Source organism: Parashewanella sp. 2304DJ23-3 (genome assembly GCF_056591695.1).
This window is the reverse complement of sequence record NZ_JBWQOH010000012.1, coordinates 1-57,671: the sequence shown is the minus strand read 5'-3', so window position 1 is coordinate 57,671 and position 57,671 is coordinate 1. Positions and strand designations below refer to the sequence as shown.

Annotated in this window: 48 protein-coding genes (1 of these 48 running past the window's edge); 34 read left to right on the top strand and 14 right to left on the bottom strand. The window is 40.5% G+C overall.

What is annotated here, in order from left to right:
• Both AC1EU2_RS16980 and AC1EU2_RS16975 read left to right on the top strand, forming a co-directional pair.
• A protein-coding gene (locus tag AC1EU2_RS16980; protein WP_480299454.1) for an amidohydrolase family protein crosses the window boundary here: on the top strand, positions 1–802 show its 3' portion. The gene continues 2,369 nt to the left of window position 1, outside the view; the window shows 802 of its 3,171 coding nt (coding positions 2,370–3,171); the start codon falls outside the window, past its left edge; the stop codon is at positions 800–802.
• Positions 803–888: 86 nt separating this feature from the next.
• Positions 889–1,533: a hypothetical protein gene (locus AC1EU2_RS16975; protein ID WP_480299452.1), complete on the top strand. Its 645-nt coding sequence runs from the start codon at positions 889–891 to the stop codon at positions 1,531–1,533.
• A gap of 262 nt (positions 1,534–1,795) precedes the next feature.
• Here AC1EU2_RS16975 and AC1EU2_RS16970 read toward each other — a convergent pair whose 3' ends face one another.
• Positions 1,796–2,365, bottom strand: a complete 570-nt coding sequence (locus AC1EU2_RS16970; RefSeq protein WP_480299451.1) for a DNA-3-methyladenine glycosylase I — start codon at positions 2,363–2,365, stop codon at positions 1,796–1,798.
• A 282-nt stretch (positions 2,366–2,647) separates the two neighbouring features.
• Here AC1EU2_RS16970 and glyQ point away from each other — a divergent pair, with 282 nt between their 5' ends.
• The 3 genes from glyQ (at position 2,648) to AC1EU2_RS16955 (ending at position 7,133) form a co-directional block, all read left to right on the top strand.
• Positions 2,648–3,589 carry a glycine--tRNA ligase subunit alpha gene (glyQ, locus tag AC1EU2_RS16965; RefSeq protein WP_480299450.1) on the top strand — a complete coding sequence of 314 codons (942 nt, stop codon included), beginning with the start codon at positions 2,648–2,650 and terminating at the stop codon, positions 3,587–3,589.
• A 12-nt stretch (positions 3,590–3,601) separates the two neighbouring features.
• On the top strand, positions 3,602–5,671 hold the full coding sequence (glyS, locus tag AC1EU2_RS16960; RefSeq protein WP_480299449.1) for a glycine--tRNA ligase subunit beta: 2,070 nt from the start codon (positions 3,602–3,604) through the stop codon (positions 5,669–5,671).
• A gap of 265 nt (positions 5,672–5,936) precedes the next feature.
• Entirely contained in the window at positions 5,937–7,133 is a 1,197-nt protein-coding gene (locus AC1EU2_RS16955) for an opioid growth factor receptor-related protein (protein WP_480299448.1), read from the top strand.
• Positions 7,134–7,219: 86 nt separating this feature from the next.
• Here the strand turns inward: AC1EU2_RS16955 and gyrB are convergent, their stop codons facing one another.
• From gyrB to dnaA, 4 genes are all read right to left on the bottom strand, one after another.
• Entirely contained in the window at positions 7,220–9,637 is a 2,418-nt protein-coding gene (gene gyrB, locus AC1EU2_RS16950) for a DNA topoisomerase (ATP-hydrolyzing) subunit B (RefSeq protein ID WP_480299447.1), read from the bottom strand.
• 13 nt (positions 9,638–9,650) lie between these two features.
• On the bottom strand, positions 9,651–10,733 hold the full coding sequence (gene recF / locus AC1EU2_RS16945) for a DNA replication/repair protein RecF (protein WP_480299445.1): 1,083 nt from the start codon (positions 10,731–10,733) through the stop codon (positions 9,651–9,653).
• 119 nt (positions 10,734–10,852) lie between these two features.
• Positions 10,853–11,953, bottom strand: coding sequence for a DNA polymerase III subunit beta (gene dnaN / locus AC1EU2_RS16940; RefSeq protein WP_205001080.1), 1,101 nt, complete (start codon positions 11,951–11,953; stop codon positions 10,853–10,855).
• Positions 11,954–12,121: 168 nt separating this feature from the next.
• The gene (dnaA, locus tag AC1EU2_RS16935) at positions 12,122–13,504 is read right to left on the bottom strand and encodes a chromosomal replication initiator protein DnaA (protein WP_480299444.1); all 1,383 of its coding nucleotides are present in this window, start codon (positions 13,502–13,504) and stop codon (positions 12,122–12,124) included.
• A gap of 472 nt (positions 13,505–13,976) precedes the next feature.
• On the opposite strand from dnaA, the gene rpmH reads away from it, so the two are divergent.
• The 5 genes from rpmH to mnmE all read left to right on the top strand — a co-directional run bounded on the left by rpmH (position 13,977) and on the right by mnmE (position 17,832).
• On the top strand, positions 13,977–14,114 hold the full coding sequence (gene rpmH, locus AC1EU2_RS16930; RefSeq protein WP_006083827.1) for a 50S ribosomal protein L34: 138 nt from the start codon (positions 13,977–13,979) through the stop codon (positions 14,112–14,114).
• 16 nt (positions 14,115–14,130) lie between these two features.
• The gene (gene rnpA, locus AC1EU2_RS16925) at positions 14,131–14,487 is read left to right on the top strand and encodes a ribonuclease P protein component (protein ID WP_205001082.1); all 357 of its coding nucleotides are present in this window, start codon (positions 14,131–14,133) and stop codon (positions 14,485–14,487) included.
• Complete coding sequence (yidD, locus tag AC1EU2_RS16920; protein WP_129945270.1) at positions 14,454–14,708, top strand: membrane protein insertion efficiency factor YidD; 255 nt, start codon at positions 14,454–14,456, stop codon at positions 14,706–14,708. The genes rnpA and yidD overlap by 34 nt, the downstream gene beginning before the upstream one ends.
• Before the next feature lie 3 nt (positions 14,709–14,711).
• Positions 14,712–16,346 (top strand): membrane protein insertase YidC, encoded by a 1,635-nt coding sequence (gene yidC / locus AC1EU2_RS16915; protein WP_480299443.1) that lies wholly within the window; start codon positions 14,712–14,714, stop codon positions 16,344–16,346.
• 85 nt (positions 16,347–16,431) lie between these two features.
• Positions 16,432–17,832 carry a tRNA uridine-5-carboxymethylaminomethyl(34) synthesis GTPase MnmE gene (gene mnmE, locus AC1EU2_RS16910; RefSeq protein WP_480299442.1) on the top strand — a complete coding sequence of 467 codons (1,401 nt, stop codon included), beginning with the start codon at positions 16,432–16,434 and terminating at the stop codon, positions 17,830–17,832.
• A gap of 48 nt (positions 17,833–17,880) precedes the next feature.
• Here mnmE and AC1EU2_RS16905 read toward each other — a convergent pair whose 3' ends face one another.
• The 3 genes from AC1EU2_RS16905 to AC1EU2_RS16895 all read right to left on the bottom strand — a co-directional run bounded on the left by AC1EU2_RS16905 (position 17,881) and on the right by AC1EU2_RS16895 (position 19,297).
• On the bottom strand, positions 17,881–18,360 hold the full coding sequence (locus AC1EU2_RS16905) for a hypothetical protein (RefSeq protein ID WP_480299441.1): 480 nt from the start codon (positions 18,358–18,360) through the stop codon (positions 17,881–17,883).
• Positions 18,293–18,766 carry a TSUP family transporter gene (locus AC1EU2_RS16900; RefSeq protein ID WP_480299439.1) on the bottom strand — a complete coding sequence of 158 codons (474 nt, stop codon included), beginning with the start codon at positions 18,764–18,766 and terminating at the stop codon, positions 18,293–18,295. Before AC1EU2_RS16900 ends, AC1EU2_RS16905 begins: the two co-directional genes overlap by 68 nt.
• Before the next feature lie 135 nt (positions 18,767–18,901).
• Positions 18,902–19,297: a PliI family lysozyme inhibitor of I-type lysozyme gene (locus tag AC1EU2_RS16895; RefSeq protein WP_480299438.1), complete on the bottom strand. Its 396-nt coding sequence runs from the start codon at positions 19,295–19,297 to the stop codon at positions 18,902–18,904.
• 81 nt (positions 19,298–19,378) lie between these two features.
• On the opposite strand from AC1EU2_RS16895, the gene mioC reads away from it, so the two are divergent.
• The 14 genes from mioC (at position 19,379) to AC1EU2_RS16825 (ending at position 31,864) form a co-directional block, all read left to right on the top strand.
• Positions 19,379–19,822, top strand: a complete 444-nt coding sequence (gene mioC, locus AC1EU2_RS16890; RefSeq protein WP_480299436.1) for an FMN-binding protein MioC — start codon at positions 19,379–19,381, stop codon at positions 19,820–19,822.
• A gap of 494 nt (positions 19,823–20,316) precedes the next feature.
• Positions 20,317–22,206: a tRNA uridine-5-carboxymethylaminomethyl(34) synthesis enzyme MnmG gene (gene mnmG / locus AC1EU2_RS16885; protein WP_480299435.1), complete on the top strand. Its 1,890-nt coding sequence runs from the start codon at positions 20,317–20,319 to the stop codon at positions 22,204–22,206.
• A 108-nt stretch (positions 22,207–22,314) separates the two neighbouring features.
• Complete coding sequence (rsmG, locus tag AC1EU2_RS16880; RefSeq protein WP_480299434.1) at positions 22,315–22,944, top strand: 16S rRNA (guanine(527)-N(7))-methyltransferase RsmG; 630 nt, start codon at positions 22,315–22,317, stop codon at positions 22,942–22,944.
• Between the two features lie 32 nt (positions 22,945–22,976).
• Positions 22,977–23,762 carry a ParA family protein gene (locus AC1EU2_RS16875; protein ID WP_480299433.1) on the top strand — a complete coding sequence of 262 codons (786 nt, stop codon included), beginning with the start codon at positions 22,977–22,979 and terminating at the stop codon, positions 23,760–23,762.
• Positions 23,763–23,771: 9 nt separating this feature from the next.
• Positions 23,772–24,686 carry a ParB/RepB/Spo0J family partition protein gene (locus AC1EU2_RS16870; RefSeq protein WP_480299432.1) on the top strand — a complete coding sequence of 305 codons (915 nt, stop codon included), beginning with the start codon at positions 23,772–23,774 and terminating at the stop codon, positions 24,684–24,686.
• A gap of 237 nt (positions 24,687–24,923) precedes the next feature.
• Positions 24,924–25,307 carry an ATP synthase subunit I gene (locus AC1EU2_RS16865; RefSeq protein WP_480299530.1) on the top strand — a complete coding sequence of 128 codons (384 nt, stop codon included), beginning with the start codon at positions 24,924–24,926 and terminating at the stop codon, positions 25,305–25,307.
• A 12-nt stretch (positions 25,308–25,319) separates the two neighbouring features.
• Positions 25,320–26,114: a F0F1 ATP synthase subunit A gene (atpB, locus tag AC1EU2_RS16860; RefSeq protein ID WP_480299431.1), complete on the top strand. Its 795-nt coding sequence runs from the start codon at positions 25,320–25,322 to the stop codon at positions 26,112–26,114.
• A 67-nt stretch (positions 26,115–26,181) separates the two neighbouring features.
• Entirely contained in the window at positions 26,182–26,433 is a 252-nt protein-coding gene (atpE, locus tag AC1EU2_RS16855) for a F0F1 ATP synthase subunit C (RefSeq protein ID WP_121837924.1), read from the top strand.
• Between the two features lie 37 nt (positions 26,434–26,470).
• Positions 26,471–26,941, top strand: a complete 471-nt coding sequence (atpF, locus tag AC1EU2_RS16850) for a F0F1 ATP synthase subunit B (protein ID WP_129945259.1) — start codon at positions 26,471–26,473, stop codon at positions 26,939–26,941.
• A gap of 15 nt (positions 26,942–26,956) precedes the next feature.
• The gene (atpH, locus tag AC1EU2_RS16845; RefSeq protein WP_480299430.1) at positions 26,957–27,490 is read left to right on the top strand and encodes a F0F1 ATP synthase subunit delta; all 534 of its coding nucleotides are present in this window, start codon (positions 26,957–26,959) and stop codon (positions 27,488–27,490) included.
• Positions 27,491–27,504: 14 nt separating this feature from the next.
• A complete protein-coding gene (gene atpA, locus AC1EU2_RS16840; protein ID WP_480299429.1) occupies positions 27,505–29,046 on the top strand; it encodes a F0F1 ATP synthase subunit alpha in 1,542 nt (513 codons plus the stop codon).
• A 50-nt stretch (positions 29,047–29,096) separates the two neighbouring features.
• Positions 29,097–29,963: a F0F1 ATP synthase subunit gamma gene (gene atpG, locus AC1EU2_RS16835; RefSeq protein WP_480299428.1), complete on the top strand. Its 867-nt coding sequence runs from the start codon at positions 29,097–29,099 to the stop codon at positions 29,961–29,963.
• 32 nt (positions 29,964–29,995) lie between these two features.
• Positions 29,996–31,381 (top strand): F0F1 ATP synthase subunit beta, encoded by a 1,386-nt coding sequence (gene atpD / locus AC1EU2_RS16830; protein ID WP_480299427.1) that lies wholly within the window; start codon positions 29,996–29,998, stop codon positions 31,379–31,381.
• A 54-nt stretch (positions 31,382–31,435) separates the two neighbouring features.
• Complete coding sequence (locus AC1EU2_RS16825; protein WP_129945254.1) at positions 31,436–31,864, top strand: F0F1 ATP synthase subunit epsilon; 429 nt, start codon at positions 31,436–31,438, stop codon at positions 31,862–31,864.
• Positions 31,865–31,924: 60 nt separating this feature from the next.
• Here the strand turns inward: AC1EU2_RS16825 and AC1EU2_RS16820 are convergent, their stop codons facing one another.
• Positions 31,925–32,992, bottom strand: a complete 1,068-nt coding sequence (locus tag AC1EU2_RS16820) for an ankyrin repeat domain-containing protein (protein WP_480299426.1) — start codon at positions 32,990–32,992, stop codon at positions 31,925–31,927.
• A 341-nt stretch (positions 32,993–33,333) separates the two neighbouring features.
• Here AC1EU2_RS16820 and AC1EU2_RS16815 point away from each other — a divergent pair, with 341 nt between their 5' ends.
• From AC1EU2_RS16815 to glmU, 4 genes are all read left to right on the top strand, one after another.
• Complete coding sequence (locus AC1EU2_RS16815; RefSeq protein WP_480299425.1) at positions 33,334–34,212, top strand: hypothetical protein; 879 nt, start codon at positions 33,334–33,336, stop codon at positions 34,210–34,212.
• A gap of 187 nt (positions 34,213–34,399) precedes the next feature.
• Positions 34,400–36,424 carry a HAMP domain-containing methyl-accepting chemotaxis protein gene (locus tag AC1EU2_RS16810; RefSeq protein ID WP_480299424.1) on the top strand — a complete coding sequence of 675 codons (2,025 nt, stop codon included), beginning with the start codon at positions 34,400–34,402 and terminating at the stop codon, positions 36,422–36,424.
• Positions 36,425–36,579: 155 nt separating this feature from the next.
• Positions 36,580–38,184 (top strand): hypothetical protein, encoded by a 1,605-nt coding sequence (locus tag AC1EU2_RS16805; protein ID WP_480299423.1) that lies wholly within the window; start codon positions 36,580–36,582, stop codon positions 38,182–38,184.
• Between the two features lie 21 nt (positions 38,185–38,205).
• Positions 38,206–39,564 carry a bifunctional UDP-N-acetylglucosamine diphosphorylase/glucosamine-1-phosphate N-acetyltransferase GlmU gene (gene glmU / locus AC1EU2_RS16800; protein WP_480299422.1) on the top strand — a complete coding sequence of 453 codons (1,359 nt, stop codon included), beginning with the start codon at positions 38,206–38,208 and terminating at the stop codon, positions 39,562–39,564.
• Between the two features lie 34 nt (positions 39,565–39,598).
• Here glmU and AC1EU2_RS16795 read toward each other — a convergent pair whose 3' ends face one another.
• Positions 39,599–45,046, bottom strand: a complete 5,448-nt coding sequence (locus AC1EU2_RS16795) for an ankyrin repeat domain-containing protein (RefSeq protein WP_480299421.1) — start codon at positions 45,044–45,046, stop codon at positions 39,599–39,601.
• Between the two features lie 180 nt (positions 45,047–45,226).
• Between AC1EU2_RS16795 and AC1EU2_RS16790 the strand changes: the two genes are divergently transcribed.
• From AC1EU2_RS16790 to AC1EU2_RS16775, 4 genes are all read left to right on the top strand, one after another.
• Positions 45,227–45,988 (top strand): DeoR/GlpR family DNA-binding transcription regulator, encoded by a 762-nt coding sequence (locus tag AC1EU2_RS16790; protein WP_480299420.1) that lies wholly within the window; start codon positions 45,227–45,229, stop codon positions 45,986–45,988.
• Between the two features lie 24 nt (positions 45,989–46,012).
• Entirely contained in the window at positions 46,013–47,842 is a 1,830-nt protein-coding gene (gene glmS / locus AC1EU2_RS16785) for a glutamine--fructose-6-phosphate transaminase (isomerizing) (protein WP_480299419.1), read from the top strand.
• A 376-nt stretch (positions 47,843–48,218) separates the two neighbouring features.
• A complete protein-coding gene (cspE, locus tag AC1EU2_RS16780) occupies positions 48,219–48,431 on the top strand; it encodes a transcription antiterminator/RNA stability regulator CspE (RefSeq protein WP_129945244.1) in 213 nt (70 codons plus the stop codon).
• Between the two features lie 227 nt (positions 48,432–48,658).
• The gene (locus AC1EU2_RS16775) at positions 48,659–49,462 is read left to right on the top strand and encodes a hypothetical protein (RefSeq protein ID WP_480299418.1); all 804 of its coding nucleotides are present in this window, start codon (positions 48,659–48,661) and stop codon (positions 49,460–49,462) included.
• 30 nt (positions 49,463–49,492) lie between these two features.
• Here the strand turns inward: AC1EU2_RS16775 and fghA are convergent, their stop codons facing one another.
• Together fghA and AC1EU2_RS16765 are read right to left on the bottom strand one after the other, a co-directional pair.
• Positions 49,493–50,332, bottom strand: a complete 840-nt coding sequence (gene fghA / locus AC1EU2_RS16770) for an S-formylglutathione hydrolase (RefSeq protein ID WP_480299417.1) — start codon at positions 50,330–50,332, stop codon at positions 49,493–49,495.
• A gap of 2 nt (positions 50,333–50,334) precedes the next feature.
• Positions 50,335–51,486: an S-(hydroxymethyl)glutathione dehydrogenase/class III alcohol dehydrogenase gene (locus AC1EU2_RS16765; protein ID WP_480299416.1), complete on the bottom strand. Its 1,152-nt coding sequence runs from the start codon at positions 51,484–51,486 to the stop codon at positions 50,335–50,337.
• A 149-nt stretch (positions 51,487–51,635) separates the two neighbouring features.
• On the opposite strand from AC1EU2_RS16765, the gene AC1EU2_RS16760 reads away from it, so the two are divergent.
• Positions 51,636–52,511 (top strand): LysR substrate-binding domain-containing protein, encoded by an 876-nt coding sequence (locus tag AC1EU2_RS16760; protein ID WP_480299415.1) that lies wholly within the window; start codon positions 51,636–51,638, stop codon positions 52,509–52,511.
• A gap of 32 nt (positions 52,512–52,543) precedes the next feature.
• Here AC1EU2_RS16760 and AC1EU2_RS16755 read toward each other — a convergent pair whose 3' ends face one another.
• Positions 52,544–53,056 (bottom strand): hypothetical protein, encoded by a 513-nt coding sequence (locus AC1EU2_RS16755; RefSeq protein ID WP_480299414.1) that lies wholly within the window; start codon positions 53,054–53,056, stop codon positions 52,544–52,546.
• 247 nt (positions 53,057–53,303) lie between these two features.
• Positions 53,304–55,742: a TonB-dependent receptor gene (locus tag AC1EU2_RS16750; RefSeq protein WP_480299413.1), complete on the bottom strand. Its 2,439-nt coding sequence runs from the start codon at positions 55,740–55,742 to the stop codon at positions 53,304–53,306.
• 434 nt (positions 55,743–56,176) lie between these two features.
• On the opposite strand from AC1EU2_RS16750, the gene ccoG reads away from it, so the two are divergent.
• Positions 56,177–57,604 (top strand): cytochrome c oxidase accessory protein CcoG, encoded by a 1,428-nt coding sequence (gene ccoG / locus AC1EU2_RS16745; protein WP_480299412.1) that lies wholly within the window; start codon positions 56,177–56,179, stop codon positions 57,602–57,604.
• The last annotated feature ends 67 nt before the right edge of the window (positions 57,605–57,671 follow it).

Here is a 57,671-nt window from a genome sequence, read left to right as displayed (position 1 = left end):
GAAGTTTCACTTAGAGCGTCTAAAGAAAGTCGGTGCATTTTCTGTTAAGAGTTATAACCAACCTCGTCGTAACCAACGTCAACAAGTGATTGCAGCCGCACGTGAACTTGAAATGATGGTTGTACCTGAAGGTGGTTCATTATTACAACATAACCTATCTATGGTGGTTGATGGCCATACGACTCTTGAACATTCATTGCCAGTAGCATCTATTTATAATGACGTAAAACAATTCTGGAAAGCATCCAAAACGGCTTACACACCGACGTTAGTAGTTGCTTACGGTGGTATTTCAGGTGAGCATTATTGGTACGATAAAACCAATGTTTGGGAACACCCTCGCCTGTCTCAATACGTGCCAAGTGAAATTTTGAACCCTCGCTCAATGCGTCGTACTAAAGCGCCTGATGCACACTATAACCACTTCAATGTGGCTAAAGTAGCAAAAGAGCTGAATGACGAAGGCATCGTTGCCAACATTGGCGCTCATGGTCAGCGTGAAGGTTTAGGCGCACATTGGGAAATGTGGATGTTTGCTCAAGGTGGCATGACTAACCTTGAAGCTCTTAAAACCGCTACCATTAACCCAGCGAAAACCTTTGCGATGGATCATCAAATCGGTAGCATCAAGGCCGGTAAACTGGCGGACTTAATCGTGATTGATGGCAACCCGCTAGAAGACATTCGTGTCACTGACAAAATCTCACACACTATGGTTAATGGCAAACTGTTCGACGCTGAAACCATGAACCAGTTAAATGGTGATAAAACCAAACGTAAACCTTTCTACTTTGAGAAATAAGTTTTAGGTTTTTATGGTGTTTAAAATTGAAAGGATGTTTCACGTGAAACATCCTTTTTTGTATAATAAAGGCAAACAAAAACAATGTGATCAGTATATTGAAGAAGATATTTATAAAGCCTTTACTACCAATTTTACTCATAACTATTTCTTTTTGGATTGGTGTTAAAACTAATGACCCTAACATCTTAAGATGGGAATTATTTAAAGATTCTATACAACTTCTGTTTGGAGTTATTACGCTTTATATTGGCTATAAAGCACTAACTATATGGAAGGTGCAGCATATCTCAATTGAGAGGTATAAATCTATTGTTGCAATGGAGCACTCTTTATTTGACTGTAAAGAACAATTTGAACGACTCAAATTATCAGTTAAAGGAAAATGGCTGATTGAATCCTATAACAGTGAAGATCCAGGCTGGCATGAATTTGCTGAGAAATATTATGAATCACTGGAAATATTTAATAAAACAATTTATAAACTGCAGTCGCAAACCCAGAGAAATAGTGCCTTTCTTGAGGTTAATGAAAATAAGCATTTAACTGACTTAAACTCTCATAATGTTTATGTCTCGACAAGGTATATTGAGCTCGTAAACTATTTTATAGAAAACCAATGTAGGATAGATATGAACCCACATACAGAGTGCGAAACAGAGATAAATAAATCATTTAACAATATGTCTGAATATCTTAATAGTTTACGAGTGAAAGAAATTAATATCTAAGCATGGCGGCTTAAATAATTACATTACGATATTTATGTTTTATTGAAGTGTGACTAAATCAAGTGAACGATATCTATATCATTATAAAAGCACTATTCTCTTAAGTAATACTCATAAGAAAAATACCCTTTTGCTTTATAAGCTTATAGGATGCAAGAGAGTTCCAAGAGAGGAGTTGCTGTAGACTCCTTTCTTGGTCGGGTGTGGGCAGAAAGCCCACGACGTTATAAACTTCGAAGAAGTATTGCTTTTAAAACCAACGTTAGTTGCTAACACCAGTCCGACAATGACAACTCATCAAATGGTCATCCACCATCCCTACCGCTTGCATAAACGCATAACAAATCGTTGGCCCAACAAAGTTAAAGCCTAACTTCTTAAGCGCTTTAGACATGGCCTCAGACTCTGTGGTTTGCGCAGGTAAATCCGCTGGTGACTCAACATTATTGATGATCGGTTTGCCACTAACAAAGCCCCATAAGAACTCGCTAAAATCATTCCCCTGGTCTACAAAACGATTATAAGCTTTAGCATTACGAATGATGGAGTTCACTTTTAAACGATTACGCACAATGCCCGTGTTTTGCAGCAGCAATTCCACTTTGGCGTCATCAAATTTTGCAATTTCAGTTGGGATAAAATCAGCAAAAGCAGCATAGTAATTCTGTTGTTTTTTTAAAATCGTTATCCAAGAAAGTCCCGCTTGTTGTCCATCCAAACACAGCTTGGCAAATAACTCGAGGGGATCATGCACGGGTCGACCCCACACGTTGTCGTGATATTCCTGATATAAAGGGTCATCACTCACCCAGCCACATCGTTTTAGTTCCATATCAAATTTCCGTATAAGCGCCTACAAAAGCTAGAAAATAACCTACATAAGCCTGTAATGACAAGGTATAATCATTTTCAATTATCTGTAAAAATCATTGTTCTGAGTAATATCATCGAGATAAAACCAGCACGATTAAGCTTTACCGTCACACCTACAAAGGTAGGTGTCCAGTGTCTTTTCACTTTATACAAAAAGTCGCGAGATTTCTGCCTACGTAGAAATGACAAACAAGGTTTACAGATTCCCTATTAACGTTCAACACCTGAAGTAGCAGACGGTATGACCAGCAAACACGACATAAAGACTTTCCAGGGTTTTATTTTAACTCTACAGGAATATTGGGCGCAGCAAGGTTGCGCTGTTATCCAACCTCTCGATATGGAAGTGGGCGCCGGCACCTTCCATCCGATGACCTTTTTACGTTCCATTGGTCCAGAACCAATGAGCAGCGCTTATGTGCAACCATCGCGCCGTCCAACTGATGGTCGTTATGGTGAAAACCCAAACCGCCTGCAACATTATTATCAATTCCAAGTGGTACTAAAGCCATCACCAGATAATATCCAAGAGCTGTATTTAGGTTCATTAAAAGCCTTAGGTGTTGACCCAGAAGTTCATGATATTCGCTTTGTTGAAGACAACTGGGAATCACCAACATTAGGTGCTTGGGGTCTAGGTTGGGAAATCTGGATGAACGGTATGGAAGTCAGCCAGTTTACTTATTTCCAACAAGTGGGTGGCCTAGAATGCAAGCCAGTCACAGGTGAAATCACTTACGGACTAGAACGTCTAGCCATGTATATACAAGGTGTAGATAGCGTCTATGATCTTGTTTGGACCGACGGTCCTATGGGCAAAATCACTTACGGCGATGTGTTCCACCAGAACGAGGTTGAGCAATCTGAATACAACTTTGATCACGCTGATGTGGACTTCTTATTTGAAACGTTCGATAAATGTGAAGCCATGTGCCAAAAGTTATTGGGCTTAGAAAAACCATTACCATTGCCAGCTTATGAGCAAGTGATGAAAGCCTCTCATGCATTTAACTTATTGGATGCTCGCCACGCCATTTCGGTAACCGAAAGACAACGCTACATTCTGCGTGTTCGTACTATGTCTAAAGGTGTAGCCGAAGCGTATTATGCTGCACGTGAAGCATTGGGATTCCCAATGTGTGACACGGTAAATGCTGCATCGAATGACAAAACAGATAAGTAAGGAGAATTACACATGACAACTGAAAACTTACTTATTGAAATTGGTACTGAAGAATTACCGCCAAAAGCATTACGTACGTTAGCGGAATCGTTTTTAGCCAATGTAACGGATGCATTGACTAAAGCTGAATTGTCTTTTGCGCAGGCCAAGTGGTACGCCGCACCTCGCCGTTTAGCATTAAGTATTCAACATGTCGCAACAGCACAACAAGACAAAATTGTTGAGAAACGTGGCCCTGCCATTGCTGGTGCATTTGACGCAGACGGTAACCCAACAAAAGCTGCACTAGGTTGGGCTCGTGGTAACGGTATTGATGTTAATGATGCCGAGCGTTTAAAAACCGATAAAGGCGAATGGCTATTACACAAAGCGAAAGTTGAAGGTAAAGCCACCAGCACTTTAATTGCAGACATAACCCAAAAGGCGCTCGATAAATTACCAATCCCAAAACCTATGCGTTGGGGCAGCAACACCACTCAGTTTATTCGCCCTGTGCATACCGTCACCATGTTATTAGGCAGTGAGCTGATTGAAGGTACGGTATTAGGCATTCAATCTGCACGCATTATTCGTGGTCACCGTTTTATGGGGCAAAGCGAGTTTGAATTACAACATGCGGATGATTACCTGACTCAGCTTGAAAGCGTTGGTAAAGTCATGGCCGACTTCGAACGTCGTAAAGCCATCATTAAAACCGATGCAGAAAAAGCGGCTGCAGAACTGAATGGTATTGCTGATTTAAAAGACGAACTGCTTGAAGAAGTCGCTTCATTAGTTGAATGGCCAGTGGTATTGACGGCTAAGTTTGAAAATGATTTTTTAAACGTGCCATCAGAAGCCTTGGTTTACACCATGAAAGGCGATCAAAAATACTTTCCAGTATTTGATCAACAAGGTGAGTTATTACCTAACTTTATCTTTGTGACAAACATTGAGTCTAAAGATCCACAGCAAATCATTTCTGGTAATGAAAAAGTGATTCGCCCTCGCCTTGCAGATGCGGAGTTCTTCTTTAATACCGATAAGAAGAAAACCTTAGAAGCACGTTTAGAAAGTTTAGAAAGCGTGGTTTTCCAAAAGCAACTGGGTACATTGAAAGACCGAGTGAATCGCATTAGCGACATGGCCGCTTACATTGCTGAAAGCTTAAACGCTGACGCTAAAGATGCAGCGCGTGCAGGTTTACTTTCAAAAGCTGATTTGATGACCGAAATGGTGATGGAATTTACCGATACTCAAGGCACCATGGGTATGCACTATGCCCGTCTTGATGGTGAAACAGAAAGTGTTGCCGTTGCGATTTCTGAACAATATTTACCTAAGTTCTCGGGCGATAGAGTGCCGGAGTCTCACGTATCGTGCGCTGTAGCATTAGCGGAGAAGTTCGATACTTTAGTAGGTATTTTTGGTATTGGTCAAGCACCAAAAGGTGCTGCGGATCCATTTGCACTTCGTCGTGCTGCCATTGGTATTTTACGTATTATCGTTGAAAACAAACTGCCGTTAGATTTGGTTGATTTAATTGCGAAAGCACAACAATTGCATGGTGAGAGTGTCAGTAATGACAACACCGCTGACGATGTGTTGCAGTTCTTAATGGGTCGATTCCGCAGCTGGTATCAAGATAAAGGCGTAGCTGTTGATACCATTTTGGCGGTACTTGCACGCACACCAACTCGTCCGGCTGATTTTGATGACCGTATTACAGCGGTTACAGCATTTAGAAACCGTGAAGAAGCAGCAACTTTAGCTGCTGCCAACAAACGCGTTTCTAATATCCTGGCTAAAGTTGAAGGAGCAGTGAATGCAGACATTAACAGTACACTGCTTCAAGAATCAGCAGAAAAAGCTTTAGCTGAGCAATTAGCAGCACTTGAACCACAACTGGCGCCACTGTTTGCTGCAGGTGATTATGCACAAGCGTTGAACTTATTGGCAGGTTTACGTAATACCGTTGATCAGTTCTTTGAAGATGTAATGGTGATGGCGGATGATGAAGCGCTGAAAGCCAATCGTCTTGCACTATTAAATCGTCTTCGTCAGCAGTTCTTACACGTAGCTGATATCTCGTTGTTGCAGTAAATTAATATTGCGTAATGTGGCTTATTAATGAGCCACATTACTTCAGTAATTAATAAAATCTATACCTTCATTACCAACCAGAAATATCTACCCTTCTATTTTTACTCATAACTCAAACATCTTCTGACTATTAATCCCTACAAAATAGGTTTAAATAGCAAAACAGTAGGTATTGATTTCAGCATATAGCTTATTAACAAAGTTTAACGCAATAGTTTTTTATTTAGATTTACAATCAAATTATAATTATTTTTAAGAATATATTATGGATGCTGAACGCCCTACAATATCCCTTCCTTTAGCTTATGGTACGGGAAGAACTTTATCTGATTATTATTGTACAGAAAATAATCACGGGTTTTTTCTCGATGAAATTAACGAACTAATAAGTAAAGATGATACCGTTTCATCTAGAGCTTTAAAAAATCAAACATCAAAAACTTCAAGATTTTTGAATTGGTGCAGAAGTGTTGATAAAGCTGCAGCTTCTAGGGCAATGTATAACCTGTCACATTCTAAAACAGCTCAAGAAGCCCATTATCACTACGAACGATTAAAATCCACCATAGGCGCTAGCTTCAAAGATAATCTAAAATTAAAATGGGATAAAAATCAAGATACATTTACTTATTCGCTTACTATTAATGGCCCAGGTAGTGATATAGAGCTTGTAAAATTTAATGGATGGAGCTCACAACAAACACCAACAACGAATAGAGAAGGCCAGAATGAACACACGCCATTAGTAGTAAAAACTAAATTTTCACATCCAATAAAAAGACCATCGGTATATTATATTAAACCACCGGAGTCACGCTCATTTTCCAAAGAACTAAACTTGACCCGCAGATGGGCTGAGTTTATGGTTGATGATACTTCACATATGCCAGGTTGCTCGAAAAAACTTAGAAAAATAAGAAACTTTAGCGTGCAGAAGTTAGAGCATCAACATGACTTCATTCAATACTTATTCCCTGCAAATAAAACGAGTGCATTTACAACTAAAAACCCTAAAGTTACTGAAACAATGGCCATGGAAGTTCAGTTTTCTCCTGATATACAACAAAGCATTCAAAAAAATATAGATGAATTATTGTTATTTTTAGGGTTAGAAAGAGTAGAAAATGATGTGCAAGATCTTCCAGATAGCATAGTTAACTTTTCAGCCAGTGAACAAAGACAAAAATGGAAAAATAACCCTGTTAATCATAACCGTAAGCGCCTAACTAGATTAATTGAGTTTTTATCGTTAGTTGGTTACATAGATCTTGCTAGAAATTTAAATCAATTTCTACAAGCTCAAACTATTGCAGAAAAAACAGGAACGGCTGTAGAAAAAAAAGCTAAAACACATTGGCAAAATAAATTGGAAGATACAAAGCTGCTTGGAGTTAAAAATGATCTTAAGCTTTCTGGAAGTTCTAGAGATCTTCTTAAAACAAAGACAGAATGGAAATATTAATACCAATTAATTCATTAGTTTTAGCTCAATAAAAAAGCTAGCACGTCAGGCTAGCTTTTTTATTGGTATGGAATATTTACAATGAATTAAACGTCTAAGTTAGCCACATTTAATGCATTTGACTCAATAAACTCACGACGTGGTTCAACATGATCGCCCATTAAGGTCGAGAATAATTGATCGGCTGCAACCGCATCTTCAATCGTGACTTGCAACATACGACGGCTTTCAGGATCCATTGTTGTTTCCCAAAGCTGCTCAGGGTTCATCTCACCCAATCCTTTGTATCGTTGGATATAAAGACCACGTTTAGCTTCAGTCACTAACCAATCTAATGCTTCAACGAAAGTATCAACTTGTTTAACTTTCTCACCACGTTTAACAAAACCGCCCTCTTCAATCAAACCTTCAAGATCTGACGCCAGCGTTGCAATCGTGTTGTAGTCTGCAGACATTAAGAATTCGAAGCCAAATAAATAACTGGTATCGATGCCATGTTTACGAACCGTAATATTCGGTAAGTAAACCTGACGCTCTGCATCTAACACTGTTGAACCAGTATAAATTTTGCCACCGTCACCTTGCTCAGATAAATCAGCAACAAAAGCATTAATCCAAGACGTCATTTGAGCTTCATCAGCCAACATTTCATTCGTTACTTTAGATTGATAAAGTAAACGGCCTGATAATGTGATTGGGAAACGTTGCTCTAGACGTTTTAAAATTGCTTCAAAGCTACGGTACGAAGTCACTAAGCGCTCAAGTGGCTCTCCACCCATGCCTGGCGCACCCTGAGTAGGATGAATACTGGTACCGTCTAATGCTAACGTTGTTAGGTACTGAGTTAATCCGTCTTCGTCTTTAATGTATTGCTCTTGTTTGCCTTTTTTCACTTTATACAGTGGCGGCTGTGCAATATAGATAAAGCCACGTTCGATCAATTCAGGCATTTGACGGAAGAAGAAAGTCAACAACAAAGTACGAATGTGCGAGCCATCGACGTCGGCATCGGTCATGATAACGATGTTGTGATAGCGTGTTTTGTCTGGGTCGTATTCATCACGGCCAATACCACAACCTAATGCAGTAATAAGCGTCGCAACTTCTTGTGACGACAGCATTTTATCAAAACGCGCTTTTTCTACGTTAAGGATTTTACCTTTAAGCGGCAGAATGGCTTGATTCTTACGGTTACGGCCTTGCTTAGCACTACCGCCCGCAGAGTCACCCTCCACTATGTATATTTCAGAAAGACCAGGATCTTTCTCTTGGCAATCTGCAAGCTTACCCGGCAGGCCGCCTAAATCTAATGCCCCTTTACGACGCGTCATTTCACGCGCTTTTCGTGCGGCTTCACGAGCACGAGCGGCGTCGATGATTTTACCAACAATCAGCTTAGCTTCGTTCGGATTTTCTAATAAGAAATCATTGAGCTGTTCGCCCATGGTTTGTTCAACCGCACTTTTAACTTCACTCGACACCAATTTGTCTTTGGTTTGTGAGCTGAACTTTGGATCCGGCACTTTAACGGATATAACAGCTGTTAAGCCTTCACGAGCATCATCACCACTCGCACTGGTTTTGTTTTTCTTATTGTAACCTTCACGATCCATGTAACTGTTTAAGTTACGAGTTAGTGCACTACGGAAACCTGCAAGGTGAGTACCACCATCGCGTTGTGGAATGTTATTGGTAAAACAGAAAATGTTTTCTTGGTAAGCGTCATTCCATTGCATCGCTACTTCAACGGTAATACCGTCTTCACGTTCTTGAATAAAATGGAAAATATCTTTGTTTACCGGTGTTTTATTGGTATTTAAATACTCAACAAATGCACCAATACCACCTTCATAACGGAAGAATTCATCTTTACCATCACGTTCATCCACTAAACGAATGCCAACACCTGAATTCAAAAATGAAAGTTCACGTACACGTTTTGCAAGAATGTCAAAGTGAAATAATGTGTTTGTAAAAGTTTCACTGCTCGGCCAAAAACGAATTTCTGTACCCGTCTTATCAGTATCACCAACAATTTTAATCGGCTCTACTGGCTCACCCATATTATAAAACTGCTCGTGAACTTTGCCGTCACGGCGAATCGTCAACTGAAGTTTTTCAGACAGTGCGTTAACTACCGAAACGCCCACACCGTGCAAACCACCTGATACTTTATAAGAGTTATCATCAAATTTACCACCAGCGTGCAATACGGTCATAATAACCTGTGCGGCTGAAACACCCTCTTCTGGATGAATCGCAACAGGAATACCACGGCCGTCATCTTTTACCCCTACACTGCCATCAGCATGAATGGTAATAGTAATGTCGTTACAGTGACCGGCTAACGCTTCATCGATAGAGTTATCGACTACTTCGAACACCATGTGGTGCAAGCCTGTGCCGTCATCAGTATCACCAATGTACATCCCAGGTCTTTTACGTACTGCATCAAGGCCTTTTAATACCTTAATACTCGAAGAATCGTAACTATTCTCTGACATATTATTCTCTCAATTATTCGGTTACCGCAACATGTCCCTGTTCCACATGAAACATCCTGTCTGGCGGGCAATGTAACGAATCAACGATTGCAGCAGGCTCAATGGCAGTCACAAATATTTGTGAGCCAGTGTCTGCTAACTGTGTTAACAACAATTGTCTGTGCCGAGCATCTAACTCTGATGGCAAATCATCCACCAGATAAATGCTGTTCTTATTAATTTGCTCTTTGAGTAAACGACCCTGAGCAATACGTAAGGCACAAACCAATAACTTTAATTGACCACGGGATAATGCATCCTGTGCAGGCATATTGCCTACCCGTAATCGTAAATCGGCTTTATGGGCACCACTTCCCGTATTTCCGCTGTTTAAGTCTCTTGAATATTGACTTTTTAATGCACCAGCATACGAAGTTTTGCTGTCCCATCCTCGAGTAAAACTGACTTTGACATCAACCTGAGGTAAAAACGTTTCAATTATACCTGTTAAAAGCGAATTTAACGAGTGAACATACTGATTTCGAATTTCAGTAACTTGCTCAGTATAACGCACTAAATCCCGATCCCAATACTCAATTGTTTTATAATCGGCTTGATTTTTAAGTAATTGATTTCTTTGCTTTAAAATTCGTCTTACATTCGACCAAGCTGAATGAAACTGAGGATCAGAATGAAACGCTCCCCAATCGATAAATTGACGCCTGGATTTTGGGCCTTCGAACAGTAATGAAAAACTTTCAGGGGTGATAACTTGTATTGGTAAGGTTTCTGCTAACTCTGATAAACGCTTGAGCTTTTCTCCATTCAAACGTACTTCAATTTCGCCATTGCGTAAACGACGTAACCCTAGCTTTGCATTACCTTGAGCTTGCTCGATTTCTGCAAATAAAATCAGCTGTTCAGATTCATTATTGATCACCCGCTGTACTAAATGACTGCGGAATGAACGTCCCATTCCTAAAAAATATATGGCTTCTAATATGCTGGTTTTGCCACTCCCATTAAAGCCAGAAATCAAATTCAGCCCACGACTCAGTTGCAATCGGGCAGATTTAATATTGCGAAAATCAGTGATCTGAAGTTGAACGAGGCTCATTGAATATTCATTACCTATTTTGTCTTACCAAGAAAACTGGTAACCAGTGACTTTTACTTATTAATATCTACAACAAAAAAGACACTGGACTCCCGCTTTCGCAGGAGCGACGGCAGAACCTACAAGCGCATTGGCATGACCACGTACATAGAATCTTCTTCTTTGTGGTTTTCAATTAACGCACTAGAGTTGTTATCGATCAAGGTAATACGCACGTCATCAGCACGGATATGGTTAAGTACATCTAATAGATAACTGACGTTAAAACCAATTTCTAATGGGGTATTTTCGTATTCGATATCGACGATCTCTTCCGCTTCTTCCTGTTCAGGGTTATTCGCTGTGATCTTCATAGTGTTCGTTTCAATCTGAACGCGAACGCCACGGAATTTTTCATTCGATAAAATAGATGCTCTAAGTAATGCTTGCTTTAAATGATTACGGCTCGCCAATACAATTTTATCGCCGCCTTTTGGCAATACTCTGTCGTATTCAGGGAAACGACCATCAACCAATTTACTGGTAAATACTGAGCTGCCAGTGGTAATTCGAATCGCATTTTCACCAATAACAACACTGACGTCTTGATCTTCAGCGTCCATCAGACGCATCATTTCCATGACACCTTTGCGTGGCACAATGACTTGCTTTTGTGGCAACTGAGCTTCGATATTTTGATGACTTAATGCTAAACGGTGACCATCTGTCGCTACAGCACGTAATACGCTGCCATCCGTTTCTAATAATAAACCGTTCAAATAATAGCGCACATCTTGATTGGCCATTGAGAACTGTGTTGCATCAATGATTGAACGTAATGTTCCCTGCTTACAACTGAATTCAATACTACCTTCAAATGCTTCAACATTTGGGTATTCATCTGCGGGTAATGTCGCTAGAGAGAAGCGACTACGACCAGAGCGTAACAACAATTTATTTTCTTGTTGTTCAATAAATAGTTCTGTTTGATCGGGCAGTGATTTTACAATATCAAGAAATTTCTTAGATGGGACAGTAGTGCGACCTTCAATCACATCACCTTGAACCGGCGTCTGATCAACCAATTCAACTTCTAAATCTGTACCTGTCATTTTAAGTGAGTTATTGCTCACTTCCATCAGGACGTTAGCCAAAATAGGCATATTGGCTTTCTTTTCTACTGCACCACAGACTAATTGAAGTGGTTTTAATAGGGCATCCCTATCAATAGAAAATTTCATTCTTTCTAGCTCCCTGATGTTTTTATTTAAAAAGTAAACGGCTGAATCACACCTTGCGATATTCAGTTTGATTCTATTTAAAAAAGCCACTTGATGCCAGTGTTAGCAGATACGATGACACTGAGATGATTTGTAGAAGCTTTTATTATTATTTGTTTTCTTTTTAAATTAAGAAGATAACGTTCTAATTAAGTTAGCATAATCTTCTTTAATGTCATGACTTTCTTCACGCAACTGCGCAATTTTTCTACAAGCATGCAATACCGTAGTATGATCACGACCACCAAAAGCATCACCAATTTCAGGTAAACTTTGGTTAGTGAGTTCTTTAGCTAACGCCATTGCGACTTGTCTTGGACGGGCAACACTGCGAGAACGGCGTTTTGATAACATATCAGCCATCTTGATTTTATAGTATTCAGCTACCGTCTTTTGAATGTTATCTACGGTCACCAATTTTTCTTGCAGCGCCAATAAATCACGCAAAGCTTCACGAACAAAATCAATCGTTATTGGACGGCCTGTGAAGTTTGCGTTGGCAATCACACGATTCAACGCCCCTTCAAGTTCACGAACATTAGAACGCAAACGCTTAGCAATAAAGAAAGCCACTTCATCAGGAAGATTAATACCACTCTCTTCTGCTTTTCTCATCAAAATCGCTACGCGAGTTTCTAATTCAGGTGGTTCAATAGCAACAGTAAGCCCCCACCCAAAACGAGATTTCAAGCGGTCTTCTACGCCGTCGATTTCTTTTGGATAACGATCCGACGTCAAGATGACTTGATGATTTCCCTCTAATAACGCATTAAAAGTATGGAAAAACTCTTCTTGGCTTCGATCTTTATTCGCAAAAAACTGAATATCATCGATGAATAACGCATCAACACTGCGGTAATAGCGCTTAAAATCTTCAATAGCGTTATTTTGCAGCGCTTTGACCATATCTTGAACAAAACGCTCTGAATGCATGTATACGACTTTAGCATCAGGTTTGTTTTTGATGATGCCGTTACCTACTGCATGCAATAAATGGGTTTTACCTAAACCTGTGCCACCGTATAAAAAGAGTGGGTTATAGGCACCACCAGGGTTTTCTGATACTTGCAAAGCGGCAGCTTTGCCCAGCTGATTCGACTTACCTTCAACAAAGTTATCAAATTGATAAGTCGGATTGATATTGCTTCGATAATTAGAATTTGGTGCTTTATCATGGCTAGGAGCAAAAGACGGCATTGGTTTAGCTACCGTTGGACTTGCAACTACTGGTGCTGGGGATACTGGATTAGCTGGCGCTTTAATGACGGGCTTACTGCCAATATCAAAACGCAAAGTCGGCGCATCATTCCCCATTTGCTCAATAAAAAACTGATTAATCTGGTTTATGTATTTGTCTCTCACCCAGTCCAAAACAAAGCGGTTAGGTGCATACAGTACTAATGTTTCCCCATCCATTTCGGCTTGTAACGGTCTAATCCACATACTGAACTGCTGAGCTGATAGCTCATCTTGCAGTCGTCCGATACATTGTTGCCAAAGCGAAACTGCCACTGATGTCTTCCCCAAATTGATCACCAAAAAAGATCCGTATTTTATAGTGTGTCGATTCAGATCGCTATCTTTAAAATCAATTTATCCCCAGATAGATCAATATAATTTTTATGAACCAGATCACTCATGATCAACTTTGATCGTAAAAACCTTGAATTAGCGCTATCTGGCGCTTGGTTTACCGATCTAAGTTGATCTATAATAGCAAAACTTGATTGTGAATAAGATCATGAAAAACTACTACATCTTGTGGTATTACACAAAGTTATCCACATTCCTTGGTAGTTTGTTTGATAAATAATTTACACAAGTTCGCCATTTATTGTGCACTTATCATTAATGGTTATTGACGCCATTGTCGAAAGTGATTACAATTCGGCCTCTTTTTTGTCCTTACCTCTTTCTACTTAAATTATTAAGAAGAAAATTTAGAGATAAGGTTTATTAACGATAACAAAGACGGATTGCCATAATGAGTAAACGTACTTTTCAACCTAGCAACCTGAAGCGCAAGCGTTCTCACGGCTTCCGTGCTCGCATGGCTACTGTAGGCGGTCGTAAGGTTCTTGCACGTCGTCGTGCAAAGGGTCGTGCGCGTCTATCTGCATAATAGGTAGTAAGCACAGGTGACTAGTTACACCTTTATGCGGGAGTTGCGTCTGTTAACTCCCGCACAATTCAATCACGTATTTTCCAATCCTATAAAAGCTTCTTCGGCTGAAATCACTTTATTGGCAGTACCAAATCAATTAGACCATCCTCGGGTCGGCTTAACTGTACCTAAAAAACAAGTTAAACTTGCAGTAGGTCGCAATAGAGTCAAACGAATAGTGCGTGACAGCTTTCGTTTAACTCAACATGATTTACCGAATGTAGATATTGTTGTACTGGTCAGACGAGGGGTGATGGACTTGGATAATGCTCAATTACATAAATTGGTGAATAAGCTATGGCGCAAACTCAGTCGCCGCTACAATGGCTAATTACCAAGCTCATTAGAGGCTACCAGCTTTTTATCAGTCCCTTATTGGGACCGAGGTGTCGCTTCACACCAACTTGCTCTCACTATGCTATTGAAGCTATAAAGGTTCATGGCAGCGCAAAAGGGAGTTGGCTTGCAATCAAACGCATATTAAAATGTCACCCTTTACATCCCGGCGGAATAGATCCCGTCCCACAAAAACATGATAGGTGTAATAAATAGGCTATGGAATCACAACGCAATCTATTGCTTGTAGGACTACTGTTTGTCAGCTTTTTGCTGTGGCAACAGTGGCAGACGGATAACAATCCTCAACCTGCCGCAACTACTTCTTCTGTATCGAGCCCAGCAAGCTCACACACTCAGTCAGCTGATGTTCCAGAGGCCGATGGCACTCTTCCATCTTCAGCAGTGACGACAACAACAGATTTGATCACGGTTAAAACTGACCAACTTGATATCAAAATCAACCCTGTTGGTGGCGATATTGTTTATGCTGCATTAATCGCTCATAAACTTGAAGAAGGCAGCGATAAGCCATTCGTTATCATGTCGCAAGATAACCAATTTACCTACATTGCACAAAGTGGCTTGATTGGTAAAGGCGGTATTGATAGTGCTAAATCGGGTCGTGCTAAATTCAGTGTTGAAAAGACAAATTACACTTTAACAGACGGTCAAAATACATTAACTGTACCGTTAACTTATGTAGCTAACAATGGCGTAAAATACGTAAAAACGTTCACTTTCACACGTGGTAAATTTAACGTAGGCGTTGATTACAACATCAACAATACATCATCAGAAAATCTGCAAGTGCAAATGTACGGTCAAATTAAAGAGACCATCAAGCCGCACGAAGGCAGCATGATGATGCCAACTTACCGTGGTGCAGCATACTCAACACAAGATACTCGCTACGAAAAGTATAAATTTGATGAAATTGCGAAGAACGATCTAAAAGAATCAACGCTTGGTGGTTGGGTAGCAATGCTGCAACACTACTTTGTGTCAGCTTGGATCCCACCATCAAACGATAAAAACTCAATTTACTCTAGCGTAAGTGCGGGCGGCAAAGCCAACATTGGCTTTAAAGGTGCAAGTTACGATGTAGCTCCTGGTGCCTCACAAAACATCAAAGCTGAATTCTATGTTGGTCCTAAGGATCAAAAAGCCCTTTCAGCGCTTTCTCCGACGCTTAATCTCGTTGTAGATTATGGCTTCCTATGGTGGTTGGCGATTCCAATTCACTGGTTGCTGCTTAAGTTCCATATGCTTGTCGCTAACTGGGGTATCGCAATTATCCTAATTACCTTAGTTGTACGTGGTGCGCTGTATCCATTGACTAAGAAGCAGTACACGTCGATGGCAAAAATGCGTGACTTGCAACCGAAACTGGCACAACTGAAAGAACGTCATGGCGACGACCGTCAGAAGATGGGTCAGGCCATGATGGAGCTGTACAAGAAAGAAAAAGTAAATCCGATGGGCGGTTGTTTACCTATCCTGCTACAGATGCCAATTTTCATTGCCTTGTATTGGGTATTGCTGGAAAGTTACGAACTACGTCATGCCCCATTTATGCTGTGGATCACTGACTTATCAGTACAAGACCCATACTACATCTTGCCATTATTAATGGGTGGTTCTATGTGGTTAATGCAAAGAATGCAGCCAATGTCGCCTACGATGGATCCAATGCAAATGAAAATGATGCAGTGGATGCCAGTAGTATTTACCGTATTCTTCTTATGGTTCCCAGCAGGTCTGGTTCTATACTGGTTAGTCGGTAACTTGGTGGCTATCACCCAGCAGAAAATTATTTATGCAGGCTTAGAAAAGAAAAAAGCAGAGAAGTAGAGGCTTTTTAAGCTCAGCATTTTAAAGGATAATAATAGCGGCTTAACTCACTCAGTTAAGCCGCTTTTTTATTCGTTATTGTTGTATGAAATCAGAAAAGGTAAATGTTGTGACCAAAGAAACGATTGTCGCTCAAGCAACTGCCCCCGGTCGTGGCGGTGTCGGTATTATTCGAGTATCTGGGCCACAAGCAGAACAAGTCGCAGAGTCGGTCTTAGGTCACGTCCCTAAAGTACGATATGCTGATTATTGTGACTTTAAAGCACAAGATGACAGCGTGATTGATCAAGGCATTGCTCTGTTTTTTAAAGCACCCAATTCTTTTACTGGTGAAGATGTCTTGGAACTCCAAGGCCACGGTGGCCAAGTAGTACTCGATATGCTGATCAAACGAGTACTGGACACTCGTGGTTTACGTACAGCAAAGCCTGGCGAATTCAGCGAACAGGCTTTTATGAATGATAAATTGGATCTGACCCAAGCCGAAGCGATTGCCGACTTGATCGACGCATCCAGTGAACAAGCGGCAAAAAGTGCATTACAGTCTTTACAAGGCGAGTTTTCGACTCAAGTACATCAGCTGGTAGAGCAAGTCACTAATTTGCGTTTATACGTTGAAGCTGCGATTGATTTTCCCGATGAAGAGGTCGACTTTCTGAGTGACGGTAAAATTGCTAATGCCTTGTATAACGTCATCAACCGATTAGACGAAGTACAAGCCAGTGCTCAACAAGGTTCTATCATCCGTGAAGGGATGAAGGTCGTCATTGCAGGCCGCCCTAATGCAGGGAAATCCAGCCTATTGAATGCACTCGCTGGTAAAGAATCAGCCATTGTTACTGATATTGCAGGTACGACTCGTGATGTTTTACGTGAGCATGTACATTTAGACGGTATGCCATTGCACATTATTGATACTGCTGGCCTACGTGACACTCAAGATACCGTCGAAAAAATTGGTATTGAACGCGCTTGGGAGGAAATTGAACAAGCTGATAGAGTGCTATTTATGGTGGATGGTACGACAACAGAAGCTGTAGATCCCCATGATATTTGGCCTGATTTCATTGATCGTCTACCAACCAACCTAGGCGTAACTGTGGTGCGCAATAAAGCCGATATCACCGGTGAAGCAGTCACAACCACTTCACATGATACCAAAGACGGTCATCATTATGAGGTATATCGCATCTCAGCTAAAAACGGTCAAGGCGTTGATGAACTCAAACAGCACTTAAAAGATCTCATGGGCTTTGAAAGTAACCTTGAAGGTGGTTTTATGGCACGCCGACGTCACCTTGAAGCCCTTGCATTAGCAAGTGAACATCTGCAAATGGGCAAACAACAATTGGAAGTATTTCAAGCTGGTGAGTTGTTGGCAGAAGATCTGCGTATGACTCAACAAGCCCTTTCTGAAATCACTGGTGAATTTACTTCTGACGATCTACTCGGCAAGATCTTCTCGTCATTCTGTATCGGTAAATAGTCAATTAGTATTGGGGTAGATATTAACTCTACCCCAACCTCAAACCATTTAGATTGCAACTCTCTTCGAAAACAATTTAAACAATTCAGGTTTTATCCAATTAGTGCAAAATACTTCATATTCAGGTTTATCGAAGGTATAAATTTTGTTGACTGAAACGGATTCTGAACGCCGACACATTCGTGAAATCTTATACCTTGTGTAATGTGTAAGTTCACTTAATGCGATAGGTTTACTGAATTCTAACCCTTTCGATACTTTCATATTCAGATGATACAGCTGGCCATCCCACAATAGTTTTAACTTTCCACCATCAGCCAAGAACTCTCCTTTTAAGTCTGGCGAATGAGCCATATTAATGTCACCAGTGGCGTCACTGAACATGAATAAACCAGAAATAACCATCACCGTATAACCAAGCTTGATGAAAATCTTTTTGGGAATATTATCGATAAACAGTTTAACCAGTAAGGTCGAAGATACTGCCGCTAAAGCTACCAGCCCCAACCAATGATGAAATAAGGCCAACAGACAGACCAACAATGGCTAAAACCCAATTAGGTAATGCATCAGCTAATTCATCGTTTGCAGACTTTTTGAAGATCATAAATAAATTACTGATCAAAAATAGGCTTAGCGCTAGCTTTAATAAAGCGGGATCTAAATAGGATAATAAAAAAGCCCCCAGAGCAATCCCAGGAATAGAAGCCAAAACAATCCATTTCACCATGAACCATTTTATATTTTTGTAGAAAATAATGATCCGCGATAATGAGCTGGTGGCTGTACCGATGGTAATAGCAACAGGGATATGTGTAGAATTAAGTACTTGACCTAATATAGGGATCAGTACTAGTCCAGCACCACCACCAGAAACAGCACTGATACTGAACGCAATAAATGACACTACAAAAACGAGAAATAAACTCACCATATCTCTACCCACCTGCACGTTATTTTAGAGTCTTTATTCAAGACTTATAACTAATTCAACAGGTTAACTCTATGACAAGTAAACTTAATAAAAACTGTCTGCTTAATATGTAAATGTAATATGCCGCATAAGAGATTATTTTATTTTAGAATAAATAAGTTTATTTTCTTTTATTAGAAAACGATCAATAGATTCATACCCACCTGAACCTGCTGATTTGATAGTAATTATGATTTGGTTATTATCCGCCTCCACCTTCTCTAGCTGGCCGTCACGAACTCGTATAACACCATCAAGAAAATCATCGTAAGGAAAATCCGGATTGGCACCATAGAGACGAACACTATAACTACCAATACTTCGAGGTTCACTTTCACCTTCTGCAACAACTACATGACGTTTATCTTTCAATACTAATTCAAAGTGCTGACTTTGAGTCGCCGTTTCACAATGATTTATAAGAGATAAATTGTCGTCACTCTGGCATGCCGTCAGCAAAAACACACACAAAAGACCAAGATAAATTCGCATCAATAAAACCCTATTTTTACCACTTTGTATTGGGTGTTAATATACGCTCAACGAATGAAATCAACTAGGTAAAAGCAATTTATGGCTAAAATTGAAGTTATTGTCGGTACTACATTAGGTGGTGCGGAATATGTTTCTGACGAATTGATCAGTATTTTAACTGAACAAGGACATGAAACAGAGCAACATTTAACGCCAGATCTTGGTGCGATAAATACCAATAATTTGTGGTTATTGGTGAGTTCAACTCATGGAGCAGGAGAGCTTCCAGATAATATTCAACCTTTCCACCAACAACTTTTAGAACAAAAACCGGATCTGACTGCTGTAAAATTCGCCACTTGTGCGATTGGAGATTCCAGTTATGACACTTTTTGTGAAGGGCCAGAACTTTTGATCAAAAGTTTTCAACAGCTCGGTGCCACAGAATTTGTGAATAAGATCCAAATTGATGTTCAAAAAGAAGAGTTACCAGAAGATACTGCAATCAACTGGTTAGAAGGCTGGAAAGATCAGATCCTCTAATAACCTCTCCTCAATTTCGTATTTCACACACACCTTAGATCAGATCTATTCACAGAGTTATTCGCATTGGGATAACTCTGTGGGTAACGTTTGATCTAACTCTGATCAAGCTGGGGTGAAAAAAAGGGGTTTGAAAAAGAAGATCCTCACTGTGGATAACTAACCGATCTATCCCCAACTTATAACTGAGTAGATCGCGGCTTGATCACACGATCCGAATCTTGTTAACTGTTGGTTTTATAAGGTTATATTCGGTTATCAACAGAAAAGAGCTCCCTTAATAATAAACAATAATAAGAAGATCTATATATAAATAAAAAGATCTATTAAAGAGATCATGTTGAAGATCGACACTTTTAAATATTCAAAGATGATCATTCACCTAGTTGTGAGTAAGTGTTAAAATACCCAGCTCGCTAAAAGCAGCGATCTCTAATTTTGATCTCAATAATGATCAATCTAAATTGGTTTGATTTTTGACGTAAAGGTGTGAAATGCATTTTCATGAACGGTTTGATGTAATAGTGGTTGGCGGTGGTCATGCCGGAACTGAAGCAGCACTTGCAGCTGCAAGAATGGGTGTAAACACGTTATTGCTTACGCATAACATTGATACCTTAGGTCAAATGTCATGTAATCCAGCCATTGGTGGTATTGGTAAAGGCCATTTAGTCAAAGAAATTGACGCTTTGGGCGGCGCAATGGCCATTGCTACTGATCATGCAGGTATTCAGTTTAGAACCTTAAATTCGAGTAAAGGTCCAGCTGTACGTGCAACTCGTGCTCAAGCCGATCGCAGTTTGTATCGTCAAAAAATTCAAACGATTTTACAAAGCCAACCCAATTTGCGTTTATTCCAGCAATCCGTTGATGATCTCATTATTGAAAATGATCGAGTTGTTGGAGTGGTGACTCAGATGGGGCTTGCTTTTTCTGCCGAGACTGTAGTTCTAACTGCAGGCACGTTCTTAAGTGGTAAAATTCATATTGGCCTTGAAAATTACAGCGGTGGCCGAGCCGGCGATCCACCGTCTATCAGTTTAGCGCAACGCTTAAAAGAATTGCCGATGCGTATTGGTCGTTTAAAGACGGGGACACCACCGCGTATCGACGCCAACAGTATCGATTTTTCAAAGATGCAAGAGCAGAAAGGTGATGATCCACTACCAATTATGTCATTTATTGGTGATGTCAGTCAGCATCCTGAACAGGTCAGTTGTCATATTACTCATACCAATGAGCAAACCCATGACATTATTCGTGGTGGATTAGATCGAAGCCCAATGTACAGCGGTGAAATTGAAGGTGTTGGCCCGAGATATTGTCCGTCAATTGAAGATAAGATCATGCGTTTTGCAGATAAAAATTCGCATCAGATCTTTATTGAACCTGAAGGCTTAAATACCAATGAAATCTATCCAAATGGTATTTCCACCAGCTTACCGTTTGATGTGCAATTGAATTTAGTACGTTCGATTCAAGGAATGGAAAATGCCCAGATCATTCGCCCAGGTTATGCGATTGAATATGATTATTTTGATCCACGTGATTTAAAGAATTCATTAGAAACTAAATACATTTCAGGTTTGTTCTTTGCAGGACAAATCAACGGCACTACTGGTTATGAAGAAGCGGGCGCTCAAGGTTTGTTAGCTGGTATGAATGCGGCCTTGCAAGTACAAGGTAAAGATTCATGGTGCCCTCGTCGTGATCAAGCTTATCTTGGCGTTTTGGTTGACGATCTTTCGACGCTTGGTACCAAAGAACCATACCGTATGTTCACTAGCCGCGCCGAATATCGTTTATTACTGCGTGAAGATAATGCCGATATGCGCCTAACGGAAAAAGGTCGTGAACTTGGTTTAGTGGATGATGAGCGCTGGCAGGTATTCAATGATAAGCGTGAAGCGATTGAGACTGAATTACAGCGTTTACGCAGTCAATGGGTGCACCCAAAATCGGATCTAGTGGATATTCTTAACCCACACCTGAATACGCCAATTTCTCGTGAAGCGACGTTTGAAGAATTGTTGCGTAGACCTGAAATGGATTATGAAAAACTAACATCCATTGAAGGTTTTGGACCTGCAATTGAAGATCCTCTTGCCGCAGAGCAAGTACAGATTCAAGTAAAGTATTCAGGATATATCCAACGACAGTTGCAAGAAATTGAAAAGCAGCAACGAAATGAAAATACAGGGTTACCTGTAGAGCTGGATTATCAAGAAGTGCCAGGGCTGTCTAATGAAGTGATTGCTAAGCTTAATGATTCAAAACCAGAAACCATTGGTCAGGCCTCACGTATTTCAGGGATCACCCCTGCAGCGATTTCGATTTTATTGGTGCATCTTAAGAAGCGTGGTCTTTTAAGAAAAAGCGCTTAATCACTCAGTCTGTTATGCTTTATTGAACAAGGGAAGCTTTTTGCTTCCCTTGTTGTTTTCTGGGCGTCATAATATGGGGTTGAATTTTATTATGAGATCTTGAAATACATGACATCTGAACTGAAGCAGCAACTTGTTCATTATCTTTCTCAGGCAAATATTACAATTACCGAGCAGCAACAGCAGCAATTGGTCGGTTTAATTGCTATGCTCAATAAATGGAACAAAGCCTATAACTTGACTTCAGTTCGAGATCCTATGCAAATGCTGGTTCGCCATATCATGGACAGCGTTGTGGTATCAAAACATCTTAACGGACAACGTTTTATTGATGTGGGTACCGGCCCAGGATTACCAGGTTTGCCGTTGGCCATCATCAATCCAGATAAAGAATTTGTATTATTGGACAGTTTAGGTAAACGTATTCGTTTTCAAAAACAGGTGCAGTTTGAGCTGGGTATTCATAATGTCACCTCGGTGGAAAGCCGAGTCGAAGCCTATCAAGATGAACAAGGATTTGATGGTGTGTTAAGTCGAGCCTTTGCATCTGTGCAAGATATGTTAAATTGGTGCCATCACTTACCAAAATCCGACGGCGTGTTTTATGCCCTGAAGGGACAACTCGCCGATGATGAGTTGGCACAATTACCAGCAGGTTTTGAAATTATCGAGACCGTCGACTTACAAGTGCCAGCGTTGGATGAACAACGTCATTTGTTGAAGATTATTAAGAGCTAACGCAGTTACAGGCTGAACAATAGGATATTAGCGTGGGAAAAATCATTGCCGTAGCGAACCAAAAAGGTGGCGTAGGAAAAACAACAACCTGTGTGAACTTAGCTGCATCACTGGCTGCAACCAAACGCCGAGTATTGTTAATTGATCTCGACCCCCAAGGTAATGCCACCATGGGCAGCGGTGTTGATAAATATGACGTCAATCGCACTGCTTATGATTTACTCGTGGATGAAACCCCATTCAGTGAGGTTGTCATTAAAGATACCGCAGGTAAATATGATTTAATCGCGGCAAACGCCGATGTGACAGCCGCTGAAATCAAGCTGATGGAATTTTTTGCTCGTGAAGTACGCTTAAAAAATGCGTTAGCGCCTATCAAAGATGATTATGATTTTATTTTTATTGATTGCCCACCGTCACTGAATATGTTGACCGTTAATGCTATGTCGGCCGCTGACAGCGCTTTAGTACCAATGCAATGTGAATATTATGCATTGGAAGGCCTTACGGCTCTTCTTGACACCATCAGTAAGCTTGCGGCGATGGTTAACCCTGGGTTAGCGATTGAGGGCATTCTTCGCACCATGTATGACCCGAGAAATCGCTTAGCCAATGATGTGTCCGATCAGCTTAAAAATCATTTTGGTGATAAAGTGTACCGCACTGTGATTCCTCGTAACGTGCGTTTAGCTGAAGCTCCGAGTTTTGGGGCTCCTGCAATGTATTATGATAAATCGAGTGCAGGCGCTAAAGCCTATTTAGCACTTGCTGGAGAAATCATTCGTCGTTCAGAACAAGTCAGTGCGCAGCCAGCTTAAGGAAGTATTATGAATTTAAAAAAACGTGGCCTAGGGAAAGGCTTAGATGCATTGCTAAGCACCAGCATGGCTTCAAACCAAAAAATTCAGCAACAAGCGGCGACCAAAGACGTTACTGATGTCGTTGAAACCCAGGGAATTCCAGGTCATAACGAGTTGATTCGTTTGGATGTCGATCTGCTGGAACCGGGCAAGTATCAGCCGCGCAAAGATATGTCTCCTGATGCGTTAGATGAGCTTGCTGAGTCGATTCGAGTTCAAGGCATTATTCAACCTATTGTTGTGCGTAAGCTTGATCATGGCACTCATTACGAAATTATTGCTGGTGAACGTCGTTGGCGTGCGTCTATGCAAGCTGGACTTGAACGTGTTCCGTGTATTGTAAAACAAGTGCCGGATGAAGCTGCCGTTGCAATTGCGTTGATTGAAAATATTCAGCGTGAAGACCTTAATGCTATGGAAGAAGCCATTGCACTTAATCGTCTGATTGAGGAATTTGAATTAACGCATCAACAAACGGCCGATGCAGTAGGAAAATCTCGAACTACTGTAACGAATTTGTTACGTTTGAATTCTCTTAATGAACCCGTCAAGCGTTTGCTGGAACATGGTGATCTCGATATGGGGCACGCTCGTGCACTACTCGCTGTGGAAGGTGATGAACAAACAAACCTTGCAAAACAAGTGGTTGCTAAAGAATTAACCGTGCGTGACACAGAGCGTTTAGTCAATAAAACACTCAATCCTGTCAAAGAGACAAAACAGGTACAAAAAGATAACGATGTTGTACGTTTAGAATCTGAGCTGGTTGAGCGTTTAGGAGCGAAAGTTTCTATCAGTCACAACAGCAAAGGAAAAGGCAAAATCGTCATTAACTACCAAGATCTGTCTGAATTAGACGGAATTCTTAGCAAAATCCGCTAAAAACAAGCGGATTTGGCATTAAAAATCGCGACCTACCTAACATTAAGACGGACTGTTTATGTGACATGACAGTCTGTAACCCTTAAATCTGATTACAAAGTCTCGTTTTTCAACATCTCAAAGTTGCATTGCAAGCCTAAGCGGGTATACTTTCGCAAGCTTTTTTGTCCTTCAAAATTTGATCCGCTTCAAAAAGTGGGTTGAAAGGTGAGAAAGTCCGTATGTGGAGAAGACAGTTTGACGAATATTTTAGCTCGCCGAGGTCGCACGGCCGCCTATAAATTAGTGTTGGTTCAAGTGACAGTGGCAGTGTTAACGGCAATTGTCTTTTCTACCGTGTGGGAATTGTATACTGGGCTAGCAGCTTTGGCTGGTGGCATGGTCGCTGCAATTCCTAATTTTGTATTCGCAACCCTTGCTTTCTCCAAGAGTGGAGCAAGTCAAGCCGATAAAGTCTTAAAAAGCTTTTATTGGGGGGAAGCGGTAAAGCTGCTGCTAACCATTGTGTTTTTCAGTTTGATATTTAGTCAACTTAAATTGGCATTCATGCCAGTGTTTGTTGGGTATCTAGTCACTCTGATGGTGCATTGGACAGCGCCTTTGTACTTCAAGCAAAGTTAAGTAGGATGAATCATGGCTGCAACTGGTGAAGCGCTAACACCGCAGGGCTATATCCAACATCACCTTACCAACTTAAGTGTTGGTGAAGGATTTTGGGCATGGCACATTGATTCATTGTTCTTTTCGGTTGGTTTGGGTGTTTTATTCTTGTGGTTGTTCCGCTCTGTTGCCAAAAAGGCTACAACAGGTGTCCCAGGGAAGATGCAATGCTTCGTTGAGATGATTGTTGAGTTTGTCGACAACAGTGTTAAAGAGACCTTCCACGGCAAAAATGCTCTGATTGCACCTCTTGCGTTAACCATTTTCGTATGGATATTCCTGATGAACTTCATGGATATGGTTCCAGTTGATTGGCTGCCTCACGCAGCTGCATTGATGGGGATCCCATACATGAAAGTGGTTCCAACGACTGACGTAAACATTACCTTCAGCTTAGCTATTGGTGTGTTTTTGCTGATTATTTATTACAGCATTAAAGTCAAAGGTGTTTCAGGCTTTGTGAAAGAACTGACACTACAGCCTTTTAACCATAAGGCAATGATACCAGTCAACCTCCTGTTAGAATCCGTAACGTTAATTGCGAAGCCGATTTCTTTGGCACTTCGTTTGTTCGGTAACTTGTATGCAGGTGAGTTGATCTTCATCCTTATTGCGCTTATGTACGGTACTAACTTGGCGTTATCAGCTCTAGGTGTATCACTACAACTAGGCTGGTTAATCTTCCATATTTTGGTTATTACCCTACAGGCATTTATCTTCATGATGTTGACCATTGTTTATTTAAGCATGGCACATGAAGATCATTAAGGATTGCTGAAGAAAATTTTTTAAACTAAATCAAACAACTAAATTAGATTTAGAATCGGAGATAAAGATGGAAACGATTTTAGGTATGACAGCAATCGCTGTTGCTCTACTGATTGGTATGGGTGCACTTGGTACTGCAATCGGTTTCGGCCTATTGGGTGGCAAGTTCTTGGAAGGCGCAGCTCGCCAACCAGAAATGGCTCCTATGCTTCAAGTTAAGATGTTCATCGTAGCGGGTCTTCTTGACGCCGTAACTATGATCGGTGTTGGTATCGCATTATTTATGCTATTCACTAACCCACTAGGTGGCATGCTTTAACACACGCTTCTGTCTTAACTCTAACTAGGAGGCTGTTGTGAATTTCAACATCACCCTACTCGGTCAGACGGTAGCTTTCATTATCTTCGTGTGGTTCTGCATGAAGTTTATTTGGCCACCTCTTATGAGTGCAATTGAAGAGCGCCAAAAGAAGATTGCTGACGGTCTTGCTGATGCGGATCGCGCCGCGAAAGACTTAGAGTTGGCTCAAGCGAAAGCTACTGACCAACTTAAAGAAGCTAAGGTAACTGCTAACGAAATTATTGAGTCCGCTAACAAGCGCAAAGCTCAAATCGTTGATGAAGCAAAAACCGAAGCAGACGCTGAACGTGCGAAAATTATCGCTCAGGGTCACGCAGAAATTGAAGCTGAACGTAACCGTGCAAAAGAAGATTTGCGTAAGCAAGTAGCTTCTTTAGCTATTCAAGGTGCTGAAAAAATCCTTGAACGTTCTATTGATCAAAGTGCTCACAGTGACATCGTTGAAAAACTTGTTGCTGAAATTTGATAAGGGAGTTGAGTTATGGCTGAGTTAACCACCATTGCTCGCCCTTACGCAAAGGCAGCGTTTGATCATGCGGTTGAAAGCAACACGGTAGATTCTTGGGCAGCAATGCTTGAGTTTGCTGGTGCTGTTGCTGATCACAACGACGTAAACCCAATGTTAAAAGGTGCGATGGCACCACAGCAACTTGCTGAATTTTTCATTGGTATTTGTGGTGAGCAAGTCAATGCGCACGGTCAAAACCTGATCAAAGTAATGGCTGAAAACGGACGTTTGGAAGTATTGCCTGCGGTAGCAGAATTATACGCTGAGTTTCGTAATGAATGGGCGAAAGAAGTGGAAGCTGATGTGATTTCAGCGACCGATCTGAGCGCAGAGAAACAAGCGGAAATAGCCGCAAGCCTTGAAAAACGTTTAGCACGCAAAGTAAAGCTGAATTGCAGCATAGATACTAGCCTTGTTGCTGGTGTCATTATCAAAGCAGGCGACTTAGTCATTGATGGTTCTGTACGTGGTAAATTATCACGTCTAAACGATGACTTATTGTCGTAATTGGGAGTTTGAGCATGCAACTGAATTCCACTGAAATCAGCGATCTGATTAAACAGCGGATCGAGCAGTTCGAAGTTGTCAGTGAAGCTCGCAACGAAGGTACTATCGTTGCAGTAAGTGACGGCATCATCCGTATTCACGGCCTAGCGGACGTGATGCAAGGTGAGATGATCGAATTGCCAGGTAACCGTTATGCAATCGCGTTGAACTTAGAACGTGATTCTGTAGGTGCCGTAGTAATGGGCTCATATGCCGGATTGGCAGAGGGCGTAAAAGTTAAAACGACTGGCCGTATTCTAGAAGTACCGGTGGGTCGTGGTCTACTTGGTCGTGTTGTGAATACACTGGGTGAGCCAATCGACGGTAAAGGACCAATCGATAATGATGGTTTCTCTCCTGTTGAAGTAATTGCTCCTGGTGTTATTGAACGTAAGTCAGTATCACAACCGATTCAAACCGGTTATAAAGCCGTTGACTCTATGATCCCTATCGGTCGTGGTCAGCGTGAGCTTATTATTGGTGACCGTCAGACTGGTAAAACAGCGATGGCAATTGATGCCATCATCAATCAGAAAGATTCTGGCGTTTCTTGTGTATACGTAGCCGTTGGTCAAAAAGCATCAACAATTGCTAACGTAGTACGTAAGCTAGAAGAACATGGTGCACTACAAAATACTATCGTAGTGGTTGCAACGGCTTCTGAAGCGGCTGCACTTCAATACCTAGCACCTTATTCTGGTTGTTCAATGGGTGAATACTTCCGTGACCGCGGTGAAGATGCGCTGATCGTATATGATGATTTGTCTAAGCAAGCAGTTGCTTACCGTCAAATTTCATTGCTACTTAAGCGTCCACCAGGCCGTGAAGCATACCCAGGTGACGTATTCTATCTACATTCTCGTTTACTTGAACGTGCATCACGTGTAAACGAAGAGTACGTAGAGAAGTTTACTAACGGTGAAGTAAAAGGTAAGACTGGTTCTTTAACCGCTCTGCCTCTTATTGAAACCCAAGCTGGTGATGTATCAGCGTTCGTACCGACTAACGTAATTTCGATTACTGATGGTCAGATCTTCCTAGAAACTGATTTATTTAACTCTGGCCTACGTCCAGCGGTTAACCCAGGTATCTCAGTATCTCGTGTAGGTGGTGCAGCGCAGACTAAGATCATCAAGAAACTGTCAGGCGGTATCCGTACTGCACTTGCACAGTATCGTGAGCTTGCAGCGTTCTCTCAGTTTGCATCTGACTTAGATGATGCAACACGTGCTCAACTTGAGCATGGTGAGCGTGTTACTGAACTTATGAAGCAAAAGCAATACGCTCCTATGAGTGTAGCGGATCAAGCAGTGTCAATTTTCTCTGCTGAAAAAGGCTACCTTAAAGCGGTTGCGCTAAATAAAGTCGGTAATTTCGAAGCCGCTTTGCTCTCTTACATGAACAGCGAGCATGCTGATCTTCTTAAAACCATCAACGAGACTGGCGACTATAACGCTGACATCGAAGCTGGTTTGAAGGCTGGCCTCGACAAGTTCGTAGAAACCCAAACCTGGTAATAATACAAGAGGTGTCTTAAGGCACCTCAGGTCCAGATTGGAGAGTAAAGATGGCCGGCGCTAAAGAGATTAAAACTAAGATCGCGAGTGTTCAAAACACTCAGAAGATCACCTCCGCAATGGAAATGGTAGCTGCGAGTAAAATGCGCCGAGCGCAAGATCGTATGTCTGCCAGTCGTCCATATGCGGATAGCATGCGTAAGGTGATCGGTCACGTCGCACAAGGTTCTCTCGAATATAAGCATCCTTATTTGGAAGTGAGAGAAGCTAAGCGGGTTGGTTACATTGTTGTGGCAACCGACCGTGGTCTTTGTGGTGGTCTGAACGTCAACTTATTTAAAAAAGTGGCGGCAGACGTGAAAAGCTATATGGATAAAGGTGTTGAAGTGGACTTTTGTCCAATCGGCGCTCGAAGCGTACAGTTTTTCAATAGCTTTGGTGGCAACATTGTATCGCACGCATCAGGTCTAGGTGACGCTCCGTCGTTAGCTGATTTGATTGGTACGGTACGTGTCATGCTCGAAGCTTACAACGAAGGCAAATTGGATCGTTTGTATGTGGTATTCAACAAGTTTGAAAATACCATGGTACAAACTCCAGTGATCGAACAGCTGCTACCTTTGCCGAAGTCCGAAAACGAAGATGAGTTTATTGGTCACAGCTGGGACTACATCTATGAGCCAGATCCAAAAGCACTTTTGGATAAATTATTGGTTCGTTATGTTGAGTCTCAAGTGTACCAAGGTGTTGTTGAAAACATTGCGTCTGAGCAGGCTGCCCGTATGGTAGCGATGAAGGCCGCAACCGACAATGCTGGTGAGCTTATCAACGATCTGCAACTGGTATACAACAAAGCCCGTCAGGCTGCGATTACGCAAGAACTGTCGGAAATTGTATCCGGTGCAGCTGCGGTTTAAGCAAGGTTAAATAGATATTTAGAGGATTAATCATGAGCACAGGTACTGTTGTCCAAGTTATTGGCGCGGTTGTGGACGTTGAGTTTCCACATGATGCTGTACCTCAGGTATATGACGCTCTAAAAATCACTGGTGAAGGAACTTGTAACGGGTTGGTGCTTGAAGTTCAGCAGCAACTTGGTGGTGGCGTAGTACGTGCCATTGCAATGGGTTCATCAGATGGTTTGCGTCGTGGTATCGAGGTTGAAAACTCAGGATCACCAATTCAAGTTCCAGTTGGTTCGGCTACACTAGGCCGTATCATGAACGTATTGGGTGAGCCAATTGATGAAGCAGGCGAAATCGGCGAAGACGATCGTTATGTTATCCACCGTGATGCACCTTCATACGAAGACCAGTCAAATACGACTGAACTTCTAGAAACGGGTATCAAAGTAATCGACCTTGTTTGTCCATTCGCTAAGGGTGGTAAAGTTGGTTTATTCGGTGGTGCTGGTGTTGGTAAGACCGTTAACATGATGGAACTTATTAACAACATCGCTAAAGCCCACTCAGGTCTTTCTGTTTTCGCTGGTGTTGGTGAGCGTACTCGTGAGGGTAACGACTTCTACTACGAGATGGAAGAATCAGGCGTACTTGATAAAGTAGCCATGGTTTACGGCCAGATGAATGAGCCTCCAGGAAACCGTCTGCGTGTTGCACTGACTGGTTTGACAATGGCAGAGAAGTTCCGTGACGAAGGTAAAGACGTACTATTGTTCGTCGATAACATCTATCGTTACACGCTTGCAGGTACGGAAGTATCAGCACTGCTAGGTCGTATGCCATCAGCAGTAGGTTATCAGCCAACTCTTGCAGAAGAGATGGGTGTACTTCAGGAACGTATTACTTCGACTAAGACAGGATCGATTACTTCTGTTCAAGCCGTTTACGTACCTGCGGATGACTTAACGGATCCATCTCCAGCAACAACGTTTGCTCACTTGGATGCGACTGTTGTATTGTCTCGTCAAATTGCATCGCTAGGTATTTACCCTGCGGTTGACCCATTGGATTCGACGTCTCGTCAATTAGATCCACAAGTAGTTGGTCAAGAGCATTATGATACGGCAAACGGTGTACAAACTGTATTGCAACGTTATAAAGAGCTGAAAGACATCATTGCTATTCTGGGTATGGATGAATTATCTGATGAAGATAAAACAACTGTATTCCGTGCACGTAAGATCGAGCGTTTCTTATCGCAACCGTTCTTCGTAGCAGAAGTCTTCACGGGTTCTCCTGGTAAGTACGTTTCTCTGAAAGACACTATTGCTGGCTTTAAAGGTCTGCTAAATGGTGACTACGATGATATCCCAGAGCAAGCATTCTACATGGTTGGTTCTATCGAAGAAGCGGTAGAAAAAGCCAACAAGTAATAATGAGTGGTTGGGTCTGAACCACGTTTGGACCTAATTTCTTAAGGAGACCGGATGGCAGCCATGACAGTACATCTTGATATCGTAAGTGCAGAAAGCAGCATCTTTAACGGCCGAGTGTCACACTTGCAAGTTACAGGTGAAGAAGGTGATTTAGGTATTATGCCGGGTCATACGCCTCTGCTTACGACCATCAAACCTGGCATGGCGCGCATCGTCAAACAAGACGGCTCTGAAGAAGTGTTTTACTTATCTGGCGGAATGCTAGAAGTACAACCTTCATCAGTAGCGGTATTGGCTGATGTGGTTATGCGTGCCGATGACATTGATGAGCAAGCGGCGCTTGAAGCCAAAAAGCGTGCAGAAGCGTTGATCGCTGAAGCAGGCCAAGACTTCAATTATGAAGCAGCGATGGTGGAGTTATCCAAAGCCATGGCACAGCTTCGCGTTGTTGAAACCATCAAGAAGAACATTGCCAGATAATCAGCTGATTATGACGTTAAAAGGCGGCCTTTAGGCCGCCTTTTTTGTGTATAAATTATCTTAAATTATTTCGCTATTCGGTTGGCTAAGAATCATCAATTTGGCTTTTACTTGTGCTAGCTCAGCTTTTAATGCTGTTAGCTCTTCAGTTTGTTGAATATTATAAGCGCCCCTTTGACTGGCTGGTGGTGTTAATTGCTGTCTAAGCCGTCTTGAACCTTCCCAAGCATCACGGAGGTTGGCTACTAATTCCTGTTTTGTTTTTACCGCTTCGTTTTCAAATTTTGTTGTGAGTTCTAATTCCTGTTTTCTTAATTGTTTCTGAGTCTCAATATGTTGAGTTTCTCGTTGCTGAGATAGTTTTGTATTAAATTGAGACTGTAAACTCCTATATTTTCCTTGTTCCGCAAATATTGTTTTTGTTTGAGTCGCTAATATTTCATTAGCTAATTGTTGTTTTCCAGCATTGATTAATGCCACAAAAGGGCTTACCCCATCCCTGTCGCACATTTGGGTCATTGTCATTGGTGATGAAATGAATAGGTCATGGATAAGTTTATCGCTCCCAGATTCGATGACTGAATGCAAAGGAGTGGAGTGTGTTTCAGAATTTATGGTCGTTAAGTCTGCTCCATACTCGATAAGCACTGCAATTGCGTCCGAATTTCCAGTTTTACAGGCTTGATGAAGCAAACTGTTTCCATTCTTAATTGGGGCATTGATATCTAGGTTGCCGTCATTTTTCAACTTTTCTAATCGAAACCGAAGTTCAGCTTTATTTGTGGTCGCTATATTGTCAAATAACATTGATACAGCAGAGTTCTCAGCTTGTTGAGGTTCACTTTCTGCGATTGATGGCGTATCTGAAACATTTTCTGGTGCATGCGTTTCAGAAAGGCCATTATTAATTAAAAGGGTGTTTTTTATACTTTCGAGGAGTTCACTCCTGTCGGTTGTGTTATCGTCTTTAAAATAGGTTTCCCAATTAAACTCTTGTGAAGGGCTAAGAGCCACAATTTTCCAGTTATTTGATGCATGTGATATTGAATTCGAACTTGAGTCTTGTATTTCTGTATCTTCTATTCTAATCGTGGGGAGTTGAGTTGATGATATCTGTAGCTCAGCCATCATAGTTCCTTTAAAGGTATACTTTCAGAACTAAGTTAATAGATATCAATCTAACTAAAAAGTATTGAAAATGAACAAAGGTTTAGTTTTTCATTGCGTTTTTGAGGAAGAATTTAAGTAACCTTATGAAGTAAAAAAGATACATGTAAATGAATGGAAGATTAAATTCTATTTATTTTGTGTTTTGAATCAGAAATAAGCCTCAAAACATAATTATTTATTGATTTGTTATGGCTCAATGAACATAAATTAACTTGTTCTTATTCCCTTAATTGCTAGCATCGGCAATAAAAATAACATTGTCTATACTTTGAACAATATTCAATATGTTGGGGAAAATTATGAAAAATAAAATACGTTTATTTCTTGGCGTCGGGTTTACATTATTATCATTGCAGGCATTTGCTGATGCACAGGAACATATTAATAATTGTTCTTCAGCAGACGACTTCAAAGACGCAGTTACTCTCAATGTTGATAAAGCAAATTCACCGATTAAATTAGGGCTTTTAAAACCAACATGTTTAATCGTCAATTTACCTAAAGGTAAAAATAAGCTCAGCTTTAGCTCTAATGTAAATGGTCCTAGTGTGGCTTTTAATTTTAATAAATATCCAAATCTTAATGACTTAAAAAGCAATAACTGTTCGTTTGAAGCCTTTTCAAGTACCAATTGCTTGATTAATTCCCCTAAAGCAGGAACTTATTACGGAGCCATTGAAGGGGCGGGACAAACGGTAAGTCTTGCCGTTTCGACAAAAGATGATTCTATAGATAGCCAATTAATGAGTTTGGCGGCAGTAAATAGCGCTAAGTGTGATGGTTGGGCTGAAGATGTTGATTCTTACAAAAATGCTAAAGAATTAAATGTGTCAGGTGCTCCACAGAAACTTGTTGGTCCGGCTGGTAATGGTGATTTTTATTGTTATAAGCTTTCTGTATCTAATCTAAAGCATGATTTAAACATTCAATTAGACCCAGGTTTAGGTAATAGCACATTATATATCGGTAAGATTGACCAAGCTCCGAAAGTTGTAAGTAATTCGCCATCAAATATCTGTACGATTAACGCATTTGATAAAGCATTAAACTGTACCGTTCCTGTAAAAGATAAAAGTGGTGTTTTGTATATGGCATTTCAAAAGTCTGGAACACCGCAAAAAAACGACAGCACTTCAGTAACTATCAGACCTGCTGGCGAAAATAATTATTTTCAGTAATTCGCTTAGTATTAAGGGCTCTATTTTATCTGGGGCCCTTAATTTTTTGACCTAAGGTTAGGATAAGCAAACCTTAATAGAACCTCTACAATATCATCCCCTATTCAGGTTATTTAGCCTTTATTTTTATCTCGACTATACTCAATAGCTGATACCGCTTTAGCTGTTTGTATAAAAGGATTTAACAATGAAGCTTACCATCGGAAAAAAACTCGGATTGGGTTTTTCTGCAGTCGTTCTATTTCTTATCATTAATGCTTTTGTCAGTCACATTCAAATCAAACGTATGCAAGATTTAGAGCATCAATTGGTTGATATGCGTTTTCCTACTAAGATCAGTGGTTGGAAGTTATTAAATGGAATTAATGACTCATTGGCATCATTGCGTGGTTACATGATTTTAGGTAGTGACCCTGAAGTTGGTGACAAAATGAAGTTGAGCCGTCAGCAATCATGGAGCGAAATTGAACGTGCATTAAAAGATATTCAGCGGTTTTCTGTAAATTGGGAAAATACGGTAGATAAAAATAAACTCCAACAAGTTAAGTTGCTGGTTAACGAGTTCAAAGACTCTCAAGCTCAAATAGAGATGGTTGCTCACGATAAAAGTAATATCCCTTCATACTCGTTATTGACGGAAGAAGCGATGCCTCTAGCTGAGCGAAAACTGGCATCGTTGACATCTTTGCTCGATTTAGAAGCGCAAATGCCAGCGACTCCTACGCGTAAAATGTTAATGAAAGATATTGCTGATTTACGTGACTCATTGGAATTATCGCTGGCTCATGTTCGTTCATATTTACTGTCAGGCACGGATAAATATAAAAATAGCTTTAATAAAGAATGGAAACACCATAACGAATTATTTCAAAATGTTGTTGCACAACAAACTTTATTTTCACCAGAGCAAAACCAAAATTGGTCAATTTTCAAAAAGCATCGCAACAGCTTTTCTCCGTTACCAAATAAAATTTTAGATTTGCGTAGTACAGATGATTGGAATAGAGCGAATTATTTACTGGCTTCTGAAGCTCAACCAAGGGCGAGTAAGATAAAGTCATTATTAGCTGACATTAAAACCTCTCAAGAAAAACTTGTTAAAGAAGATCTTGAGCGCGTTAAAGAGGTAGAAGTAACGACTTTTTGGGCACAATTTATTTCAACTTTGATTGCTATTGGTGTGTCTGCGATTATTGCTACCGTGATATCAAAGAAAATATCTACTGGGCTCAATCAAATTCTTGAACGTACTCAAGCGGTAGCAAATGGTGATTTAAGTGGTAAGCCACTGCGGGTTGAAAGCCAAGATGAGCTGGGGGAATTAACATTAGTTGTGAATAAAATGTCTGGTTCGCTCAATGAGTTGATCAGTGAAGTCAATAATGCCATGTATCAAGTTGCAGAGGGCAGTGAACAGCTTACTGAAGCCAATAATCGCATTGCGAAGAATATGGAAGAGCAAAGTCAACAAGCGGATATGGTTTCTGCTGCCATTGAAGAAATGTCGGCATCGATTCGTGATGTCGCACAAAGCAGTATGGGGGCAGCTGATGGCGCAGTACAAACTGAAGAGGTCGCCACTCGAGGTCAATCTGTTGTTGATAAGACCATTACTAGCATGCAGAAGATAGATGGCGTTGTTGTTGATGTCACTTCTTCAGTGAAAGAGCTGGGTAGCCGTGGTGAAGAAATTGGCTCTATCGTAACGGTGATTAGCAGTATTGCAGATCAGACTAACTTACTTGCGCTTAATGCCGCTATTGAGGCAGCTCGTGCCGGTGAGTATGGTCGAGGATTTTCGGTCGTGGCCGATGAAGTAAGGCAGCTGGCTCAACGCACTGTTGTTGCAACAGAAGAGATTAAATCGACCATTAGTGCAATGCAGAAACAAACAGAACAGGTTATTCATCAAATGGATTCCAGCATTGAGCAAGTACAGCAAGGGGTTGAGCTAGCCGAAGAAGCAGGCGGTGCGCTCAATGAAATTGTGGCAAATGCACAAAATGTTGCCGAGAATATTCAATCTATCGCTACAGTAGGTGAAGAGCAGTCTGCTGTTTCTGGCGAGGTCGCTGAAAATATGGATGCCATTGCTCGAGTTACAGGTCAATCATTGGCTACCACGACTGAAGCGGCACAAGAGACAAGGCAACTTTCAAATAAAGTGGACTCGTTAAGTCAATTGGTCGCGAAATTTAAACTCTCTGCCTGAATACAAACTGACGGTAAAAGAGTTAATGCAAGGTAGTGTTTTCTGTATACAAAATAGTTAGTTAAAATAATAGGAAAGTCAGGAACGGCTTTCCTTTTTTATATCTGTATTGAATGCGGGACTTCATTCAAACGATGTTTGTTTGGAGTTCATGTATGTGTTTACCTGCATGCTATCAGCCTTATGATGGTTCATATCTTTACCCCTATTCAACAGGCGCTGAAACACACGTTTCTGAAACCTGTAAAACTGAAGTCAACAGGGTTGATGTAGATAGCCATAAACGTAATTTTCAAGCTTCAGTGCCTCTAGCACCAGCAGTGAACCCTCATCCTTCTATTGAAAAAACTAAAGAAGTTACCACTGAGTCGGCTCAGACCAATTTTGAAGAAGCTAAAAAAAATAGAGTTGATATTGCTCGAAAAAGCTTTTTGTTCAGAATGGTTGCTATCCCATTTGTTATGTTAGGCGTTGGCTTATCTATCGGCTCAATTGTTGCGAGCGGCGGTGCAGCGTTACCTATTGCTATTGGGGTTATTGTTGGAGCTGTTGCATTATTATTTGCAGCTGATTCAATAACCGCTTTAATTGATTGGCGTTTAAAAAATAAAAGCGAAACCAGTGAAGGCTTAGTTTTAGGTGCTGACTCTATCGGTAATATTGCTTTTTATTTAATGAAATCTTGTGGTATTGAAGATGAAACCGCATTTACTTGGGCTAGGAGAATATCTATTCCCAAACGAGTTATTTTAACCGTTGCCAATTTAACTTTTGGTGCACCAGGGGCAGGTTTAGATTTTGCGATTAACAATCCGAAAAAGTCGACCGAATTGATCGAAGAAGTAAATAGATTTAAAGATGAATGTTTAAAGCTTGAAAACAGTATTATCCAGCTAGAAAACGAGATTGAATCAAAACTAGAAGCTACGACCAAAGCCTTTGAAAAAAAAGTTGAAGCATGTAATTTTGATTTGAATGATGTACCGCTAGAGCCTGCAATCGAAGAGCTCGAAGAATGCAAACAGATACTTGAGAGTACAAAAGAATACTTATTGAAAGCACAAAGGCAATTAAAAAAAGCTGAAATCAATGTTGCTAAGAAGCGCTTCTGGGAAAAGCTTGCAACGAGTGCTTTACTCTTAGTTGGTGCATCAATGGCAGTGTTTGGTACCATTAGTTCTGGAGGTATCATTGGACCTTTAGCATTTTTAACAATAGGAATGTTGAGTATTTCTATCGCAGATACAGGCTGTGCTTTATTTCATTGGCAATCGATTAAATATGGTGGTGATGGTTTACCTTTTGCTGAAAATTCGTCAGCAAATGGTGCGTATGCAATCGCAAAAAATTTAGGATCAAATGACGATACCGCACGCACACGTGCACAAAGGTTTTCTAGCTTTATACATATTCCTTACCCCATTTTTCAGCTTTGGCCTCAAGCTCAATTACCTGATGATTACCAAGAAGCCAAAAAACAATTGGAAGATAAAAGAACTTTTTATAATCAGTTAGCAAAGGTGGAAAGTGAATACAGAAGTGAAATAAATAGTTTAAAACGGCTACGAGAAGATGTAGCACAAAAAGCAGAGTCTAATAAAGCCGTTGTTAATCCCGTTCGTTCTATTTCAATTGCTGATTCAAATCGAAGTGAATCGTTACCATTTGAAAGCAAAGAGCATGACTCAATAGAATTACCCCCCGCTTCACCAAAATCTTTTACGTGCCGATCTACTCCTATTCTTGTAAAATCCCTTTAGATTTTCAAAAAGGATATGATGATGGCGTTAAATGTCGTGATCTTAGCGGCGGGAAAAGGTACCCGAATGCGCTCAGATCTCCCTAAAGTTCTGCACCCTATTGCTCATAAAACGATGGTTGAGCATGTTATTGATACCGCCAAAAGCTTAGGAAGTGAGACCATTAATCTTGTTTACGGTTATGGTGGCGATAAATTGCAAGCTCGAGTACAAGATGAAGGGCTTAACTGGGTATTACAGGCAGAGCAGTTGGGAACAGGGCATGCCGTTGCTCAAGCCAATGATCATATTGCTGATGAAGACACGGTACTTGTGTTGTATGGTGATGTTCCTCTCATTCAAACGTCTACGCTTGAAACGTTACTTAATGCGAAGTCAGACAATGGATTAGCAATTTTAACCGTTAATTTGGTAGACCCTACTGGTTATGGCCGTATTGTGCGTGAAAGCGGTAAAGTAGTTGGTATTGTTGAACAAAAAGACGCTAATGCAGAGCAACTTTCTATTCAAGAAGTGAATACAGGCATTATGGCGCTGCCAGGTAAGCAACTGAAAAGTTGGCTGGGACAGCTTTCTTCAGATAATGCTCAAGGCGAATACTATTTAACAGATGTAATTGCTATGGCGTATCGTGACGGTGTTGAAATCACTACCGCTCAACCACAATCAGCGATTGAAGTTGAAGGCGCTAATAATCGAGTGCAACTGGCTCAACTAGAACGAGCATATCAAATTCGTGAAGCAGAAACATTGATGCTTGCAGGTGCAAATTTGCGTGACCCAAATCGTATTGATATTCGTGGTAATGTTGAAGTGGGTATGGATGTGATGATCGATGTGAATACGGTCTTTGAGGGTAATGTTAAGCTTGGTAATAACGTGGATATCGGAGCTGGGGCTATCATTATTAACAGTACTATTGCTGATAATGCGATAATTAAACCGTATTCAATCGTTGAAAATGCCATTGTTGGTGAAGATGCCAGTGCAGGCCCGTTTGCACGCTTACGTCCAGGAGCTGAATTAAAACAAGATGCGCATGTTGGCAACTTTGTTGAAATGAAAAAGTCCGTGTTGGGTAAAGGCTCCAAAGCAGGCCACCTCACTTATCTTGGTGATGCTAAGATTGGCGAAAAAGTAAATATCGGTGCGGGTACCATCACCTGTAATTACGATGGTGTGAACAAGTCGCTGACTCAAATTGATGATGGTGCATTTATTGGTTCAAATTCATCGCTGGTGGCGCCAGTTGAAATTGGTAAGATGGCCACTATTGGAGCTGGCTCAGTTGTAACCTCTAAAGTTGAAGATGAACAGCTGGCCGTTGCTCGTGGTAAGCAGCGAAATCTTAATGGCTGGAAGCGACCAGTAAAAAAATAGAGTTTCTGTAGATGAAGGCGATTACTCGCCTCCATCAAGTGGCTTGAACAGTAGCCATCTCTTCTGCACCTTCTTTATCAATTAATATAAATTCTTCGCTTCTTGATGGTTTCTTTATTTTCGATATTCGTTCGGCTAAATCTACTTTACCTTTTGTGCGAGCATATTCTTCAGGTGTTTGATTGTTACTGTTTAAGTGTTGCTCTCTTTCAGCCATAATAACTAATTCTAAAAGGTCTAATTCGTCGTTATCTATCATCCAATGAACCACTGTTTGCCCTTGGCTATTTTGCTTTAAAGTATCGACTCCCTGTGCAATAAGCCAAGATGCAAACTTTGGTTGTTTCCTACTCAAAGCAAGCATTAAATGTGTTAAGTCACCTTTTTCAAAATTATTGAGTAGGTCTTTATTGTGCTTTATTAAAATTTTAGCAATTTCAATATTGCCTTCATGAATGGCTAATGCGAAGGTTGTCCACCCCGAACCATCAGATGGTTTGGCAGCTTCAATATCGCCGTCAAACTTGCTTAATAGAGCTTCTAATTCTGCACGGCGATCTCGAAATGCAGCAGTTTGAAAAGCATTTTTATTGAGGTCATTCTCACAGCAATCGGGTTTAGCGCCTAATTCGAGTAAAGCGTTGACGGCTTTTAAATGTCCATTTTCTACAGCGCGATTTAAAGGCGTATAACCTTCATCATCTACAAACTCTAGGTTCACACCTGATTTTTTTAGTCTACTTAATAGAGAGCGAGAAGGGCGTTCATTTTTTGCGGCTATCTCATGCAGTTCTAATTCTTCGATATGATGTGCTGATGTTAACTTTCTTTTTAATATATGTTGCATTATGTGTAAGTGTTGATGTTCAGAAGCTTGTTGAAGTCTTGTGTAATCACTTTTTCCCCAATCCAATAGAGTTAATACATCCGTTTTTGCTTGTGTTGCTCCATGTTGGTAAAGTTTATCTACTAATTTATAGTCCTTGTTTTTAGCTGCATAATCGAGAGCAGTGAACTGAAATTCAGAATGTTCAGTAGAAGCGGTGTTGGATGCATTCAGTTCATCTTCTGTTGCTTGTGATATTAACCACATAGCAACGTCATTTTTCTGCTTATGTATAGCTATTTTTATTGGTGAATTTAAAGGGTTACTACAAGGTGCATTTACTGTTGCTCCATATTTTTTTAATACTTTGGCAACAGAAACTTGATTATTGTTGGCAGCAAGCCCCATGGGGGTATACCAATTATCTAAAAGTTGTGCGTTGATATCAAAAGAAGAATTTTTTTGTAGCTTTTTAATGAATAGCTCTACTACTTCTTCAGGTCCCCACATACAAGCAATTGCAAAAGAAGATCTTCCTTGATCATCTTTTATGGTGCTTAGGTCTGCTCCAGCTTCAATGAGTGCTTTTGCTGCATGAACGTTTGAAGCTTTGATTGCCGCTTGTAAGGGCGTATCCCCATTTGCATTTTTTAACTCCAAATCAACACCAGGTGCTTTAATCAGAGCTTCTACTGCATGGACGTTTGAAGCTTTTATTGCTGCTTGTAAGGGCGTATTCCCGCCAGCATTTTTTAAATTAACGTTAACACCTAGTACATCTGCGTGTTTGCTGATGAGACTTGCAGTATATGGATTATCGTATTCAATAAGTCTGTGCAGCTCCAACTCTTCAATTGTAAAATTGGGGTTAGGCTCACGATCAATGCATGCTTTAACGATTATCGCACATCGGTTCTCAGTAGCATTTTTTAATACATCATAATCATTTTGACCAAACCCTAATTTTTCAAAAATTTGAGTTTTACACTGTTTTCTGTCAGCTCCTGAAACGAGTAGTCTTTCAACGATTGGTAAGCTTTTTCTTTGTGCTGCAGTATCAAGTGCGGTATAGCCAATATATTTACCTTGGGAGCTTTTATGATCGAGTTTCCCTGTAGGCTCAAATGTCAAAGATATTATTTGTTCGGATGCACCTTCTCCTTCATCCTCCCCTTCAGGTTCAATAGCTTCTGTGTGATTGAATGCGAGTTGCTCAATAAGCCAGAGTGCTGTTTCTTCATGCTCATTAGCAATTGACAGTTTTAAAGGTGTGTTATGGTCACCAGCACATTCCATTTCAAGAGATGCTTGATGTTGACTCAATAGCTTTAATATAGGTAAGTGACCATGTCGGGCGGCAGTTGCAACCAAACCAAACCCATCATTATCAGCTTGCTCCTCAAGAGCTGATATTTGAGTGTCTTTTAAAACCTTTGTTAGTATTGGCTTAACGATTTCGTAGTTTCCTACCTCACATGCGAGCATTAAAGCGGTCTGACCTTTATTATTTATTACCGAATTTAGATCTGCATTAACCTTAATTAAGGCTAATGCAGCATTAAGGTTATTATTTTTAATGGCGGCTTGTAGGGGCGTATTACCTTCAGTATTTTTAAAATTAATATTAGGCTTCTGTTTGAGTGCTCTATTGATATCATGCGGCACAGTAGAGTTATCATATTCATTTGAAGCTAAACGGTGAAGCTCGAGTTCGGCTACCACACCACTTTCATCAGGTTTGCGTTCAATAATGACCTCTACAATATGGTAACACTGGTGAGTTGAAGCCCTTGTGAGTATATTAAAGTCATGTGTTCCCCACCCCAGTTTTTGTAAATTATCTCTTTTATATTTTGAATTATCGAGGTCAGCTTCTTTTGCTAAAAGTTCATTAAAAATATCGAATTGTTGTGTTTTAGCTGCAAAGTCTAAGCAGGTATATCCTTCCTCATCACCGCTTCTATGTTTATGTTCGTAATCTGTTGTTTGACCCATCATCCAGCGAGTCATTTCTTTTTGTTTAAAGTGAATGGATAGCTTAATCGGAGTATAAGAGGTTTGATTATTGCAATTTTCATGAACTGTTGCTCCTTGTTCATATAGAAACTTTACAAGTTTAAGGTTATTACATCGCACTGCTATTAACATTGGTGTGTGCCAAGTACCTTTTCTGGCAACATTTAAATTGAAACCGCCGGGTGCTTGCTTTAAATGAAAAATTAATATTTTGACTATTTCAATTTGCTCGAGTGAACAGGCCAAAATAAGAGAGTTTAAAGTATGATCACAAGTGCGTGTTGCTCCCTTACAGGTTATTTCTAGAATATCTGCACCTGCTTCTACGAGTGCTTTAGCTGCATTTATATTATTATTTTTAATGGCCATTTGCAGTGGTGTGAAACCATCAGCATTTTTGAAGTTTACATCCACTTTTCCTTCTTTAGTCAGCTGTTTAATTTGATGGCATGTTGCAGGGTTATTGAATGTTGCATGTGTGAGTCTATGTAACTCCAGTTCTTCAACTCTGCAGTTTTCTTGTGGCTGGCGCTTGATAATGAGTGCAATTATTTGTGGGCACTGATGTGCAGAGGCTTGTGTGAGTATGTCAAAATTGTGTTCTCCCCAGCCTAGTTTTTGTAGGTTTTCTCGTTCATGTTTCGAATTATCAAGTTGTGCGCCTTTTTCTAAAAGTTTATCAAAAATCTCGAATTGCTTTTTTGCCGCTGCACAATCTAAACAGGTGAAACCTTCATAGTTTTCATATTGATTCTTGTACTCATACTCTTTTGTTTGCTCTATCATCCATAAAGCCATTTCTTTATATTCATAATCGATAGCTAACATTATCGGAGTGAAAGTGGTTGCACTGGTACAAGGCTCGTGGATCTTTGCGTCATGTACATGCAAAAATTTTACTAACTCAAGATGGTTACCACGTACTGCTAATATCATTGGAGTTTGCCATGTTCCTTCTCTTGCTGAATTTATATCGAAACCGCCATTTTCTTTCAGGTGTTCAATGATAAGTTGAGCGAGCTCAGTACGTCCTAAATAACACGCTAGGCCTATGGTGTTTAACTCTATTTGTTTTCCATCCTTTAGCTCTTTGCAGGTTATTTCTTTTATATCAGCTCCATGCTTTATTAACTCTTTTGCTGCATGAATATTGTTATTTTTTATGGCCATTTGCAGCGGTGTAAAGCCTTCTGCATTTTTAAAATTCAAATCGACCTTATCGCTAATTAAACGGTCTATATCTTTACAAATACTTGAATTATTGTAATTACTTTGCACTAATCGATGAATTTCTATCTCTTCGACTCTGCTAGGGTTGAGTGGTACACGGCCTAATAGAAGTTTTAATATATGTGAACAATGATGCTCAGAAGCCTTTTTAACTTGATCAAAACTGTGTTCTCCTTCTCCCAGTTGTTGCCTAATTTTTGTTGTAAACTGTCCTGCTAATTCAGGGGTTTCGGCGATAAGTAAATCTAAGGTTGCGAGTTGTCCTAGCTTGGCGGCAAGTTCAAACGCTGAGCAGCCTTTATGCTTTCCATTTGTATCTTCGTGATCTAAGTTTTTTGAACGGCTGATAAGAAGAGAGATAACATCAGTTTTATTTTTTAAAATGGCATACTTTAATAAAGTTGATGTTTCTTTCATGCATAGTTGATCTACATTTGCACCGGCATTAATTAATAATTCTGCAGTAGTGGAATCATTATTGTTGATAGCCAAAATCAATACAGATTGTCCAAGCTTCAAAGAAGCCTTTTCAGGGGTGTCTACCTCTAATTTGAGCAGTTTCGTTAATGATTTGGTGTGACCGTGAGTAACAGCATAAACAAACGGAGTTAAGCCCTCTGAATTTTGTACTTGAGTGAAGTCACATCCTTGCTCTATTAAATAATCAATGATACCTAAAGCCTGTGAGCCAACAGTAGCGTGATAAAGAGGGATACTTTGCTCTGAATTTTCCGTGGCTATCACTAGCTGTTCTAATTCATCTTTAGTTTTGTCTCTTGTTAAGGCTTTAAATAACTCAAGTTCATTATTTTTTACTGCATAATGTAAAAGTTTGTTTTGAGCTTTCTTCGGTAACTTTTCAATACTTCCCGTGGAAATTAGTGGCTTTTTGATGCTCCTTTGTCCACCTTCTACAAATTTCAGCCAGTTATATCCAGAGTTTAAAGCTTGTTCTACTTGCTGAAAAAAATCAGGGGGTAAAGTTGATGATAGTTTTAAGCCCTCTTGAGTTGCAGGGGAAGTACGTTCCATTTCATTTTCTGCATCACCCTTAACTTCTTTTGTTGATGCATCTTCAGTAGAGCTCTGACTTAAACCAGAGTGAATACTAGAGGTTCCGCTGACTTCAAACCTTTCGCTAACAGGCTTTGATACTAACTCAAGATCAACAGTCTCTTTTGTAGAAGTGCTATCTGGTTTGTTTGCTCTTCTATGGAATTTTGTTTGTAGTTGTTGTGTATTCATTTTAGGAGGGGTAACACGCCAAACCTCACCATCTTGATGTATAGCAACAGTGCAGTGCTGAAGAGGGCCACTGTATTGTAATTCTGGTTCCTGCATCTTTAATAATTTATCAGCAATTTCCAATGCGTTACTGCTATTAGTACAAACTACTACGGAGTTACTCATGTTGTTTATTTATTGATAATTAAATGTTTTTTGTATGATATTTCTAAAGTTAAAATTTAAATAATGAAGATTTGTTAATCTTTTAGTCGTAGATGAATAAGTTTTAGTGCAAAAAACTCGCAATAAGTTTCGTTTTATATATACTTTAACTTTCGTTTCGTAAGATATTAAGTTTCGTTAGTGAATAGACGTAATACCCAACAGCGCCGTCATGCGATTGTGACTTTGATCAATGAGCAAGGTGAAGTGCAGGTTGATGCCCTTTCAGCTCAATTTGAAACATCAGAAGTTACGATTCGTAAGGATTTAGCAGAGCTTGAAAAAAACGGTTTATTGTTACGTCGCTATGGTGGTGCGATAGCGCTGCCTTCCGAGCTAACGAAAACAGAAACGCCTTCGCAACTCAAACAAGCGATTGCCGATAAAGCGGCGAGCTTGATCCGAGATCATAACCGCATCATCATCGACAGTGGCAGTACCACCAAAGGTATGATCTCAAGCTTGGGTAACAAAACGGGATTAATTGTCATGACTAATTCGTTGAAGCTCGCAAGTGCGATTCATGAGTTAGAGAATGAACCAACATTATTGATGACCGGTGGAACGTGGGATCCGCATTCAGGCTCCTTCCAAGGGCAAGTGGCTGAGCAAGTATTGCGTTCTTACGATTTTGATCAGCTTTTTATTGGCGCAGATGGCGTCGATCTTCAACGTGGCACCACCACCTTTAATGAACTCACTGGCCTCAGTAAAGTTATGGCAGATGTTTCGCGACAAGTGGTTGTGGTGATGGAGTCTGAAAAATTCGGCCGTCGAATCCCAAACTTAGAGTTGAACTGGGACACCATTGATATTTTGGTGACCGATGACAATATCGCTGCGGATGCTGTGGAACAAATACAACAACAGGGGGTGCAGGTTTTAACTGCATCGCTTGACTAAATTTTGAATTATTAGGAAAAGATTATGTGTGGAATTGTTGGTGCAGTAGCACAACGTGATGTTGCGGACATTTTGGTGGAAGGACTTCGCCGCCTTGAATACCGTGGTTATGACTCTGCGGGTGTCGCAATTATTGACGGTGAAAACCTTGGGCGTACTCGCCGTTTAGGTAAAGTACAAGAGTTGTCTGACGCATTAACTGAAACGCCACTGGCTGGTGGTACTGGTATTGCGCATACTCGCTGGGCAACCCATGGTGAGCCAAGTGAGCGTAATGCTCATCCACATATTTCTCAAGATGATATTGCTGTGGTCCATAACGGTATTATCGAAAATCACAATGAGTTGCGTAGCATGCTTAAAGCACATGGCTATGAATTCCTATCGGATACTGATACTGAGGTGATTTGTCATTTGGTTCATCATGAACTTAAATCACAAGACTCTCTATTGGCTGCTGTGCAGTCAGCTGTAAAACAGTTGGATGGTGCTTATGGCACGGTTGTGATCGATCGTCGTGATAGCACTCGCATGATTGTAGCGCGTTCTGGTAGTCCATTAGTTGTGGGTTATGGTATTGGTGAAAACTTCGTTGCCTCTGATCAACTTGCCTTGCTACCAGTGACTCGTACTTTTGCTTTCTTAGAAGAAGGTGATGTTGCAGAGATCACTCGAACTGAAGTGAATATTGTTGATGTCAACGGTAATGCTGTAGAGCGTGAAGCCAAAGAGTCTGAAGTGACGCACGATGCAGGTGATAAAGGTGAGTATCGCCATTACATGCTTAAAGAAATTTACGAGCAACCACAGGCTTTAGCTCGCACTATCGAAGGTCGCATCGCAAACCAAGAAGTGTTGGCATCGGCATTTGGTGATAACGCTGAAGTACTGTTAAAAGACATTAAGCACGTGCAAATTATTGCTTGTGGTACCAGTTACCATGCTGGTATGGCGGCACGCTACTGGTTAGAAGATTGGGCTGGCGTTTCGTGTAATGTCGAAATTGCCTCTGAGTTCCGCTACCGTAAATCGCACATGTTCCCGAACAGCCTGCTGGTGACCATTTCACAGTCTGGTGAAACGGCGGATACGCTAGCAGCACTGCGTCTGGCGAAAGAAATGGGCTACAAGGCAACGATGACGATATGTAATGCGCCGGGTTCGTCTATGGTGCGTGAATCTGACATGGCTTACATGATGAAAGCCGGCGCTGAAATTGGCGTAGCATCAACCAAAGCATTCACTGTACAGCTAGCTGGGCTAATGATGTTGACGGCTGTATTGGGTAAGCACAATACAATGTCAGCGGAGATGCAAGCGCAGATCAGTCAAAGCTTATTGTCATTACCTGCTAAAGTTGAGCAAGCCCTAAGTCTCGATAATGATATTGCATCACTAGCAGAAGACTTTGCCGATAAGCAGCATTCTTTGTTCTTAGGTCGTGGCGATCAGTATCCGATTGCAATGGAAGGGGCGTTGAAGTTAAAAGAGATTTCTTACATTCACGCTGAAGCGTATGCGTCTGGTGAGCTAAAACATGGTCCACTTGCGCTGATTGATGCAGATATGCCCGTTATTGTCGTGGCTCCAAACAACGAGTTGCTAGAAAAGCTGCATTCAAACGTTGAAGAAGTGCGTGCTCGTGGTGGTCTGATGTATGTGTTTGCCGATAAAAATGCCAAATTTGAGTCAGATGACACCATGAAAGTGATCCCTGTACCGCATTGTGATGACTTCATGGCACCCTTGATTTACACAATCCCTCTGCAATTATTGTCATATCATGTGGCGTTAATTAAAGGTACGGATGTGGATCAGCCTCGTAATTTAGCAAAATCGGTTACAGTCGAATAATATTTTTATACGAAAAACTAGACAATAAAAATGGGTTATGAGCCCCAGCTTTTTATGCAATTGATTGATTTTTAATGTTTAGTGATAGTTCAGTGCTGGTGAGTAAAGCATTTGTCGCTTTATGACAACCATCAGCGCTGAACAAAAAAGTACCAAAAAAGCTTTACTAAATTTTTTTCCTCTGTATTATTTCCCTCGCTCTGTTATGCAGGGTTATTAATGAGTAATGAGTAAAAAAGTAAAACTGTAGAATTTCTTCGTTTCGTTGTTATCCTCTATTTTTCTTATCTTTATCGTCGCATTAAATAATTCAATTTTTCAGTGCATCGTATCATTACGATAATTTTATTAATTTTTTAAATATAAGGGACACAACATGTCTACTAACACAACTGGTACAGTAAAATGGTTCAACGAAGATAAAGGTTTCGGTTTTATCTCTCAAGACAATGGCGGCGCTGACGTATTCGTTCATTTCCGTGCTATTGCTTCAGAAGGTTTCAAAACTTTAGCTGAAGGCCAAAAAGTTTCTTTCGACGTTGAGCAAGGTCCTAAAGGTCCTCAAGCTGCAAACGTAGTTGCTCTTTAAGTAGCAACGTTGACGTAAATGGTGTTAACACCATTTACGTCATGCTTTACTCTTCCCTTCAAATATTTTCCATAATTCTTTCTTTTTCGCTAATAGCGTTTAATAAAATTTCTATAGATTAATCAATCCCAGCTCAATTAATTACCCTTTTAGGTGTATTCAAAGAGTTCTTCTGTTATATGTTGTTCATTGTTTTCAGTAACGCTTTACCCTAATACCAGTAGAGTTTGTTTTTTGTTTACGATAAAATTGTTAAAAAAATGTTTAAAAACAAACTTATGCCTACATATAAAAAATTCTTTTTTATCTTCATTCTTTTTTTAACGGGATGTTTCGAAAGCGAACACGTTAAACTAGAAAAGCAGCATATGGGTGAGTATACCCTCGCATTCGAAAAGGTAATCAAAGAACATATTAATTTAGTTGTTCAAACAAGGGATTCTGAAAAGATATTGAATCGACACTTGTTAACGCTGGAAGAGCTAGAAAGGCTTGAACAGGGTTATGCTCAATATGTAAATGAATTACAGTTGCAAGGTTATATCACCGTAATGGATACCGCAATTGGTGGATTACTTGTCAGACATACTCAAATTTTAGAATTGGGTAACCCAATTTGGGATCAAAATCAAAACAAACTCCACAAAATTCGGGAAATCGAATATTTTGAAAAACATCAATCTTTACTCAGCCAGTTATATGGACTGTTAACAGAGTATGATGATCTTCTATTAGAACATCATGAAAAAGTCAGAGTGAAGTTAGTAAACTCTGCGCTGACGAAAGGCCAAAGAGAGGCTTTATGGCCATCGATCAGTTATCGAATCGCAGACTATAAAAGAACAGTAAAGCCCATGATTCAATTTATGAAAAAGCGGGTTGAAGCAGAGGTGCAAATGGCTGATTTTCTGTTTGAGAATAAAGATAAATATTTTGTCGATGAAAACATGAAAATTATGTTTACTGATCGTTCTGCGTTATCGAGTTTTCAATATTTATTGCGATCGATTGAAATGAATTACAAACTATAAAAAAAGCACCGAGAGGTGCTTTTTTAGTATTTATCTTGCTAAAAACTGAGAATGAAACTTCAGGTGATCATCAATAAAACTCGAGATAAAGAAGTAGCTGTGGTCATAGCCACTCTGCATTCTGAGCTTTATGTTCGAATCATGAGTTTTAGCCGCTATTATCAGGTTTTCTGGTTTTAACTGTTCATTCAAAAAGCTATCTGCATCACCTTGGTCGATTAAAATTGGCAATGATGATTGAGACTGCATCAGTAATTCACAAGCATCATATTGCTTCCAAACATTTTTATCGCTGCCTAAATACGCATTGAATGCTTTATGTCCCCAAGGGCATTGGGTTGGGTTCGATATCGGACTAAATGCAGATATTGAACGGTAACGTTCAGCATTCTTTAGACCAATAGTTAATGCCCCGTGTCCGCCCATGCTGTGACCACTTATGGATTTAACTTGAGTCACAGGAAAGTGAGCTTCAATCAATTGTGGTAATTCATCTACGATGTAATCGTACATTCGATAATGCGCTGCCCAAGGCGCCTGCGTGGCATTTACATAAAACCCTGCTCCTTGACCTAAATCGTAATTATCATCATCAGCTACAGCTTCTCCACGAGGGCTGGTATCTGGTGCAACAATGGCGATACCAAGTTCTGCTGCCGCTTTTAAGGCGCCAGCTTTTTGCATGAAGTTTTCATCGGTGCAAGTTAAGCCTGATAACCAATACAACACGGGTACCGGGTTTTCATCACTGGCATTCGGTGGCAAAAATATCGCAAAACGCATGTTGCAGTTTAATGCTGATGAAGTATGTGTATATTGTTTATGCCAGCCTTCAGCCACTTTAACTTGATTGATATTTTCTAAAGTCATGGTTAATCCTTGTCCATATGGATCACGCTGCGAATGCTCTTGCCTTCATGCATCAAATCAAAGGCATGGTTAACGTCATCGAGGCTCATTGTGTGAGTAATAAATTCTTGTAGCCCAAATTCACCTGCAAGATATTGCTCAACGATTTGAGGCAATTGCGAGCGACCTTTTACGCCGCCAAACGCTGAACCTTTCCACACACGGCCAGTTACTAATTGGAACGGACGTGTGGTGATCTCTTGTCCTGCACCAGCAACACCAATAATGACGGATTCGCCCCAACCTTTGTGACAACATTCTAGTGCCTGACGCATCACGTTGACGTTACCAATACACTCAAAGGAATAATCTACGCCACCATCGGTCATTTCTACAATCACTTCTTGGATTGGCTTATCAAATTCAGTTGGGTTAATGACGTCGGTTGCACCCAATTGTTTCGCTAGATCAAATTTACTGTCATTGATATCAATACCAATGATACGGCTTGCGCCTGCCATAGTTGCGCCAATAATAGCCGAAAGCCCAATACCGCCTAAGCCGAAAATAGCAACGGTATCACCTTGTTCAACTTTGGCGGTATTAAGTACAGCACCCATGCCTGTGGTAACGCCACAACCTAGTAAGCAAATTTCTTCTAACGGTGCCGTTTTATTTACCTTGGCTAATGATATTTCAGGCAGTACGGTGTATTCAGAAAACGTTGAGCAACCCATGTAATGATAAATCGGTTGACCATCTTTAGAGAAGCGAGTGGTACCATCAGGCATCAAGCCCTTACCTTGGGTTTCACGTACTGCTTGGCAAAGGTTGGTTTTGCCTGACGTACAAAATTTACATTTACCGCATTCAGCGGTGTAAAGTGGAATAACGTGGTCGCCGATGGCAACAGAAGTGACACCTTCACCCACCATTTCAACAATACCGCCACCTTCGTGCCCAAGAATCGATGGGAAAATACCTTCAGGATCTTCACCCGACAAAGTGAATGCATCAGTGTGGCACACACCTGTTGCGACGATTCTTACTAATACTTCGCCAGCCTTAGGCAGTTCGACATCCACTTCTTCCATTTTTAGTGGTTCGCCTGCAGCCCAAGCAACGGCAGCTTTTGATTTAATTGAGGTTTGGTTGGGTTTAATGTTTAACGCCATGGAGTACTCCTACATCAGCCTAAGGCTGTACATCAGTTCGACATACATGAAGTCTAACTTTTATCATTATTTTTATAATCACCCTTTATTGAAAATGATTCTTTCATATATGTAATAATTGAGAGCAAATCACCATGAGAGAGAAGTACATGGCCATTTGGGAAGGTGTGAATGAGTTCGCTTGCGTCGCTGAGACACAAAGTTTTACATTAGCCGCAGAGAGATTAGGCGTCTCAGTAGTAAAAGTCAGCCGTAAAGTTGCCATACTTGAAGCGGCGTTGTCGGTTAAGTTACTGCATAGAACCACCAGAAAAGTCTCGCTGACGGATGCGGGTAAACTGTATTATCAGAATTGTAAGCCGCTCATCGAGGGGTTGGAGCAAGCCGAGTTAGCCGTTACTGATATGCAACAACAAGCGAAAGGCTTGATTCGTGTCACCGCTCCAACGACATATGGTGAGCGATTTATTGGTCCGATAATCAATGATTTCTTATTGCTGCACCCCCAATTGGATGTTGAACTTGTCCTCACCAATCGCCAATTAGATTTGATTGACCAGAATATGGATGTGGCAATTCGTCTTGGTAAACTCAGTGATTCTTCAATGATAGCTAAGCGGCTTTCTAGTCGTCAGCTCTATGTTTGCGCTCATCCTGAATACATCACAAAGCACGGTGAGCCGCATACACTTTCTGAGCTTAATCAGCATCAATGCTTGGCTGGAACGCTTTCCCATTGGCGCTTTAATGAAAACGGAAAATCGAGAACCATTCAAATTAAAGGCAGATTGAGCTGTAACTCTGGTCAAGTACTCTATGACAGTGCCATTAAAGGGCTAGGCTTGGTGCAGCTGCCAGGTTATTACGTTCAGCAAGCATTAGAGCAAGGCAATCTGGTCGAAGTACTGAAGCGATATCGTGAATCAACAGAAGGCATATGGGCGCTTTATCCACATAATCGTCAGCTGTCTTACAAAGTGAAACTGTTTATTGAGTTTTTGGAAGGCAATATCGATAGGTACTGATTATTTAAGTACCTACCGATTTTAAGGCTCAGTTAAAGCATTTCGATGGTTACCACATTGGTAACACCTGCTTGAAGTATTAATTCGCCTGTAGTGTAAAAGTCACCTTTTGAAGCTCTTGCTTTTAGATAATAGCGGCCACTATTTAGCATTTGAGGTTTTTGATAACTGAACATTCTAAAGGGTTTATCGACTAACCAATTATTATTCTCGGAAATAGGATATAAGTACTGATTCGCTTCAATTTCCGCACCACTGTCTTGATGAAGTGGTATGAATCTAATCATTGTTAATCCCCTTGGGTTTTGTTCAGCCTTGATACTGCGAATAACCCCCAAGTCCCTATTCATTCGAGTGGCCTTTGAAATAGAAAAACTCTCTTTCTTTGTTGAGTACTGATTTCTAGTTGATCCTGATACCGTTACTGGAACATTACCATTACTGACACCGGCTATATCAGAAACGGAATCAGCAATTCGTCTAATGTCAGTACTTTTACAAGCTGTTAGGCTAACTATAGCGGCGCAAATGAGGAGTTTTTTCATATGACTATATCCATTAGTGTTATGATTTTTATATAGGCAAATATACATCCTAACTATTTGCAATCTAATAAAATAAGCTACCAATGAGTTTTTTTATAGTCAATGTGTCAGTTGAATTTTTGCTCTAATTTGTGGCAGTAAATGCTTACAGCCTAATAACCATAAAAAGCAGAGCTAATAAGTTAAATGTTTGAAGTGATAAAAGATAAAGCCTCCATGCGGAGGCTTTATTGATAGTTACATTATCTTAAAGTTGATAAGTTAACGTTAACTTGGCATTGCGCTCTTCACCCGGTAATCCACCTAGGAACAAAGCTTTTTGATAGTAATCTTTATTGAACAAGTTATTGATGTTCAATTGAATGGATACATCATTCCATTGATAGCTTACTGCACTGTTCACAACGGTGTAGCTTGGTACATAACCATCTGGTACACCAAATGATGATGAACCTGCCGTGCGCTTATCAACAAAGTGAGCACCTAAACTTAGCTTTAATGGCTCATCCAACTTAAACCATTCGGCGCTATAAGTAACCCAAGCACTTGCCGTCACTAACGGAACACCCTTTTGACGAGTATCGTAAGTGCTACGATTAGGATCTTTTTTGTCTCGTGCATCTTGGTACATGCCGTTGACATTGATCATCCATTGCTCGTTTAGCTGCGCATTTAAATCCAATTCAACACCTTGCGTTTCTTCTTTACCATCATAGTAAAACTCAGGCACGTCAGGGTTTAATTGGTCATCATATTCAGGGTTGCCGTAGCGCAAGTTTGTTCGAGCACTTTTAAAGAAAACGAGTGAAGCCAGTAATTGATCATCAAAACCTTTGACTCTGAAACCTAAGTCGTTACTGATTGATTCTGAATCTTCACGATTTGCTTCCGCTTCATCTACCACTGAGCCTAAGACACTGTAGGCGGTTCGCCCTTTAGAGTGGTTAGCAAAGATAGATAAATTATCCATTGGTGAATAAGTCACGCCTAAATTATAAGTGACGCCATTATCTTTATTGTCTGCCTCTGATGTAGGTTCTGCACGGCTTGAACTGTATCTTGGGTCAACACCTAGATGCTGGTAGGTTTGTTTAATTTCATTAAACGCAACACCAACACGAGTGGTGAAGTGATCGCCCCAATAACCTACATGCTGAACACCGATGCCCCATGCTTGCACACCTTTGTCATAGTTAGAGGTAAGCAGTGGATCATAATCTTCAAATTTACCGTCATTAAAATTAGGGTTACGGATATCGTAGATATAATCCAACTGTCCTTGATAAATGACGTCACCCGTTGTTTTATCTTTGATGATTTTATCTTTATCGTAAATGGAATATTGTTGAGAGCGAATACTTCTATCTTCGAAGTTGGCGTTAACCAGTAATTCGTTATTGTATTCACCCAGTTGGAAGTCATAACGTAAATCAGCAAAGTACTGCCATGATTTTTCATCAGCATTTACTTGGCGGTACTCTTGGCGACGAGCTGAAAACGGGTATAGAACGCCATCTTCTAATAATGGTGCTCGTGGGTCTGCATTAATTACACCGCTTCTATCCCAATAAACATAATTATAGGCACCGGTTTGACGAGTAAAGTCAGTCTTATAATTACGATATTGTAATTGCTGGTTTAAGAATAAGTTGTCACTGAAGAATACATTGTGGTGCACTTTAAAACGCAGTTCTTTACCAGAGTTATCTTTCGAAAGCGGAGAGATTAAACCAGTATCACCCAAATCGTATGGAGTTACACCGTCACCTTTTCTCAATGAGTTCGCTAATTGCTTGCGCTGCTCATCAGTGAGTTGAAGACCATTACCATTTGGATCGTTAACCAGGTCTTCCCATGTGACATCTTCAGGGGCTTTTCCGCCAACTGATGCTGAATTAAAAATACGAATAGGGTTACCGATAGAATCTACGGCAATAGCATCATCAATATAAGCGGCTGTGAATAAGATGTCTTGGTTATCACTGATAAGGTATTTGAGTGAAGTATAGATTTCATCTCGATCAGTACCTAAACCTCGATAACCGTCACTGCGAGCTGACTTAGCTACTACACGGTAAGCCAATTTGTCAGTGATTGCTGCCGTCGAGTCTGCACTTATGCTGTAGGTATCCCAAGCGCCAATTTCAGAGGTAAACGAATGGCTTGAAATAAACTCAGGCTTTTTCTCAATTAAGTTGATCACACCACCGGCACTGCCCATACCATAAAGACCCGTTGCAGGACCTTTCAACACTTCAACTGAATCAACATTAGTCAAAGAACGTGTTGGGTTGAACGAGTTACCAAGTCCTGCGCCACCGTACATACCATCATACGTATAGTTGGCACCTAATCCGCGAATCGCAACATTGTCACCGATACCATAATTGTTACCTGCTTGAGTTACACCACTGATGTCAATCAATAGGTCTTGTAGGTCAGTGATCCCTTGAGCCTCAATCAATGCTTTATCAACGATGACAACAGCCGCAGGAGTCTCCATCAAAGACATGTTTGATTTCGTCGCCAAACCTGACTCCATCACGATTTTGTTTTGACGACCATAAACAGTTACACGCTCAATATTTTGCTGTGCTTGTTCTGATGAAATTTCATCAGCAATAGCAGGGAAATAAGCAAGTGAACTGCAAGCTAAAGCAAGTGCAGACAAACGGAAAGGTAACATCTCAATTATACCAATGAAAAAGTTTTGCGAATGATAAGGATTGGCATTTAGATTTTCAAGGTTGACGTGTCATAAATTTAAAATGTGTGATTGAGTGCGCAAATTGATAATTGTGATGTGTGATCCGGGTAAAATGTGATCGTTGTAAAATTAAATAAGTGGAAAGAATTATATCCACACTTGTTAATAAGGTGTAAGACACAGTGTTAAGTTTACGTTCCATTTATATTAGTCAAGGCTAATCTATAACGGATAAATGGATTTGAATCACAAAAAGTACGGATAAGTCTCAATGACACAATGACAATTGTATAATTAACTATTGTGAGTAAAGTTTGATCTACGTGGGTGAATGCCCCTAATTTTTAAAGGTATAATGGAGATCTCTAAGAACTATCCCCTGCTTTACTCGGGCAGGATTAGGTTATAACACTATGAGTTTAGGAACGCATAAAAAGGATTACACCAAAGGCGAACGCATTAAAATTCATCAGCCAGATGCACATAAAGCTGATAAGTTTAGTCCAAGTAACCAAATTTATGTTCGAGCCGTTGAAGGGCTATGGACTAATGTTCGTCGTCGCATGGGTTGGATTGCAATGCTGGCCTTCATGCTACTGCCATGGATACCATGGGGTGATCGCCAAGCGGTTTACTTCAATTTAGCTGAGCAGAAGTTTCATATTTTTGCACTGACCATTTGGCCACAAGATTTGACCTTGCTAGCAGCATTATTAATGATTGCTGCGTTTGGCTTGTTTTTTGTCACAACCTATCTTGGAAGGGTATGGTGTGGCTATACTTGTCCTCAAACGGTCTGGACCTTCATCTTTATATGGTTTGAAGAAAAATTAGAAGGTTCACGCAATAAGCGTATTAAACTCGATAAAATGCCATGGAGCTTTAATAAGCTGTGGCGTAAAACAGCGAAACACACAGCTTGGTTATCATTTTCTTTGCTGACGTCTATGACTTTTATGTCGTATTTCGTGCCGACAACAGACATCTATTATGAAGTCTTTACCTTACAAGCTTCTGGACTGATCTATTTTTGGGTCTTGTTCTTTATGTTTGCTACCTACGGTAACGCAGGTTGGATGCGTGAGATTATGTGTATTCACATGTGTCCATATGCGCGGTTCCAATCAGCGATGTTTGATAAGAACACTTATATAGTAGGCTATGATGCAACGCGCGGAGAATCACGCGGTCCTCGGTCACGCAAAGCTGATCCAAAAAAATTAGGGTTAGGCGACTGTATTGACTGTGATTTATGTGTTCAAGTTTGTCCTACAGGTATCGATATCCGTAATGGTCTGCAATATGAATGTATCAACTGTGGTGCTTGTATTGATGCTTGTGATACCACAATGGATAGAATGGGATATGAAAAAGGTTTAATCAGTTACACAACTGAAAACAAACTAGAAGGCAAAATTGAGCGTGTAGCCCGTCCTAAACTGATCGGATATGGTTTAGTCATGGTAGCTATGATAGGTGTGTTCTTGCTGGCCTTTGATCATATTAAACCTATTCGAATTGACATTTTACGGGATAGAAACCAGCTTTATCGTGAGAACGTCGATGGTTTGATTGAGAATACTTTTACTTTAAAGATATTAAATAAGACTGAAGAGCAACACACTTATACATTAAGTGCTGCTGAGCTTGAGGATTATCAATGGATTGGTCCAAAGACGGTCACTGTTGAATCAGGTCAGGTATTTACACTTCCTATTAGTATTGCTATTGATCCAGCAGACCTACACAGAACGGTCACTGATTTTAATATTGAAGTGACGACTAAAGTAGATGGTGAAAAAGTACATGTTCAGCAAGAAACACGTTTCTTCGCACCATAAGCTTTACTATATAGAAAAGAGTAAAACCGCAGGTTTTATGTAATTGAAGTACAAAAAAGGGCCTTTC

Bases quoted from the DNA above. Each gene is read 5' to 3' on its own strand.
- AC1EU2_RS16970 (WP_480299451.1), bottom strand. From the start codon at position 2,365: ATGGAACTAAAACGATGTGGCTGGGTGAGTGATGACCCTTTATATCAG.
- glyQ (WP_480299450.1), top strand. From the start codon at position 2,648: ATGACCAGCAAACACGACATAAAGACTTTCCAGGGTTTTATTTTAACT.
- glyS (WP_480299449.1), top strand. From the start codon at position 3,602: ATGACAACTGAAAACTTACTTATTGAAATTGGTACTGAAGAATTACCG.
- AC1EU2_RS16955 (WP_480299448.1), top strand. From the start codon at position 5,937: ATGGATGCTGAACGCCCTACAATATCCCTTCCTTTAGCTTATGGTACG.
- gyrB (WP_480299447.1), bottom strand. From the start codon at position 9,637: ATGTCAGAGAATAGTTACGATTCTTCGAGTATTAAGGTATTAAAAGGC.
- recF (WP_480299445.1), bottom strand. From the start codon at position 10,733: ATGAGCCTCGTTCAACTTCAGATCACTGATTTTCGCAATATTAAATCT.
- dnaN (WP_205001080.1), bottom strand. From the start codon at position 11,953: ATGAAATTTTCTATTGATAGGGATGCCCTATTAAAACCACTTCAATTA.
- rpmH (WP_006083827.1), top strand. From the start codon at position 13,977: ATGAGTAAACGTACTTTTCAACCTAGCAACCTGAAGCGCAAGCGTTCT.
- yidD (WP_129945270.1), top strand. From the start codon at position 14,454: ATGGCGCAAACTCAGTCGCCGCTACAATGGCTAATTACCAAGCTCATT.
- yidC (WP_480299443.1), top strand. From the start codon at position 14,712: ATGGAATCACAACGCAATCTATTGCTTGTAGGACTACTGTTTGTCAGC.
- mnmE (WP_480299442.1), top strand. From the start codon at position 16,432: ATGAAATCAGAAAAGGTAAATGTTGTGACCAAAGAAACGATTGTCGCT.
- AC1EU2_RS16900 (WP_480299439.1), bottom strand. From the start codon at position 18,766: ATGGTGAGTTTATTTCTCGTTTTTGTAGTGTCATTTATTGCGTTCAGT.
- AC1EU2_RS16895 (WP_480299438.1), bottom strand. From the start codon at position 19,297: ATGCGAATTTATCTTGGTCTTTTGTGTGTGTTTTTGCTGACGGCATGC.
- mioC (WP_480299436.1), top strand. From the start codon at position 19,379: ATGGCTAAAATTGAAGTTATTGTCGGTACTACATTAGGTGGTGCGGAA.
- mnmG (WP_480299435.1), top strand. From the start codon at position 20,317: ATGCATTTTCATGAACGGTTTGATGTAATAGTGGTTGGCGGTGGTCAT.
- rsmG (WP_480299434.1), top strand. From the start codon at position 22,315: ATGACATCTGAACTGAAGCAGCAACTTGTTCATTATCTTTCTCAGGCA.
- AC1EU2_RS16870 (WP_480299432.1), top strand. From the start codon at position 23,772: ATGAATTTAAAAAAACGTGGCCTAGGGAAAGGCTTAGATGCATTGCTA.
- atpB (WP_480299431.1), top strand. From the start codon at position 25,320: ATGGCTGCAACTGGTGAAGCGCTAACACCGCAGGGCTATATCCAACAT.
- atpE (WP_121837924.1), top strand. From the start codon at position 26,182: ATGGAAACGATTTTAGGTATGACAGCAATCGCTGTTGCTCTACTGATT.
- atpH (WP_480299430.1), top strand. From the start codon at position 26,957: ATGGCTGAGTTAACCACCATTGCTCGCCCTTACGCAAAGGCAGCGTTT.
- atpA (WP_480299429.1), top strand. From the start codon at position 27,505: ATGCAACTGAATTCCACTGAAATCAGCGATCTGATTAAACAGCGGATC.
- atpG (WP_480299428.1), top strand. From the start codon at position 29,097: ATGGCCGGCGCTAAAGAGATTAAAACTAAGATCGCGAGTGTTCAAAAC.
- atpD (WP_480299427.1), top strand. From the start codon at position 29,996: ATGAGCACAGGTACTGTTGTCCAAGTTATTGGCGCGGTTGTGGACGTT.
- AC1EU2_RS16825 (WP_129945254.1), top strand. From the start codon at position 31,436: ATGGCAGCCATGACAGTACATCTTGATATCGTAAGTGCAGAAAGCAGC.
- AC1EU2_RS16820 (WP_480299426.1), bottom strand. From the start codon at position 32,992: ATGGCTGAGCTACAGATATCATCAACTCAACTCCCCACGATTAGAATA.
- AC1EU2_RS16815 (WP_480299425.1), top strand. From the start codon at position 33,334: ATGAAAAATAAAATACGTTTATTTCTTGGCGTCGGGTTTACATTATTA.
- AC1EU2_RS16810 (WP_480299424.1), top strand. From the start codon at position 34,400: ATGAAGCTTACCATCGGAAAAAAACTCGGATTGGGTTTTTCTGCAGTC.
- AC1EU2_RS16805 (WP_480299423.1), top strand. From the start codon at position 36,580: ATGTGTTTACCTGCATGCTATCAGCCTTATGATGGTTCATATCTTTAC.
- glmU (WP_480299422.1), top strand. From the start codon at position 38,206: ATGGCGTTAAATGTCGTGATCTTAGCGGCGGGAAAAGGTACCCGAATG.
- AC1EU2_RS16795 (WP_480299421.1), bottom strand. From the start codon at position 45,046: ATGAGTAACTCCGTAGTAGTTTGTACTAATAGCAGTAACGCATTGGAA.
- glmS (WP_480299419.1), top strand. From the start codon at position 46,013: ATGTGTGGAATTGTTGGTGCAGTAGCACAACGTGATGTTGCGGACATT.
- cspE (WP_129945244.1), top strand. From the start codon at position 48,219: ATGTCTACTAACACAACTGGTACAGTAAAATGGTTCAACGAAGATAAA.
- fghA (WP_480299417.1), bottom strand. From the start codon at position 50,332: ATGACTTTAGAAAATATCAATCAAGTTAAAGTGGCTGAAGGCTGGCAT.
- AC1EU2_RS16765 (WP_480299416.1), bottom strand. From the start codon at position 51,486: ATGGCGTTAAACATTAAACCCAACCAAACCTCAATTAAATCAAAAGCT.
- AC1EU2_RS16760 (WP_480299415.1), top strand. From the start codon at position 51,636: ATGGCCATTTGGGAAGGTGTGAATGAGTTCGCTTGCGTCGCTGAGACA.
- AC1EU2_RS16755 (WP_480299414.1), bottom strand. From the start codon at position 53,056: ATGAAAAAACTCCTCATTTGCGCCGCTATAGTTAGCCTAACAGCTTGT.
- AC1EU2_RS16750 (WP_480299413.1), bottom strand. From the start codon at position 55,742: ATGTTACCTTTCCGTTTGTCTGCACTTGCTTTAGCTTGCAGTTCACTT.
- ccoG (WP_480299412.1), top strand. From the start codon at position 56,177: ATGAGTTTAGGAACGCATAAAAAGGATTACACCAAAGGCGAACGCATT.